This is a genomic window from Mucilaginibacter aquatilis (assembly GCF_009755275.1).
Taxonomy (GTDB): Bacteria; Bacteroidota; Bacteroidia; order Sphingobacteriales; family Sphingobacteriaceae; genus Mucilaginibacter; species Mucilaginibacter aquatilis.
In genome coordinates, this window is sequence record NZ_WQLA01000003.1 from 519045 (window position 1) to 576715 (window position 57671).

General features: G+C 46.0%; 55 protein-coding genes (2 of these 55 cut by a window edge). 28 read left to right on the plus strand and 27 right to left on the minus strand.

Features of this window, described 5'->3' with window-relative positions; translation table 11 throughout:
• The 10 genes from GO816_RS10005 to GO816_RS10050 all read right to left on the minus strand — a co-directional run.
• A protein-coding gene (locus GO816_RS10005) for a Z1 domain-containing protein (protein ID WP_157541692.1) crosses the window boundary here: on the minus strand, nt 1-673 show its start. It extends 2300 nt beyond the left edge of the window; 673 of the gene's 2973 nt are visible here — the first part of the coding sequence; the start codon lies at nt 671-673; its stop codon lies beyond the left edge, outside the window.
• Entirely contained in the window at nt 670-2142 is a 1473-nt protein-coding gene (locus GO816_RS10010) for an ATP-binding protein (RefSeq protein WP_157541694.1), read from the minus strand. Before GO816_RS10010 ends, GO816_RS10005 begins: the two co-directional genes overlap by 4 nt.
• Nucleotides 2143-2916 (minus strand): DUF3883 domain-containing protein, encoded by a 774-nt coding sequence (locus GO816_RS10015; RefSeq protein ID WP_157541696.1) that lies wholly within the window; start codon nt 2914-2916, stop codon nt 2143-2145.
• Nucleotides 2895-4532: a DNA cytosine methyltransferase gene (locus GO816_RS10020; protein ID WP_232336541.1), complete on the minus strand. Its 1638-nt coding sequence runs from the start codon at nt 4530-4532 to the stop codon at nt 2895-2897. Before GO816_RS10020 ends, GO816_RS10015 begins: the two co-directional genes overlap by 22 nt.
• Nucleotides 4533-4546: 14 nt before the next feature.
• Nucleotides 4547-4966, minus strand: a complete 420-nt coding sequence (locus GO816_RS10025) for a very short patch repair endonuclease (RefSeq protein ID WP_157541698.1) — start codon at nt 4964-4966, stop codon at nt 4547-4549.
• Between the two features lie 16 nt (nt 4967-4982).
• The gene (locus GO816_RS10030) at nt 4983-5285 is read right to left on the minus strand and encodes a hypothetical protein (protein WP_157541699.1); all 303 of its coding nucleotides are present in this window, start codon (nt 5283-5285) and stop codon (nt 4983-4985) included.
• 279 nt (nt 5286-5564) lie between these two features.
• Nucleotides 5565-5822 carry a hypothetical protein gene (locus GO816_RS10035; protein WP_157541700.1) on the minus strand — a complete coding sequence of 86 codons (258 nt, stop codon included), beginning with the start codon at nt 5820-5822 and terminating at the stop codon, nt 5565-5567.
• A gap of 256 nt (nt 5823-6078) precedes the next feature.
• Nucleotides 6079-6453: a hypothetical protein gene (locus GO816_RS10040; RefSeq protein WP_157541701.1), complete on the minus strand. Its 375-nt coding sequence runs from the start codon at nt 6451-6453 to the stop codon at nt 6079-6081.
• A gap of 4 nt (nt 6454-6457) precedes the next feature.
• The gene (locus GO816_RS10045; protein WP_157541702.1) at nt 6458-7531 is read right to left on the minus strand and encodes a DUF932 domain-containing protein; all 1074 of its coding nucleotides are present in this window, start codon (nt 7529-7531) and stop codon (nt 6458-6460) included.
• Between the two features lie 30 nt (nt 7532-7561).
• Nucleotides 7562-7933, minus strand: coding sequence for a single-stranded DNA-binding protein (locus GO816_RS10050; RefSeq protein ID WP_157541703.1), 372 nt, complete (start codon nt 7931-7933; stop codon nt 7562-7564).
• Nucleotides 7934-8635: 702 nt separating this feature from the next.
• Here GO816_RS10050 and GO816_RS10055 point away from each other — a divergent pair.
• From GO816_RS10055 to GO816_RS10065, 3 genes are read left to right on the plus strand one after another with little or no spacing between them, the layout of a single operon-like run.
• The gene (locus GO816_RS10055; RefSeq protein WP_198171474.1) at nt 8636-9949 is read left to right on the plus strand and encodes an ATP-binding cassette domain-containing protein; all 1314 of its coding nucleotides are present in this window, start codon (nt 8636-8638) and stop codon (nt 9947-9949) included.
• The gene (locus GO816_RS10060) at nt 9950-10687 is read left to right on the plus strand and encodes a hypothetical protein (protein WP_157541705.1); all 738 of its coding nucleotides are present in this window, start codon (nt 9950-9952) and stop codon (nt 10685-10687) included.
• A 3-nt stretch (nt 10688-10690) separates the two neighbouring features.
• The gene (locus GO816_RS10065; protein ID WP_157541707.1) at nt 10691-11230 is read left to right on the plus strand and encodes an ECF transporter S component; all 540 of its coding nucleotides are present in this window, start codon (nt 10691-10693) and stop codon (nt 11228-11230) included.
• Between the two features lie 38 nt (nt 11231-11268).
• On the opposite strand, the gene GO816_RS10070 is transcribed toward GO816_RS10065, so the two are convergent.
• Nucleotides 11269-13188: a DUF262 domain-containing protein gene (locus tag GO816_RS10070; protein WP_157541708.1), complete on the minus strand. Its 1920-nt coding sequence runs from the start codon at nt 13186-13188 to the stop codon at nt 11269-11271.
• Complete coding sequence (locus GO816_RS10075) at nt 13185-14573, minus strand: DUF262 domain-containing protein (protein WP_198171475.1); 1389 nt, start codon at nt 14571-14573, stop codon at nt 13185-13187. Before GO816_RS10075 ends, GO816_RS10070 begins: the two co-directional genes overlap by 4 nt.
• Before the next feature lie 628 nt (nt 14574-15201).
• Between GO816_RS10075 and GO816_RS10080 the strand changes: the two genes are divergently transcribed.
• Both GO816_RS10080 and GO816_RS10085 read left to right on the plus strand, forming a co-directional pair.
• Nucleotides 15202-16659 carry a 3'-5' exonuclease gene (locus GO816_RS10080; protein WP_157541712.1) on the plus strand — a complete coding sequence of 486 codons (1458 nt, stop codon included), beginning with the start codon at nt 15202-15204 and terminating at the stop codon, nt 16657-16659.
• Between the two features lie 116 nt (nt 16660-16775).
• Entirely contained in the window at nt 16776-18527 is a 1752-nt protein-coding gene (locus tag GO816_RS10085) for a hypothetical protein (RefSeq protein WP_157541713.1), read from the plus strand.
• 471 nt (nt 18528-18998) lie between these two features.
• On the opposite strand, the gene GO816_RS10090 is transcribed toward GO816_RS10085, so the two are convergent.
• Together GO816_RS10090 and GO816_RS10095 are read right to left on the minus strand one after the other, a co-directional pair.
• Complete coding sequence (locus GO816_RS10090; RefSeq protein ID WP_157541715.1) at nt 18999-20009, minus strand: hypothetical protein; 1011 nt, start codon at nt 20007-20009, stop codon at nt 18999-19001.
• A complete protein-coding gene (locus tag GO816_RS10095; protein WP_157541717.1) occupies nt 20002-21888 on the minus strand; it encodes an AAA family ATPase in 1887 nt (628 codons plus the stop codon). Before GO816_RS10095 ends, GO816_RS10090 begins: the two co-directional genes overlap by 8 nt.
• A 303-nt stretch (nt 21889-22191) precedes the next feature.
• On the opposite strand from GO816_RS10095, the gene GO816_RS10100 reads away from it, so the two are divergent.
• The 5 genes from GO816_RS10100 (at nt 22192) to GO816_RS10120 (ending at nt 27624) form a co-directional block, all read left to right on the plus strand.
• Nucleotides 22192-24081 (plus strand): hypothetical protein, encoded by a 1890-nt coding sequence (locus GO816_RS10100; RefSeq protein ID WP_157541719.1) that lies wholly within the window; start codon nt 22192-22194, stop codon nt 24079-24081.
• Nucleotides 24078-24452, plus strand: a complete 375-nt coding sequence (locus tag GO816_RS10105; RefSeq protein ID WP_157541721.1) for a hypothetical protein — start codon at nt 24078-24080, stop codon at nt 24450-24452. The genes GO816_RS10100 and GO816_RS10105 overlap by 4 nt, the downstream gene beginning before the upstream one ends.
• A 142-nt stretch (nt 24453-24594) precedes the next feature.
• The gene (locus tag GO816_RS10110; protein WP_157541722.1) at nt 24595-26019 is read left to right on the plus strand and encodes a hypothetical protein; all 1425 of its coding nucleotides are present in this window, start codon (nt 24595-24597) and stop codon (nt 26017-26019) included.
• A gap of 219 nt (nt 26020-26238) precedes the next feature.
• Entirely contained in the window at nt 26239-27339 is a 1101-nt protein-coding gene (locus GO816_RS10115) for an HNH endonuclease domain-containing protein (RefSeq protein ID WP_157541724.1), read from the plus strand.
• Between the two features lie 111 nt (nt 27340-27450).
• The gene (locus GO816_RS10120) at nt 27451-27624 is read left to right on the plus strand and encodes a transposase (protein WP_157541725.1); all 174 of its coding nucleotides are present in this window, start codon (nt 27451-27453) and stop codon (nt 27622-27624) included.
• Nucleotides 27625-27971: 347 nt separating this feature from the next.
• Here the strand turns inward: GO816_RS10120 and GO816_RS10125 are convergent, their stop codons facing one another.
• The 4 genes from GO816_RS10125 to GO816_RS10140 all read right to left on the minus strand — a co-directional run bounded on the left by GO816_RS10125 (nt 27972) and on the right by GO816_RS10140 (nt 31864).
• The gene (locus GO816_RS10125; RefSeq protein WP_157541727.1) at nt 27972-28334 is read right to left on the minus strand and encodes a hypothetical protein; all 363 of its coding nucleotides are present in this window, start codon (nt 28332-28334) and stop codon (nt 27972-27974) included.
• Between the two features lie 51 nt (nt 28335-28385).
• Nucleotides 28386-29696 carry an SMODS domain-containing nucleotidyltransferase gene (locus GO816_RS10130; protein ID WP_198171476.1) on the minus strand — a complete coding sequence of 437 codons (1311 nt, stop codon included), beginning with the start codon at nt 29694-29696 and terminating at the stop codon, nt 28386-28388.
• 26 nt (nt 29697-29722) lie between these two features.
• Nucleotides 29723-30919, minus strand: a complete 1197-nt coding sequence (locus GO816_RS18970; RefSeq protein ID WP_157541731.1) for an SAVED domain-containing protein — start codon at nt 30917-30919, stop codon at nt 29723-29725.
• A gap of 666 nt (nt 30920-31585) precedes the next feature.
• A complete protein-coding gene (locus tag GO816_RS10140) occupies nt 31586-31864 on the minus strand; it encodes a helix-turn-helix domain-containing protein (RefSeq protein ID WP_157541733.1) in 279 nt (92 codons plus the stop codon).
• A 371-nt stretch (nt 31865-32235) separates the two neighbouring features.
• On the opposite strand from GO816_RS10140, the gene GO816_RS10145 reads away from it, so the two are divergent.
• The 4 genes from GO816_RS10145 (at nt 32236) to GO816_RS10160 (ending at nt 37813) form a co-directional block, all read left to right on the plus strand.
• A complete protein-coding gene (locus tag GO816_RS10145) occupies nt 32236-32517 on the plus strand; it encodes a hypothetical protein (protein WP_157541734.1) in 282 nt (93 codons plus the stop codon).
• Between the two features lie 143 nt (nt 32518-32660).
• Complete coding sequence (locus GO816_RS10150) at nt 32661-33218, plus strand: TlpA family protein disulfide reductase (protein ID WP_157541737.1); 558 nt, start codon at nt 32661-32663, stop codon at nt 33216-33218.
• Nucleotides 33219-33222: 4 nt separating this feature from the next.
• A complete protein-coding gene (locus GO816_RS10155; protein WP_157541739.1) occupies nt 33223-36423 on the plus strand; it encodes a SusC/RagA family TonB-linked outer membrane protein in 3201 nt (1066 codons plus the stop codon).
• A gap of 10 nt (nt 36424-36433) precedes the next feature.
• Nucleotides 36434-37813, plus strand: coding sequence for a RagB/SusD family nutrient uptake outer membrane protein (locus GO816_RS10160; protein WP_198171477.1), 1380 nt, complete (start codon nt 36434-36436; stop codon nt 37811-37813).
• Between the two features lie 28 nt (nt 37814-37841).
• On the opposite strand, the gene GO816_RS10165 is transcribed toward GO816_RS10160, so the two are convergent.
• Together GO816_RS10165 and GO816_RS10170 are read right to left on the minus strand one after the other, a co-directional pair.
• Entirely contained in the window at nt 37842-38162 is a 321-nt protein-coding gene (locus GO816_RS10165; RefSeq protein ID WP_157541743.1) for a DUF6520 family protein, read from the minus strand.
• A 104-nt stretch (nt 38163-38266) separates the two neighbouring features.
• Complete coding sequence (locus tag GO816_RS10170) at nt 38267-38701, minus strand: MauE/DoxX family redox-associated membrane protein (RefSeq protein ID WP_157541745.1); 435 nt, start codon at nt 38699-38701, stop codon at nt 38267-38269.
• A 526-nt stretch (nt 38702-39227) separates the two neighbouring features.
• Here GO816_RS10170 and GO816_RS10175 point away from each other — a divergent pair.
• From GO816_RS10175 to GO816_RS10195, 5 genes are all read left to right on the plus strand, one after another.
• On the plus strand, nt 39228-40064 hold the full coding sequence (locus GO816_RS10175) for a helix-turn-helix transcriptional regulator (RefSeq protein WP_198171478.1): 837 nt from the start codon (nt 39228-39230) through the stop codon (nt 40062-40064).
• A 67-nt stretch (nt 40065-40131) separates the two neighbouring features.
• On the plus strand, nt 40132-40620 hold the full coding sequence (locus tag GO816_RS10180; RefSeq protein ID WP_157541747.1) for a GNAT family N-acetyltransferase: 489 nt from the start codon (nt 40132-40134) through the stop codon (nt 40618-40620).
• The gene (locus GO816_RS10185; protein WP_157541749.1) at nt 40599-42455 is read left to right on the plus strand and encodes a DUF885 domain-containing protein; all 1857 of its coding nucleotides are present in this window, start codon (nt 40599-40601) and stop codon (nt 42453-42455) included. Before GO816_RS10180 ends, GO816_RS10185 begins: the two co-directional genes overlap by 22 nt.
• A gap of 115 nt (nt 42456-42570) precedes the next feature.
• Entirely contained in the window at nt 42571-43380 is an 810-nt protein-coding gene (locus tag GO816_RS10190; protein ID WP_157541751.1) for a helix-turn-helix domain-containing protein, read from the plus strand.
• Between the two features lie 59 nt (nt 43381-43439).
• On the plus strand, nt 43440-43826 hold the full coding sequence (locus GO816_RS10195) for a VOC family protein (protein ID WP_157541753.1): 387 nt from the start codon (nt 43440-43442) through the stop codon (nt 43824-43826).
• Nucleotides 43827-43958: 132 nt separating this feature from the next.
• Here the strand turns inward: GO816_RS10195 and GO816_RS10200 are convergent, their stop codons facing one another.
• The 5 genes from GO816_RS10200 to GO816_RS10220 all read right to left on the minus strand — a co-directional run bounded on the left by GO816_RS10200 (nt 43959) and on the right by GO816_RS10220 (nt 49271).
• Complete coding sequence (locus GO816_RS10200) at nt 43959-45056, minus strand: M23 family metallopeptidase (RefSeq protein WP_157541755.1); 1098 nt, start codon at nt 45054-45056, stop codon at nt 43959-43961.
• Between the two features lie 43 nt (nt 45057-45099).
• Entirely contained in the window at nt 45100-47160 is a 2061-nt protein-coding gene (locus GO816_RS10205) for a BamA/TamA family outer membrane protein (protein ID WP_157541757.1), read from the minus strand.
• 109 nt (nt 47161-47269) lie between these two features.
• Nucleotides 47270-47482, minus strand: coding sequence for a hypothetical protein (locus tag GO816_RS10210; protein ID WP_157541758.1), 213 nt, complete (start codon nt 47480-47482; stop codon nt 47270-47272).
• A gap of 27 nt (nt 47483-47509) precedes the next feature.
• Nucleotides 47510-48289: a LytR/AlgR family response regulator transcription factor gene (locus GO816_RS10215; protein WP_232336542.1), complete on the minus strand. Its 780-nt coding sequence runs from the start codon at nt 48287-48289 to the stop codon at nt 47510-47512.
• The gene (locus tag GO816_RS10220; protein WP_157541760.1) at nt 48216-49271 is read right to left on the minus strand and encodes a sensor histidine kinase; all 1056 of its coding nucleotides are present in this window, start codon (nt 49269-49271) and stop codon (nt 48216-48218) included. The genes GO816_RS10215 and GO816_RS10220 overlap by 74 nt, the downstream gene beginning before the upstream one ends.
• A gap of 131 nt (nt 49272-49402) precedes the next feature.
• Here GO816_RS10220 and GO816_RS18720 point away from each other — a divergent pair, with 131 nt between their 5' ends.
• Nucleotides 49403-49738, plus strand: a complete 336-nt coding sequence (locus tag GO816_RS18720) for a hypothetical protein (RefSeq protein WP_198171479.1) — start codon at nt 49403-49405, stop codon at nt 49736-49738.
• Nucleotides 49739-49754: 16 nt separating this feature from the next.
• Nucleotides 49755-51272 (plus strand): carboxylesterase/lipase family protein, encoded by a 1518-nt coding sequence (locus GO816_RS10225; protein ID WP_198171480.1) that lies wholly within the window; start codon nt 49755-49757, stop codon nt 51270-51272.
• 19 nt (nt 51273-51291) lie between these two features.
• On the opposite strand, the gene GO816_RS10230 is transcribed toward GO816_RS10225, so the two are convergent.
• A complete protein-coding gene (locus tag GO816_RS10230; RefSeq protein ID WP_157541764.1) occupies nt 51292-52104 on the minus strand; it encodes a helix-turn-helix domain-containing protein in 813 nt (270 codons plus the stop codon).
• A 104-nt stretch (nt 52105-52208) separates the two neighbouring features.
• On the opposite strand from GO816_RS10230, the gene def reads away from it, so the two are divergent.
• Nucleotides 52209-52787 (plus strand): peptide deformylase, encoded by a 579-nt coding sequence (gene def / locus GO816_RS10235; RefSeq protein ID WP_157541766.1) that lies wholly within the window; start codon nt 52209-52211, stop codon nt 52785-52787.
• Nucleotides 52788-52958: 171 nt separating this feature from the next.
• Nucleotides 52959-53570, plus strand: a complete 612-nt coding sequence (locus GO816_RS10240) for a TetR/AcrR family transcriptional regulator (RefSeq protein ID WP_157541768.1) — start codon at nt 52959-52961, stop codon at nt 53568-53570.
• A 273-nt stretch (nt 53571-53843) separates the two neighbouring features.
• On the opposite strand, the gene GO816_RS10245 is transcribed toward GO816_RS10240, so the two are convergent.
• The gene (locus GO816_RS10245) at nt 53844-54413 is read right to left on the minus strand and encodes a Crp/Fnr family transcriptional regulator (protein ID WP_198171481.1); all 570 of its coding nucleotides are present in this window, start codon (nt 54411-54413) and stop codon (nt 53844-53846) included.
• Between the two features lie 170 nt (nt 54414-54583).
• Between GO816_RS10245 and GO816_RS10250 the strand changes: the two genes are divergently transcribed.
• The 5 genes from GO816_RS10250 to GO816_RS10270 form a co-directional block, all read left to right on the plus strand.
• A complete protein-coding gene (locus GO816_RS10250) occupies nt 54584-55423 on the plus strand; it encodes an RteC domain-containing protein (protein WP_198171482.1) in 840 nt (279 codons plus the stop codon).
• A gap of 308 nt (nt 55424-55731) precedes the next feature.
• Nucleotides 55732-56235: a hypothetical protein gene (locus GO816_RS10255; RefSeq protein WP_157541774.1), complete on the plus strand. Its 504-nt coding sequence runs from the start codon at nt 55732-55734 to the stop codon at nt 56233-56235.
• A gap of 14 nt (nt 56236-56249) precedes the next feature.
• A complete protein-coding gene (locus tag GO816_RS10260; protein WP_157541776.1) occupies nt 56250-56546 on the plus strand; it encodes a DUF4134 domain-containing protein in 297 nt (98 codons plus the stop codon).
• Nucleotides 56547-56557: 11 nt separating this feature from the next.
• Nucleotides 56558-56863, plus strand: coding sequence for a DUF4133 domain-containing protein (locus GO816_RS10265; RefSeq protein ID WP_157541778.1), 306 nt, complete (start codon nt 56558-56560; stop codon nt 56861-56863).
• A protein-coding gene (locus GO816_RS10270) for a TraG family conjugative transposon ATPase (RefSeq protein ID WP_157541779.1) crosses the window boundary here: on the plus strand, nt 56850-57671 show its 5' portion. The gene runs 1632 nt beyond the window's last position; only the first 822 of its 2454 coding nucleotides appear in the window; its start codon is at nt 56850-56852; its stop codon lies beyond the right edge, outside the window. Before GO816_RS10265 ends, GO816_RS10270 begins: the two co-directional genes overlap by 14 nt.

Here is a 57671-nt window from a genome sequence, read left to right on the forward strand (position 1 = left end):
GGCTGCGGAGGCTGTTCTGTGTTCCGGCAAGAACAATGATCAGGTTGAATCCGGCATCAGCAGCCTTGCTGATCAGTCCGGTATAATTCGACGTCTTTCCGGATTGAACCTGCCCCACAACAAGTCCGTATTTGGTGATTGCACCCGGGAGCACCGGATCAAACAGACCATCCAGAATACGTGAGGTCAGCCGGTCAGTCTGGGTGACTACTGCTGACGGCATACCTTTCTGCTCCAGCAGGTATTCACTGTATCTTTTCCAGAAATTCCACCGGATAGATGCTGTTTTTTCGTAAACCCATGGTTTTGGGTTTCGTTCAAGGACCTTAAAATCCTCCATCCGTATATTATAAAGGGACATCAGTTCCTCTCTGATAATATCACGACCAAGACCGGCGAATCTCGGATTGCAGACTACGTTATCTATTACTTCTTCAAAGCGTGCATCGTCTATAGAACCTGTAAGAGGCAGATCGGTTCTGGCAAAGCGCAGTGCTTCTTCCAGGGAATCCGGATTGTCGAGTATATCTTTAATTTCTGCAGCAAGTTCATCAGCGCCGACCGGCAGAATCTGTATGACTTTTTCGGCTGTTGAGCGGATGACCTCCCCGGAAAGGGGTCTTGGCATCCGTGATATCATCACCAATGCTGTTTTTACGGCTTGTTTGATCATTCTTGTAAAAGGTCTATAAGGTGTGGGTAGTGGTTGAAAGGTTCTGTGTTGATCAGTATTTTTTTTGCCTGATCGCTATCTGTACCGGTCGACAGGATATTTCTGAAAATCAGCTCAAGTGTTTCTCCGACCGGATTGCCGGCAGCGCCGTCGAACGGAGAGCCCTGATGCTCCGGCTGCTCCGCTTCCCTGATGTAAATTGACTTCACCGGAACGGTTTCTTCAACAAATCTGAGCAGCAGGTCAACCGCCCTTGACGGGTTTTCTGAGGCTTCCTGCATTGCTTTTTCGACTAACGGGTGCGTTCTGTTAATCTTAAAATACCATTTATCGCCTCGTTTGTGCTCTGCCCAAAGGGGAACGAAAGGCTGTCCCGGCGATCTTGAAATCGTTTTACCCCGGTGCCGGTAAACTTCGACGGCAATATTCCTGATTTGTCCGGCATACGCTTTCAGCTGGTCGCGGAGCAGCAGGGGCGGCCGGGCAACGGACTTTTTAATGTCTATCTGCCATTGTGCATCGAGACTGTTCGGTATATCCACCATAATACGCGCCAGTTTATAATGTTCCTCTTTACGGTACATACCCAGCCAATCACCGGCCAGCAGCAGGCGCTGATTACGGTAGATATAAAACCCCTGCTGCTCATTCCACCCGCGCGGCCCTTCAGCCGCCCGGAATTCGTCTCCTGATAATTTCGACTTGTGAGGCAGAACGTAACCTTTCAGGAAGACTTTTCCGTTCAGCAGATGTTCCTCAGGCTGAGCCTGGGTGAATTTATGAGTTGGAAGAAAAGGATTCCAGGGTTCAATGAGCCGGTCCTGAAAAAAAATTTTCAGTTTGCCGGATTCCATAAAGCGGTGGAAAACCATTGCAAGGTGACGTTTGACCTGATTCATGATATGCATGAATTTTTCCAGCGCGCCCTGATCGTCTTTCCGGAAATGCTGAACCAGCCTGTCGATATCATTCCATAGTATTGCCGTGCCGGACTCCAGCTGAGTGAGTCTGTCTGTTCCGGAGTCCTCCGGCCGGTACTTAAGCAGTTCCCAGCGTCCGGTTTCCCTGACAAAATCAAGATCCCAAGTCCACATAGCCGGCTCCCCGTTCTTACGGTGACTGGTGGCTGTCAGCTTCCGGCATTGTGAAAAGCTTGCTGTTTTAAGGCCCAGGCCAAACCGCCCGAGATCTTTTTCGCCACGCTCAGTAAGCGGATTTTTGCTTCCCGGACGCATGGCCTGAACCAGTTCGTCGCTGTCCATACCGGTCCCGTTGTCTGTTATGGAAAGCCATGTATCATTTCCTTTCCATTCAAAGTCCACCCATACACCGGATGCACCGGCGGATACTGAATTATCGATAATATCCGCGACTGCGGCCTCGATTGTATAACCTATAGCACGGAAAGTTTCAATCATTGAAGATGCTTCCGGCACCGCAGGCTCGGTTTCAAATAAACTATAATCCATTTAATAGAAGGCTGACAGCTGACCGGATGTGATACTCCAGTTTACCTGTATGGTTGTGATAATATTTTGTTTAGGTTTTAATTTTGAGGCCGGATTCTGAATCAGCAGAATTCTTTCTGCGCTTTTTACTGCTGCTACGACTACGAGATAATAGCTGTCGCCGTTCCGGAGAGCAGTTTCCCACTCCTTGCCGGTGAACCCGATCCCTCCTTCAGCCTCTCCGATACCTTTGACTTCAACAAAAAGGGAGCTGTTTTCTGTTTCTATTTCAAAGTCATACCCCGTGCCAAGCTCGCGGGTATCGATCAGCCTGCCGGCTGCAGGGAGCTTATGTACAGCATACCATTTCATGAAAATCTCTTCAGCCTTCCGGCCGGTCGGCCCGCGCGGTACAAATACAGGGGAAGACTTCTTTCTGTCCGAAGAACCCGGTACAGCAAGAAGTACGGCGATCGAATCAGCATTCTGTATCCCCCTGTTGAGTATTTCAGTGACAATTGCAAAAACATCATTCTCTCCCAGTCCCTCCATTGCTTTGGCAACCAGTTCACGGGATACAATCATTTTTTTCTGATACCAGCCGGCCCGGTTACCAAAAAGCGGGTCAAATTCGTCACGCATCTGTTTCAGCGTTGTCTGTTTGACGTCGAGTATTTCGGCAATAGCTCTGTGGGTTTCATTCATTGTGCCATAACCAAGCCTGGCATAAGCAACTTCATTAAACCTCGCCAGGTAATACGCCGGATACAATGCTAATTTTCTCCTGTTGTCCATAACTCCAGCTGATGATTTGCATTGATCCGGTTTAATAAATCTGAAACAATTACGGAGATCTGTCCGGCGAGCATAGGAGGCACAGCGTTTCCAACCTGGTGAAACTGCTGGGTTCTGCTGCCACAGAAAAAGTAGTTATCCGGAAAAGTCTGAATCCGTGCCGCTTCCCTGACGGTCAGACTGCGGCATTGTCCCGGATCATAATGAATAAAATAATGTCCGTCTTTGGAAATATGACTGGTAACCGTTGTAGCAGGCTCATCCGGCACCTGAACCCGGAAACGGTCATTAAACTTACCCGATTCTGCATTCTCATGATCAGGTAAGAGATCTTCGCCGAATTTCCGGTAGTCAGCCATCCGCGGAAACTTGTGAAAAATGCGGGTGTAAAGTGAAGCAAAGAGATAACGTTTGAGATCCTGCGTAAGATGGCCACGGGAGGAATGGTGAACTACGCCGTCAAGCCTGCTGTCATGATACCAGTTGTAATGCGGATGTGCCGGTGAGATTGTATCGGTTGAGATTTTGAGATACTCTTCACCGGTCGACTGTGGATAGACAGGATTAAAATCCACATCAACCTTCTGTTTTTCAAATGAGCTGACAAGCTCTCCGGTATATTTCAGAACCCTTTCTGACCAGTCAGCATATGAATCAGTAAGATTTTTATAAACTCTTTTCTTTTTAAAACCTGTGCCGTCAGGAACGATCTCACTGCTTACAAATTCGCGGTACAATCCGCTTCTGACCGGTGGCAGACCACCGATCACTGATTTCAGGTCTGTCTTTCTTTTTGTTCTGAGTATGTCAGGGCTCATATCTATATCTCCCCGCACACCGAGCAGAATAACGCGGTGCCGCTTCTGGGGGATACCATACATTTCTGATTTTATCAGATAATCGGAATCACTTCTGATATCATGGGTCACAAGCGAATAAATGCGGTAATCCTGCGATTCAGAGCCGGGAAACACGTGGCCGGGTCTGCGCAAGTCCTCAATAATTTTACTGAAAATTTTTTCGCCGTTCAGTTCTGCGGAAAGCAGTCCCTTTACGTTTTCCATTACGAACACTGATGGCTGATGACGTGCGATAATACGGAGATACTCTTTATAGAGATGTACACGATGATCTTCTTCAAATATTCCGCCGACACGTGATCGTCCGGCCATAGAATAAGCCTGACATGGCGGCCCGCCGATCAGCACCCAGTTTTTTTCATTACCAATACATTCACTGATGCGCCCGTCAATTTCCTTTTCAGGAGTCTGCCCGAGCGTCGCCTGCCACGCTTCTCTTGAAGCTTCGTGATATTCAGCAGGATATTGCTTGTAAAGGTCTCTGATGTCCGTTTTTTCCTTAAGAAACAGATAGTATTCTTCCGGGAATTCCCCTTTTGGAAACTGCCGCAAAAATGATCTCAAAGTAAGTGTCTGGTGAGCGTGAGCATCTTTCTCGATTGAAAGCCGGATCTTAAATACACGCTGATTGTTTTCATCCACAAGTGAACTGAAACCCTCGGCCAGACCACCCGGACCTGCAAATAAATCAATAACTGAGAAAGGCATATAAGATAAATGCACAAGATAAGAAGATTCAAAGACATTTTTGTGCATTTACATCCGGCAAATCACATGTGCCTTATATCCCTTACAAGCCGTGTGAGTGTATCCCTGATCTTATCTTTTTTCAGATCGCACTCCCATACATTCAAAACATGCCAGCCTGCCTGTTTAAGCGATTCAACCGATTTATGATCGTTGTCAATGTTTCTGTTGATCTTTTCAGTCCACCATTCGGTTCTCGTTTTCGGAACAACAAAATATCTGCAGCCGTCATGCCCGTGCCAGAAACAACCGTGGACAAAAATAACCGTACGATACCTGGGAAGTACGATATCCGGTTTCCCGGGCAACTTTTTATCATGAAGGCGATAACGAAACCCCTGAGAAAACAGGAATCTCCTGACCAGCATTTCCGGCCTGGTATTTTTGCCCCTGATACGGGACATATTAAAACTTCGTACAGCAGGAGAATGCACATCGGCCATACCAAAGTCTGACAAATCAGATGCCAGAATCGGGGATTACCGCAGATGGCAGCGGGATGAAAGTATCCAGCCCGGTCTCCTTTAAAAAGATTTCCTGCATAACACTGTAAATATCCGCGTGATTGCCTTCACAGACTTCAAAAGCCTGTTCCATTAACCGGTTTCTTAAAGCAGCCTCCTCGTTTGTATAGGTCGGCAACCCGGTATCTATATGGACATAATCCGAAAAACTATCATCCGGGTGTGCATTTACACTTTCTTCAATAAGACAATGCATAAAGGCAGCCACGTCCTGTAAGTCTTTAATTTCGGTTATCATGATATTCGGTTTTATCTGAGCATCCAGTTGTCATCGGCCTGACAAATTAAAATCTCCATCTCTCCATCACTTGTCGTGATATTCCTCGGCTCTACAGACGACTGTTCATCGCTGTAAATTTTGTCAGAATGATCCATAGCAGCCATTCCTGAATATCTTCCCGGGGCCATTGCATTAACGAAACAGTAGATTTTCCTCGGCTATTTAGGTGATATTCTTACAGCAGCAGCCGGTGTTTCTCCGGAAGCTCATGATTTAACAATTGACTATTTGTCCAGATCAGCGGTCATTCCACGATCTGATATAGTTCTCGAGATTTTCGCTGATCACTACGAGTTCATTTTTACGGACAGACTCCCGCGCTGCGGCATCCGGATACTTTACGTTACGCTGTAACTCTCTCAGATTCACAACCAGGATCTCCTCGTCGTCAGCAAAACCGGAAGGATCTTCAGCTATGATGTAAACCTGATCAGATTTTATATCAGGAACAACAGATACCATTTTACAGATCTGTCCGGGCCGGTCTGGTATCATTGACAAGTCCATTTACAAATCTAATTAAAGTAATTGATTAATACCTGGGCCACCCGGTTACAATGCGGGCAGCTCCTGGCTATATTAATTAATGTTTCCATGCACGGATCAACAGCGCTTACCTGTGTGCAGAAAAGTACTTTATCCGTGCCCTCCTCTGCGGTTGAAACTTCTTCTGTCGATATGCTAACTGTTTGATGATCTAAGCTTATAAGAGCAACCGCTGTGGACGAAACATTTATAACGCGCTTTCAGATCAGCCAAATAAAAGCCCGACAGCCAGCTTAAACCTGGGATCATCCTGCCTGTCCTGCGCCGTATACTGCAGTAATGCATGCACGGTAAACAGGGCCATGAACCCGCCGAACAACTGGTCAGCGAAGACCGGCGCACTTTTGCGCAGGTCTTTTGGATATCTGGCCATGACCTTCTGCGTTTCTCTCGCGAGTTCGAACCACATTTCTACGCCGAACATCTGATCTTTCCACTGCGCCGCAATGCGTTCCTGATCGCTTAGAACCGTTTCGGTCAACTCCCGGAGATACCCCAGAAACCGGGGTATCTCGCTGCTGAGCAGGCTGTGCAAAAGCCTTGCTTTCTGCACATTGTTCAATATAGATAAGGGTTGCATCACGTTAATTTTTAAAGATGTTTAACGCATCTGCACCCTGACGGGCAAAGTTCCCGCAAAGATCAAAGGCGACCTGCGCCCGCTGTTTAGCGGTACCATCCATGATCGACTTGAATTTAGCATCACCATCCTTGAAGCTGCGCACATTCTGGTAGTAACCCGTAATGGCATTGTACGCGCCGAACAACGTGCCGGCGGTCGTTTCCATCTGTTGTGTCGGGTTGCCCATTGCATAGGCAAAGGCATTATCTACGATATTGGTATAGGTGGTTGACAGTTTATCCAATAAACCCAGTTCCAGGTTGTTCAATACATCCTTATTGGGCGCCATAGCGACTTGTATCATCTTTTTCACCTGTTTATCAGTGATGCGCACCCTTGTCCAGTAATTAAAGAGTTCCTCCAGCTCCTGCGCCATCACATGCGAAATACCCATCAGCGTATGCGCCTGCTTTAAGCGGTCGTTTGCTGATGCGGTATGCCTGATCTTGATCCCATTGGTATGGTTGCGCATGGCAGCGTTGAGCGTGTTGTTACACACGATACGAGTCGGCGTAAAGGCTGCGGTGATACTGCCAAAACCATCATGGGAAGTGGTCAGAAACAAATACTGCTCGATCAAGTCTTCCTTACCCACTTTGATGTATTCCGGCAACCTGGCAGTAATAAATATCCGCTCTCCCCTTCCCAACGCACCGGCCGTCTCGTATCTGATCCCGCTGCCACCGCCCACGATGGCATCAAAAAACTGGAACGCGTCCGCATTCTGTACCACCGCGTAATCTTTACCGACCACACCCAAAACCGCGTCATTATCCGTGCGTACGGTCGCGTAAAAACCGGGGACTTCAACAGAGGGAAAAGCCAGATCGGTATCGACGCTGTCCAGCCCCAATGCCGCCCCATTGGTAAACAAAGGCCGTTTCTCCACAAAATAGTCTAATCCCGCGTACCGGATCGCTTCCGCACTTGTCGGACAGTCTTCAACGATCTGCCCCAAACCGTGCCATGCCTTTTCCTTTACACTGAAAAAGCTGTGTTTCTCTGTCTCTCCGTTATAAAAAATATTGTGTGCCATGATCTTAAATCTGAAATGTTTACTGATTGCTTAGTTGCCTTGTGCTGCCTGGTTCTTCCTGTCCTTTTTATTTTTCGCCTTTACCGCATCTGCCTTTCGCGAAGCACTAAGCAACCTGATCTCGTTCGTGTAAAAGTTCAGGCTCGCCATCGGCTCCCCGTCACGGTTTACCCACGGTCTTGCGCTGATATGCCCGAACAACTGCACCAGTAAACCTTTGGTCAGGTAAGGCGCTACCGCATCGGAGCGCCAGTAAGCGCAATCAATAAATGTGGTGTCCTCTCTCTGTTCACCACCCGATACATACTTACGGTTCACCGCTACCCTGAAATTAGTGACCGTCCGGTCCCCTTCGATGTTCCTTACGGCAGCATCTGCTACCAGTCTTCCTGTGATCTCCATGACCTTTAAATTTTAAGTCGTTAAAAATGAAATGAACTACTCTCCTTTCCCCTTTACCTGTGCGACCCTCCCGGATAGCTGTTTTTCAAAAGAAAAAACGGTAAAAAAGAAAGTCAGAAGAGCGGTCGTAAAGGCGGAGCGGGAGAACTATAAGTCCCGGAGGGTGGCCGGAACAACGTGGAGGCCATTATGCGTTCGTACGAAACGGCTGACCGAACTTGACGCCGCTTTTGTCCGTTTTCTTTGGAAACAGCGTAGGCGTCAGTTTATTTACAGCAATCCCTGTAAGTGTCTGCCAAATAAGAAGAACCGTTTTGGCGCAACATCGCTGACATTTGTTAAATCTGATTTCCAGGCGGTAACAGATGTTGAAATGACAGCGACCTCATGCATACAATGATGGCAGCCCGAATTGCTTGTATACTTACTGGATGTTGACTGGCTGCAATTTCAAATAAGTGCAGGCGTAACTGCCACAAGTATAATTAAGTTTAACAATGCTTCACCGGATCATAAAACATCAAGAAATCAGCAAACAGGTCAGCCATCCAAAGCAAATCATAACCCATGTCCTGGCAGAATGACAACTGAAAAATTATGCGCGGTAATTTAGACTATGCTATAATTCAGAAAAAAGTAACAAGAGTGATACGTTTGTCTTTCAACGAATTGTATATTTGGAAGAACCTATCTCATATTCACATGGTGGAATCCAGGTATTTTGTTACTTATGAAGATCTTGTCGGGTATCTTGAGTTGAAAACAGGATTTGCACCTCCCCAGATAATAGAGGGTAAAGGCCTTTTCCTGGGTAAATTTAACAAGTGGTTCACAAATTTCGAAGACGTGTCATCGGAAAACGTCAATTGGCGTTGCATATTCCCCGATCCAAAGCTGAATATTTCTTACCCTTACCCGATTGATGAAATAACTGTTGCCTGTTCGCTGTGCAGCAGTCCTTCCGCATATGATCAGGCAAACAGAATATTAAACGACTACCATCTGGACGCCAGCCTTTCCAAAAGACAAACCATGACGCTGTCGGGTGGTGAACTTCTATTGCTGAGTTTCGCGAAAGCACAGGGATTAAAAGATCTGACAGAGACGTTATATGTATGTACGCCTACTCAATGGCTTCATCCCACCAAGTATTTTCTTCTGGAAAACTTAATTAAGGAGTATTCCGATAGTGGGAAGACTGTCAGCCTGTTGCTGTTAGAGGGAGAACAGATTGAAACCGCGCCTGATAACGACCTGCAGGAACAGGAACAAGTGTCGTCCGTTCAGGTGGAGAGCCTCCCCTGGAGCCTTTATATTAAAAATCTGCTTAAAATATTTGACGCTCAGACATTCCCAAAAAACAGCCCCGAGAAAATAATCAGATATGTCCCGGCTGACTTTGACAGGGAATTTGAATCGCCAACGCTGGTAACGGGTGACAACGGCGTCGGAAAAAGTGTTTTTGTCAAGATGCTGAGTAACATCTACCAGCCGACAACCGGAAGAATAGCCATAAGGTGCCTCGGTAACGAAGGTTATGCCAGAGTACTCATGCAGGATTCTCTGGACCAGCTCTTCGGGGAAACCATCAACGACCATTTTACAAGAGTATTTAAATTTGACAAGGCTAAAGGCAAACAGGCAAGAGAATTATACGAAAAAATGTTAGATGAACTCCGGCTTGCAATCAAGACTGATGTGAGATTAAGAAAAATGAAATTAGCAGCTTCGAACTCCGGTACGATAGAAACGGTACTTCAGGTAAAGTTTGCATTAGTCTGTGAGCGCCTTGCCTCTAAGCCGCCGCTATTAATACTTGATGAGCCCGACTGGTGCCTTTCACGACCAGTGACCGGGCTGTTCACTTCAATTGTTGTGAATGCTGCACATAAAATTCATATTCCGGTATTGATCATAACGCATCTGCGGAATTGGTACAGTAACTTATATAAAAGCGTGATCAACTTAAAGATAATGGAAAATCCGCAGGAGGTTCATATTGAGCAGATTAATTAAATGAACAAAAAATACCAGTTGCATGTAGCAAAAGTAAAACCTGTATGGTTGCGCTTTTTGATTTTGGTCATTATCGGCCTGCCTCCCATAACCGGCTGGCCATTAACACTGTTCGCCACTGCGAAAGATCCACTACACAATCTTTTCATGTGGCTTTCCTACGGCTGTTTTATCTGGTTATTTATTCTGCTGAACACAGGTTTTAAAAAGCTGCTCAGCTATCTTTCGTTTGCATTCCTCCTCGCGTTAATTACCTGCCTGGTAGGCGCCGGAATACGGAATTTAATCGGATTTATTCAGGGTGCCAGCAGACAGGACATGACGCTCGTTTCTATCAGGATGTTATCGCTCTTCATCTGCATGGTTTCGGTGATACCTTACAGTCTGTTTTTTATCAATTGTTTTTCAGTTTCCAGCTTCATATCAAGATTGGATTTCAGCACTGTAAAAAATCATAGAACTAAAATACACCTGGCGTTAGCGCTCAGGGTTTTCCAGCATGTCGGCGATGTGACAATCAGTCTGCTTGATGTGTGGAGAGAAGAGAATCCCAAAATGATAAGTCCCAGATTCAGTGATGAATTATGGGAGTCTAGGCTCAGTCCGCTGGCCTGGTTGAACTGGATGCGGAATTCGGCAGTCACCTGGTGTCTTGCTATGATCATGCACACATTTGAAGCCATACCTTATTTAACCGAGGAGATGAAGAATATAATCAATTTCAGAGAAAACAGATAGCTTATGAGTAATAACTGGACACTTGGTAAAACTGCTGTCGTTGCAGCTTTAACCGGTCTTTCTGCTTTAGGGACGATGATCATCAGAGTACCTATCCCGGTCACGAACGGATATTTTAATATAGGTGACGTTTTCGTTGTTTTAGCTGGCCTATGGCTCGGACCGGTTCCCGGACTCATTGTCGGGCTTGTAGGGCCAACCGTTGCAGACGCCGTCGGCTTTCCGCAATTCATTCTCGCTACAGCCATCATCAAGGGATTGGAAGGATTTGTAGTAGGTCTGATCGGAAGACATCGTGGAATTGGTGTCGGACGAAGGGTGATTGCAGCCTCAGTTGGTGGATTCATCATAGTCGCCGGGTACTTTCTATTTGAGGCCTATATATATCCTTACCTTGGCAGTTACGTCCCGTTTTTTAAAGTAACCGATATTGGCGGAGCCATTGTTGAAGTGCCGGCGAATATTGCCCAGGCAGTGATTGCAGTAGCAGGAGGAGTTGCTCTCTGGCGTCCGCTTGCCGGAAGTGCTCGGCCGGACGAGTGAGTTTTTCCTGCCAAAGGCAGAAAAGGCTCTGTTTATTATTATTGCGTTACAGGACCTTCAGATAGTATGGGCTCTTCTTCGGGCAGATTATGGTATCTTCGCAGAACGCTCATCATATCCTGCTCGTGCTGGATCATGGCTGCTACGGACCAATCCTCATGACCATATGCGAACGCCAGTTTCAGGCTCTCTATACCGGACTTATTTGTCCGGTGTATAAAATCCCAACGCTTCTGATCAGGTGATTGATTATTGTAACCGGAATTAGAATTTACGCTGATCAGTGCCAGGTTACCGAATCTGTCCTTTATTTTTTCGTCCACCCCTTCCGGTATAGGAACCGTCGACCAGGTATCGAAAGCCGGATTTCTGGGGTAGATGTGTTCTACCGAACGATTATCCCGGAACTGGAAGTTCCGGATCTTTTCACGATGGTCTTCGATCCTGACGACAGGAAGTTTGAGTGACCCGGTCGTCCATTCTTTCCACAGGATATAATCCAGATTATAGAACCAATACCGATTCGTGCCTGTTCCGTTGTTCAGCACCGAACTCAGTCTTTTTCCGCGGAGAAAGTTCATCGCGATACTCCTGTCTATTGTCCCGAGTACTTCTAACAGGCGTATCTGGTCATCGCCCTCCTGAATAAGGTGCGCAAGCGCTTTGGTAAACCAAAGGGAAGGTGCTGTGCTGACGTTCAGCATGGCTTGCAGCTGAACGAGCAGTGCGTCCTTACCTGCGCAGGTCCGAACATATTCGTCTTTGGAAGGGTCCATCTGTCTGATGCCACGGATCTCCCAACAATAACCCTGTTCAGTATTGATACTTTTAATGAAATGCTCATCATAAAGGATCCTGCACCTGAACAGATGCCGGATAAACCGATCCGCATCGCTAATATTGAAGTAGGTCTCGAAACCGGTCAGGAGTTTCTTATCCTCTACCGACAGACCTGAAGTGTCCGAACCCTTCAGGAACAGTTTAAGGCAGTGTAAGAGGAATTCCGGAAAATTAACGATAGAGCCGACCTTTTCCCTTATCATATCGGGGTCCTGTTCTTCCTTTTGTCTCTGCCTGCCAGCTTTAACGCCCTCCCCGATCAATGTCTCCAGCGTAGGCAGATCCGAGCCATTGCCCCCGGCATTGAAAAAGGACATGATCCTCACATCGATGTTTAAAAGCTTTGCCCGGTTAAAGCTCAGACCCCCATCCAGTCCGTATTCTACATACTGGTCCAGTTGTGCCACCGCATCCCATATCTTACCGTATCCTTCCTGTAGTTCCGGATCGATATGAGATAATAACGTCGCTTTCAGGATGTGATGACTTTCCAGCTGCAGACCGCGGTTGTTCATATCCTCAAAATATTTATTAAGGTCCACACTGTCCGGCAGAAATATTGCGACCATATTGACCTGCCTCAGGAAAAAACCGGAAAGCCGTTCGGTCTCAGAAGCGGAAAGCTCGCGTAGAAACTCTTTTATGGACCTGATTGCATCGACCATTATAAGGTTGATATCTTCATCAACGATTTCTGCAGGTTCATCGATGTTCGCGCCGATCAGAGATCTCAGGAATCGTTCATCCTCACGTCTTGCGGCGAAACCCAGCATTGGTGAACCATCAGCCAGCAGGAACAGGTCCCAGCCCTGACATCCTATCGAACGCATGACCGAGCCGATCAGCCATAAGGTTGTCAAACGTTGCTGACCGTCGATGATATCAAAACACTGAGAAATTTTATTGTGGTGTAACGTGATGTTACCGATATAATAATCACGCCCGGGATCTTTGTTCGCGGCGTCAAGGACATCTTTTAATAATCTGTTGATTTCCTTATGCCCCCAGGAATAAAGTCGCTGATAGATGGGAATATTAAAGGTACGAACCTGATGGGACGAACGGATCGCGTTAAGTTCAATTGGTGTAAAAGGTATAGGTTCAGGTATCATGGTCATAAACGGGCTAAAAATGACAGGGACCTTGGTAAAAGATGCCGGTGGCCTAAAAAGAACGCATGTTCAGGATCTTCGAATAATGAAATCCTCATTTTTTCACGTATGCTGTTGGACTTTATATTTTGCTCCCGATAGGCACCTTCCAGAAGTACATTGCAGCGTTCAACAATGTAGTCGGGATGTCCGGCCCTTTCGATCAGCGCGAAGGGATTATGCTCCTCCCGTATATAGCGGTATACCGAACTATACTGCACCGTCGGTTGTTTGAATCTTAAATGGTAACAGGTGAAGAACAAGCAGGCCAGAACATAATCCGCTTCTTCATGACCAAACTTGTCCACATAGAAAATGACCGCAGCAACGAATAGCTCATGAACATACCGGGTGCCTGTATTATGGTCAAAATGCTTCAGGTTGGTTTCCAGTTCACGAAAGAAAGGGCCAAGCTTATTCCCGACGATGATCTGTTTATATAGCTGGTAATATTTCTGGGTGAACCAAAAGAAGGATTCGCCACCTTCAAGCGACTGCGTGATCTGCAATGGTAGCGAAAGCAGGGCATCATCATTAATAAGTATACTTCCGGAACGATAGATACCGTCATGTCTGTCAAAGAACAGTTCCAGGCCTTTGCCGCTGACCGGGTCGTATCTCCACGTCCTGAATAAGGGGGCCTGCTGATATCTGTTCATGAGATATCCTGATCGGTCAGACCTGTGTATACGTTGCGAGCGGAACTCTTTTTTGATATCCAGTTCGCGGTACTCTTTACGCCCCCATTTTCGCCCCCTGCCCAGGATGCTGCCTAACAACGTTCCAATTTTAAGGGCAGGATCTTTTTCAAGGGATTGCCACTTGACCGCACAATCCTCCGCCAGAGCCGGGTCCGCAATGTAACGTAAGTGATGTGCCTTGAGTATCTCATGGTCGTCCAGCCTTTTTCCACGCGAATTCTGACTGTCAAAAAATGCAAAAGCGTCATCAAGATCAGGAGCGTACAGAACGATAAAGAAGATATCCGCGAAATCAAGCTCCGGACCACCACCTTTCTTTTTAATCATATCGTTTATTAGAGCGGCGTTCTTCCTGACATTCTCCTGAGCCGATAAGTAACGGAATGGCCTTTTCATCAGAAAGTTAGAGGCCCCGGTATTCAACAATCTGTGCAGTATCGCGAAGGTGGTGAGACGCTGTTGCCCGTCAACGATATCGGTCAGGGAGCCGTTACGATGGAATATCAGACTTCCCATGACCAGCGTATCCCCCTTCTTCGCTTTGTAAAGATCAGACATAAGCGGGATCACCTGCTGGTCCGTCCAGGAATACGGACGCTGATACACCGGTATGGTAAGATCATGATCCGCCAGTAAGTCCTTCAGACTCATAACCTTCGTCTCTAACCTGGTTCCTGACATTATTAATTGTGTATTACAGATTTAGTTCCTGAATTTAAGAGTAATTTTTAACTTTAAAAAATAACCTTATTACGATGCATCAATCCGCACACAAACGTGTGAACGTCAATATCACATGGGGAAAACCCTTGACGTTCGCAGCTCTGAGGGAACTACAAGAAGAAAAATGCCGTGACACCTGTTTTTATAAGATACCAGGCAGGCATAACAACCGTTACAAGTTATTCTATACCGGGAAATGCGTCGACCAATATGTAACGGTCCGGACATTTCAAAAGGACCATCTGACCAAACCAGCGAACTTCAGGCAGATGCGTAAGAAGAGTACGTTAATGGCCAGCCTGGGTGAAGTGAGTGCGTACCGGAAACCGCAACCGGCCGAGCCCGGTAAGTTGGATAGTCTTCTGATATCCTCCCCTACGAACGCAGATTTCTCCTGCATTAAGAACAAGCAGTGTCGCCTAGTCACAATACCGGAAGAACTGTCGTATAGCCGTTAAGGAATAGCCCGAAGAGGGATGTATGGGGTTCGAGGCCTATGGACTGATCGTCAATAAGCAAATATTCACAATACTCAATAAACCTAATATCTTATCAAATGCGTTTAGAAGAATGGCTTGTCGCTGACAGCAGGCTGGATGAGCAACAATATGAGATTTATATGTCCGAACCGGGCAATAGCATGGTCATTGCGGGTAATGCGGGCAGCGGAAAGACCGTGCTCGCCGTACTGCGGGCAAAAAGAGTGTCCAATCTGGGTTCGTTCGTACTCCTGGTCTTCAACAAGGCCCTTAAAGCGATGCTGGAGTTCGGATTTATGGCTCAGCAGTTGTCCGCGGACGCAACGATCTATGCCTGGGCTTGGGAGAACCGGGGAATGGATCTCTCCGGACTGGTCTTTTTCCCTATCACTAAGAATGGAGAGAATGTACAATATCTTTCAAGCCACATTTATCTCCAAAAAGGTGACCGGATCGAGGTCTACAAAAAAAGTGACCATGTAAGGAAGTCACATTATGCCGCACTGCATGCCGCTTATCTTCGTGATTTCAAAACGCTTACCCCGGAAGAGATCCGGAGCAGGGAGGCCGAGATCACCAGGTTCGTCTCCGTCGACTTTGCAGATTGGATCGGTAATGCCTATTGGCAGACCTATGGACGACGAACATGTTTTTACGAATTGGAAAAGATCCTGTCCCCGCAGGAACTGAGATTGACGGACAGCACCAAATTCGAATCGTTGTCAAGTGCCATCCTGTTCGTGCCGTTCAAGTTCAAAAAAGATTTTATGATTCTGGATGAAGCGCAGGATTTTCAGGCCGAGCAGATAGAATCATTAAGGTCGGATTTTACCAAAAGCATTGTGTTCTTCGGCGACACAAGTCAGAAGCTTTCCACATCGGGGACATCCATAAACGCGATTGCCAAGACCATGGCATGCGAATACGTCGAATTACAAAAGAACTATCGTGTAACTAAGGAGATCGCACGTCTGGCCGAATATATGTTACCTGACGATGAACGGACATTGGTCCGCAGATGTAACAAGGACTGGGGCAACGCGTTACCGGTAGTAAAAAAATGCAAGTCCCTGGATGAGCAGATCGACTTCATATTAGGCATCATCAAAGCAGAAGATCTGACAGATGTCGCTATATTGGTGCCGACCAACAAGATGGTCGAGATCGTGGTCAAAAAAATGAATGAAAAAGGAATGGATTCACAATATCGCTATAACCGTCCGTTAGGTGGTTTCACTGAGGCCTTGAACGACTTTATGTCCGGAGAACTCGGAGGCGGTTATTATAACCAGATTGACAACCTTAATTTTCAGAGCACGCTTCCTTGTGTACTTACTTACCACAGTTCCAAAGGGACACAGTTCGAGACGGTGTTCATACCGTTTGCTAACGACAGTATGCATTTCAATGGGATCAAAAAGAATGCTTTCTATGTCGCAATGACCCGTGCCAGCAGAGAATTATATCTTACTTATGAGGATAAGCTGACATCAGCTTTTGCACCAGTACCTGTGTCCTGCTATAGAAGTGTCTGAATATGAACATCAATAATTATCATTATCTTCCGTTATCATCCTGGAACATCAACAGTCTGTTTACAACCGAGAGCGTATCCCCACATTATTTCTACGGTTCAAGGCGATTTGGTACCATGCGTAACACGCTGACAACGGATCAGGAGTTACCGCTACAGTTCGATAATTGTCTGGTTCTCTATCCTCAACCATTCCGGTTCAGACCATTAAAAGGCCGGCCGGTGTTCCTGGCCATTCTTAAAACGAGCCTGCCGGACAGCAAATATGTTGTCAGCAAGGATGGCCTGACCTATTGCTACCGTACCATCTATCTGAGGAGGGATCAGTGCTTTATCTGCATCGCAACGGAAGAAGATAAAAAGTTGATACTGGCAGATGCCTCACCGAGTATCGAGGTGAAGACTATCCCTAAATACCTGTTGTTCAAAGGAAGTTCCAGTTTCAGGATCATTGCAGACGACCGTAAGTTCGATCTGATGTTCCATAGTCCTCAGATTCATTACCCTGACAGGTTACTGCTGAATAAGCGTTCAGAATCCCAACCGTATTTTGACCGGGCCTTCAATCAGATCAAAGGAACATTATATGGACTGATCTGCGGCACCATCGGTGGCAGGAACGATTCAGAAATCGAATTGGAAAAAGGGTTTCAGGAGTTGCAGAACGTGATGACCGCAACCAAAGGCAAAGCAGAGCTATCCGAAGGTTTCACGCCGGATCTGTTCATTGAGCTCCGCGCAAAAATCAAGGGCACCAGAGATCGTTTCAAGGCCGCGAACAAAAAGGAAAAGACAAGCAAATTCGACCTGTTGGATCATTACCTTAATGAACTGGTGACTTACACGGAAAGACGATCACAGGAGTTGGCGCGGCAACGTACCGCTATGATCCCAGCCGTTGAAGAGGATACTGAGTACCGTTCGCCTTTATTGAGTGATGCCATGAGCGGAAAAGAGCTGTTAGAGCGGCATCTGTCCGAACTGAATGCTGATATTCAGCGGATCACAGATGAATTAAAGGACCTGGGACGGTCGGCCAAGTACAAAGACCGGCGGTCCTTGTTGAAAGAACAAAGGTCTGATCTTAACGACCGCGGTAAGGAACTTAAAAAGCATATCTCCGCTTTAAAGTCGCGCATCAACTCCCTGCAATACAGGGGTCTCAACAGAACGCTGAACGGCAGGACAAATTTCGATGGCAACATTGAGGACATCTATTACAAGATGGGCACTTTAGTGACCGAGATGAATTTCAATAATAAGGCAAGATTTTTGGGTAAGAAAAGAAAGGATACTGAACTTGACCTTGAACCATATCTGTTCGATATCAAGCACCTGACCAGATGCTACTACAATGACAAAGTTGAGACCGATGATCAGATACTCTTAGCGCATGACCAGGCACATTTTCCTGATAGTGAATTGTTCAGGATCATCATTGATACCTTATTGCTGAATGCCAAAGGGCAGCAGGATATTAACGAGGGCCAGATCAACTCGATCTTAAGTGACGTGATCCGCAAAATGAACGGTAAAAATGAGTTGACTGACTCATTAAAAGCGTTACACCAGCTGCAGGACTACCGTGCCACAAAGGCGTTCGAATACGTTCTTCCCGATAACACACCCCTGATAAGGAACTTTATCGCGTTCTTATTCAAACCCAATAGTATGGAAGAACTTCAACGGTACCTCTTCAACAAGAATATTGAACAACATCACATTGCATATACGTTCTGGGGTGCATTCAACGGGTTTGCGGCCATGCCGAAAACGTTTACCGATCCCATTTTCAATAAAGGAAATGAGAAATTAATGGATGCGATCGACCAACATTTGTTCTTCCATTACTTAGCCATTGCTCAATAATTAAATAGTTCATGTTAAACGTTTGTCAGCGGAAATTCCGAAACAGATTACGAACTTGTAAGATCTGATTACTCCGCTATCCCTTTACCCGTGCAGCCCTCCCGGATAGCTGTCTATAAAAGAAAAACAATAAAAAAGAAAGTCAGAGGAGCGGTCGCAAAGGCGGAGCGGGAGACTATAAGACAGCCTCCGCCCGCGTGCCGAATTGCGTTTTCCGTGCAAGTCCGGCCGCCTGAAGAATGACCTTTCGTATTTGTTGTTTAGTTGCTGTTACCTTGTCGTGAATCATGTATATATTCAAGCCACCAATATTCAAATCAAATAAATTCTGTAAATAAAAAGCGCCATTGTCATCTAGTTAACCTCGAACCTACCAGTTGCATGTTACTGATCATCATCAAAGTCGCCCTTATCTACCAGGTCGCTCATTTAAGACACTGTTGATCATTGAGTAATTCAAAACTTATATAATCAAAGAAGCGGATTTTCCCTCGAAAAAATGCGACCCTTCAAAGCGAAATCCCGCTGCATCTTACCGCAGGTACGATTGAGGATTTCAGACTGTTTAAAAGGTATTTCCTCTTCCTGACAGATCTTTTGCTCAACCTCATGCAAGTCGGCCAAACCCCACAATTCAATCATTTCTTCTTTGACCGAGTCTGGATAACGTTGCGATGCCCGATGGATCAGTTTGGCATATCTCCTTTCGTTAGGTAGATTGATCCGATTTACTATGCCCAGATCGAAGTTAAATACCGGCGAGCGCTCATCAGTGTGATCAAGGGTGATCGTATAAGGTGTCAAATCGTTTGCGTAGTCGTGATCAAAAGTATTACCATCGTCGTAATGATCCAGGTAAGGATGAAAATGTGTTACCGGAGTGAAGGTCCGCTGTTGCTTAAAATTTTCATTGCAGGGTGAACAAGCAGGTATCAGGTTATAAAATGATAAACATAAATATGGATAAGTTGCCTTATCATAAAAGTGATCATAGCTTACAATCGCCAACTGACGCTCCTCATCCCAATGAACCCAGACCGGCAACATGTTACAATAAGGGCAAACATCGATGCCAAGCATGGTCAACAATCTCTTGCTTTTGACACTTCGTCGCCAGTTCTCATAATCAAAAACTTCATGCAGTATCTCATGCCCCAGGCTCCCCGGATCAGCACTTCCATGTGCAAGTCCATGTCGGGCATACAGGGCGTTCATGCGGGCGATCAATGCCGGTGTTGTCTCCGGCCGCACCAGTATAATCTCTTTCAGCAGAGCGCAATCCGCATCAAGCAGTTCGTTATAAAAAGCTGTACGTGCAGCATTGCCATTATTTTGATAAAAGTCGCGCTTGCGTACGACGCGCATGACGAGTGAATAGTCATGATAACGTTCCTGAGCCTTAATATACGGACTTATCAGATTCCAATGATCTTCGGCAACCTCCGTTATGGGCTTTTCTGCACCCCTTTCGATCTTAACCATTGAGTCTTTTACTTAATCTTTCTTCCAGAATACGTTTCAATACCGGTTCACCGACCCGGTCTATCAGCTGCTGCACCTTTCGGATGTCGAAGCGGTCACTGCTGAGTATAGGTGCTATGATTTCGTCTTGTATCTTTTGCCTCGCAAAACTGCTAACGGTTGATTCGCCCAAGAAAAAATTTTCCGTAAACAACGTATGGATATTTCCGCCCAAGGTCCGTTTTTCAGGTCTGCTGACACGAACGTTCGAGAACCCGAGATCATCTTCGCTTTTTTCCAGCAGAATAATATTCTCGCGGGGCAGGTCGCTAATGATAAAGGGTGAGTGTGTGGTAAGAATAAGATGAATTCCGTTCGGACGTATAAGCTCAGAATTAAGGAACTCCAACAAGAAATGCACATAATCACGCTGCCATTCTGGATGAAAATACAAATCGCCTTCATCGATGAGCATGAGTACGTTATCGCTTCGGATATCTTTGAGAATAGCAAACAGCCTGGAAAAATAAGCGATTAAAGATTCTTCACCTGCACTCAGCGAAGGCCAGCGCATGTTCATAAAGGGTAAATCCAGGGCAGTACTGTAATGACGCTCAAAGAATTCGCTAAACAAATCTGAATTTGTCCGTAAAGTCAGTGAATGTTTATCTTTTTCAAACTCTGGCCAGTGACGCCGGAAGTACACCTCCAACGCTTCAATATCCGTAAGCTTAGCCAGGATCGGCAACTGCTTCTTTGATCTTTTTTCATTTTTTTCTGTTGCACGACGCTGCAGGTCCTCAAATAGCCCACGTAAATTATCAATCAGTCTCCCATAGCGCGAATTGTCGTGGTCCAGAAATTCCTGACCTTCCCGGAATATGTCGATCAGTTGGATAAAATGTTCCTGTTGCTGAATCAGCAGATCAATTAAAACATTATCCTGCAGGATACTCCGTAAAAGGAACAAGGTCAGGTTCTCGTAAAAACGACCTTGTAGCGGATCAGTTCCGTGTTCATAACGAAATTCGATCCGTTTACCGAATTCACTTAGTGTTGCGGATAACCGATCCGATAGATCCCGAACAAATCCTTCTGGTAAAGACATGTTATCAGTAACGCGTTCGATATTCTCTATCAGATACGATCTCAGCCTGTCAACATCGTTCCTGGACAATGTGTGAATATTTACAGCTATCGCGTCTATACGTTTAAAAGGAATGTCCGGGCGACGTTGCAATTCATTGAATGCCCGGAGGAACTCCACCTGCCGTTTCAGCTCTGTATAACGAAACCTTTTGACGCCGCCTAGGGTCCGGATCTTTTTGCTCCTGACCGCCTGATTGATCTTACCGATTTGTTCTTTAAGAAAACCGGTTGATACATTATAATAATTGACGCTTTCCTTTTCAAAGAAATCGGTCTCTAAGCTATTGGAGTAATATATGGTCGTCAGATTCTTAATGCGATCGAGCACCTTTGGATAATCCCGGTAATAAACCTCTTCGAGTGGCAAGCCGGTCTCATTATCAATTTCAATATCGGCACGTGCATACTGATTAATATATACTTTGATCACACCTCCGTCTTTAAAAAACACAATGTCCTGTTCCCGTTCATCCAGCTCTTTTTTATCTTTAATGAACAGATCCCTGAGATAACGCAGCGTCGTCGATTTACCCACGCCGTTTTTACCGACAATGCCAGTCACATAAATAATATTCTGACCGAAAAAATCCTTGATTAAATCTTCGCGCTGAGCGATCGTAATGAATGTTTTAGATGCATTATGATTAATGCGGATATCAAAGCGTTGATCAAAGCAAAGTATTTGGTCGCTCAAAACGCCGTATTTCGAGCCTAGTTTGATACCTATAAGGTTAGTCGTATGTTCATCCATGATATGGTAAGGTGAAAGAAAAAATAAATATATAAAATATTCATGTGGGGTAGTGGCAATTACGATTTTGAAGCGACAATGACCCAATAAGCCCACCGTCCTGTATACTTAAATCAGCACATTTTTAATAGTTTGATAAAATAACTTTTTCATAGTACTCCGAATCGCGTTTCAATTTTTCAGCAACAAAAAATATTTATTAGGTTTATAGATGAAACCCTTTCATACCGCCTACTTGTCACAATTATGAGTTACTATTCTTATACCGATACTGCGCTCAGAGTCATACACATTAATACTCGTATGACTGTTGCAAATAAGGAAGTCAAGAAGATCCGCGAGCTCTTTCAGAATTTTGTGGGGTCTAATAATTTTAAAGGACAGATGATCTCACAGAATTTAATGGCGAATCTTTTGAACCCGGAGCTGCAAAAGGTCCTGATTCATGAATCACATCATTACTGGCAAAGTCTCTTTTATCCGTTTCTATTCTATATCAATTTTTTGGAGTACCATGGCGTAGTTCACCTGCGCAGAGAGGTCAGGCTATCAGAAGAAGCACAGGTGCCATTCGATCACTTTGGACTCAACACGCCAACGGTAAACAACTTTCATTTTTGCTGCGTGAACTTCCGCTATTACTGGAATGACAGTAATATGCTGGAGATCGATGTCGACTACCAGCAATGGACAGACTGGTATGATGCAGATATATTTTGTTTAAATGACCTGATAGAGGACAGCACAACCATTTTCGAGTTCAAGGCATCCAACGAAGATGCCGGTCCTGAACGATATTTTGAGTGGATACAAAATCCCGCTAACAGAGCCTATAAAAAGCTTTACAAGTTCCTGTGTAAGCGTTTTGACCCGAAGTACGCTTACCACTTCATCCCGATATTAACGCAATTAGCTTTCCATACAACTGAACCCATTTCCATCTTTCGTGACCTCGTTAACATGACCATTGCCTATAATCTTGACAAGAATTTTGACGGGATCGATTATTTTCTGCTCAAGGATATGATCAAGATACGTTATAAGACCATTGATCTCGATCCGGCAAACACGAACTTTATACAGGATATACCCGTCGGCTTTATCGACGATACACTTTATGATAAGATCATTACCTATGCGAACATGAACACCGGTTCCGCGCATTATCCCCTGAGTGTACATGCCGGAAAATATCTCAACTGGAAAAAAGAGAACGAACAACGGGAGATGGCGTTGATCGAGACCGACCACCAAAGATCGAAAAAGCTGTTGGAAACTTTTTTCCCGTTTGCTATCCACGTTAATTTCCTTGACCTACATGCCCGTGATACCGCATTAGTGTGTTCTTCTCCGGATTATCAAGAATACAAAATCAAGGATCATACGGTCGACTATGGTACGATAGTCAAGGAGATGGTCAAAATGAAAGAGATCACTTTGGCTTTGTTCAGCGATGCGATGGCTGATACCCCGTTTTTGTGCCATCACAAACAGTGCGCTTACTACAACATTGGAATTTGCCGAAAATGGAATTCTGTTCCGGCCGATTATAAGGAATGTAAGTTCCCGTCCTGGTTCGCATGGAATTATCTGTACGAAATATCCGTTGAGGATAATTGCTTGAAAAAGATCAACGCCGAGCAGGAAAAGGCCTATGAGAAGGAATTCTTCAGGATTAATGACAAATTCGCGGAAGACCGGTTCCGTTATGTCGGACTTGATCAATACCATATTGTACTTTTGATTAATAAGGAAGTCCTGAATGAAAATGACTATTCCTATGTAGGAGAATTCCTAAACAAGATCAGCAACACCCGTGATCCGGAACAACTATTCAGTTTCTTAGTGATCGAATTCCCGGATCATAAGGATGATCCACGACCGGTTTTCCAGATACCGGAAATCAAAAAATACGTCCAGGTAATCATGGATAGGATCCCCGCGCTGTTTTTTTACCTGGCACTAAAGGGCAGGTTCCGGACACATCACTATATGTTCCCTTTTTTCGTAAAGCATAAAGCTACTGTCTATCCGGATACAAGTTTTATGGTTCAGTACGATCATCATTCCTTAGAAGCATTCATTAAAAGACAAATGTCCGATATACTTAACCACTGTTTAAGTCAAAAACTTGACTCTGATTTTTATCTTGAAGAATTTATCAAACATTCCCTGCAAAACAGTCACCAATGAAAATAAAATTTGAATCAGAGAATCGCGAGCTTCTGCACGAATTTCATCAGTACCTCTATGAGAGAAATAAAAGCCTGATCGTTGATGAACACTATGAAATGACGCCTGGTGTTCACAAAGAGCCGATGGTAGTCGCCCTTATCATTGCATTAGGCGGAAAACATATTCTGGAATTCATACAAAAATCGATGAAGGATTTTCTCGACTACAAGATCGAGCGCTCAAAACAGGAAACGCTTCGGCAGCAAGAACAGCTTCGGCATAAAGAAGTATTGCTCAAGCTGAGCTTATATGAGAACGGCAAATGGCAGGACCTAACTTCCGAAGCTTTTGAGAAGCTTGAAACGCGTCCTGAAAAAGAAAATCGATGAACCAAGCATTTGAAGCACACACTGGTTAAAAAAGAATGAATAACATTTCACTATATGTCGTCTGCTTAAAATAATGCTAACGATTCATTGAAAATAGTAGCTTTTGATTGCCTGATAACCAGTACTTAACCGTACAATCACAATGAAAATAAGCAAATTGTTTCAACTGGGTAAAACCCAGGCAGAGTTGGATTTTGTTGATATTGATCCCGACGGAGATACGCCGCTTTTTCTGGACCCACATTTTTTAAGCAAACGAGTAGATAGCTGGTCAGTTGAGGCGACCCTCACTTTAAAAAGTTTCTTTCAAAGAATCATTGACCTCGTTCGTACGGATCAAATTGATGTTGCGAAAGACATGTTTGACTATCTGAGAGAACCAAACGCTACCTGTCTTGGTCTATCTCAGGGCAGACCGAGAGGTAACGGTGTTGGAGACAGAGATACAGCAAAAATCTTTCAAAGCCTCCTGAAAAGCAGAGCCATACAAACTGGCTTAGTCCAAGACTTGCAAGACAGCATCCTATTCGTTGACAATTTCGGAAGAGATAAGCTGTCAGACATGGCGACTAACATCATTACTAAACACCTCGTTGATTACACGATCAGACAATGCATTTTCCACAATATACCTTTGCATAGTGGATTATCAACAGGTTACTATTGGTCAAGACAAAGCAATTCCTGGGAAAACTCTTCATCGCAACGTTTAATCGCTGGCGGTAAACCCATACTTCTTGTGCCCAAGGGAGCTGTGTCGTTTAGCCAATCGTATACACCAGATAGATACTACCAGCATTTTGTATTGACCTTCTTACAGAATGAACACTTGCGACTCAATTCGGCGTTAGTGCAAAGGAGGGCTAAAGGGGCCCGATTTGTTACAAAGAAATCCCTTGAAACGGATAACCCCAGAAACAAAGATTTTCTAAGAAGCTTTACCTTCAAACACCCCAAGGTTTTGCAAGATTTCAAAGATCAAACAAATCCCCCTCCGCTTCAGAATAGCCAAATCTCGGATGTTAGTTTTCAGACTATTGCAAAATCGTTAGGATCTCAATTAGTAAAAATCCCCTTCGGTACCAAAGATGCCAGTGCTTTCCATAACATAGTGCTGGGTATTTTAGAATTGTTGTTCTATCCTGACCTGATGAATCCTGTCAAAGAACAAGATATCGACAAAGGCAGAAAGCGAATCGATATACTTTTTGACAACAGCAGTACCAGTGGTTTTTTCTTTAACTTATCTAACCATTTCATGTTACCTTGTGGTCATATTTTTATAGAGTGTAAGAACTATTCAACCGATATTGCCAACCCTGAGCTTGACCAGCTTGCGGGGCGATTTTCAATCAATCGGGGAAAGGTTGGAATTGTGGTTTGTAGAAGTTTTGATAACCGACAATTATTCATCGAGCGATGTCGAGATACGTACACCGCACAACGAGGCTTAATTATTCCCTTAATCGATCAGGATCTCGTAAACTTGTTAGATAACATCGATGAAAATAACCGCACATTCTTAAATGACTACCTAACGAAAATTTTGAAAGAAATCACTTTATAAAGATAGCGTAAAAGGGTCACTGCCAAATCATTTACATCAGCGAGGCTGGATTCCACTCAAGGATATGCCTAACTGCCTAATTCCTAAGTATCAAACAGCAATTGTACGAGAAGCGTTCTTATATTTGATAAACAGAACTTTTGAACTAAGAATGCCAGCCTTTATAGGATCTTATTCATGTCATTAACCCTGTAAAAAAATCTGTTTTATAAAAGTAAGTTGAATCTCCAGACGTTTAAAAACATCAACCAGATACTGGCAAGGGACAGTAAGTCTTCAACCTATAAATTCGCTCTGTTAAGGGGGACCATCGACTTAATTGATGACAACTCTCCTTTCATTGTTATCAAAGGCGACAGGATACATTTTCCATTAGGCTTACTTATTGAAAAATGGCTATTGTATTATTACCCGCTGGTCAATATACCGCAGATCAACCGGTCTACGCAACTGGCGTTCTCGGGACCGTTAAAAACATTGATAGAAACCTATGAATTAAGGGGTGGATTCTCGGCTTTTTATAATGACCTGAAGAACAAAGGCATTCCCCAGGAATTACATAGACTGTTTTTAGAGCTTGTCAAAAAGCTGGCTGCAACGATCACATTGATGCCCATGAAGTATATTGGCACGTCCATTTATGATCAGTTTTACGGCATTTATAAGTATGAAAAAGTAAAATTTCACCGGACCAACAGTATTGACGCCGAATACCTCATTAATAACTTTGGCACATTTTCTATACCGCTCGAATATTACGAAGCTTTCCAGGTGCTCGGCAGTTTTGTCAATGGACAGGACTCCATATTGTTTAAATGGGCAGAATTTTCTGTTCAGGCATCGGGCAAAACTCTGTCTGTAACACAAGTACTTGACGAAGTACTCAAAAGTCCCATCACTTCGCGTGAAATCACTGAATCTAAAGCCTTATACAAAAGCATTCTGCAAACTGAAGGGCAGGTATGTTGCGTATGGAGCGGCGACAAAATCACCAACTATGATATTGATCATATCCTCCCTTTCACCATCTGGAAAAACAATGATCTATGGAATTTGCTGCCTACACGTCCTGACCTTAATAACCAAAAACGCGACAAGATTCCCAGTCCTGCGCTAATTGAAGGCCGAAAAGAACTAATTTGCCATTACTGGGACCTCATCAACAATAACAAACCTCAGCGCTTTCAAAAAGAGCTTCACATCGCTTTATTAGGTTTACAAAAAGGCGACGATTGGCATGACATAGCCATTAACCAGCTTAAAAAGAATTGTGACTACTTAATTTCAACCAGAGGATATGGAATGTGGTCACAGTTGTAACATTAGCAATAATTAGGATTGCTAACTAGTTTACCTTACTCTTCTTGTAACCCCTCCTAAAAGTCGGACTGCTTAGCGGACGAAAAGTCTTAACTTTAAACAGTCAAACAAATGAAGAACTCTATCATTACAGAAGCGCAGATCGTCAAGGCCATCAAAGAGTATGAAGGTGGCCGTGAGCTTAACGATGTATGCCGCGAACTCGGCGTACACAAATCAACCTTTTACAACTGGCGTAAAAAGTATGCCGGTATGGATAGCCAGGAACTGAAGCGGCTCAAATAGCTGGAGGAAGAGAACCGAAAGCTGAAGCATATGTATGCGGAATGGGCTTTAGATCATAGCTTGTTAAAAGATGTACTCTCAAAAAAGTTTTAAAGCCCTGCCAGCGCAAGGACATGGTTACTTATCTACTGGAGTTCCGTCAGGTAAGTATCAGCAGGGCTTGCCGGGTAGTGAAGCTGCCCAAATCCATATTTTACTATAAGAACGTCCGGGATGACTCAGCCACCATCGATAAGTTGTTGGAGCTATCCGAGAAACATCCTACCGAGGGTCAGGATTTGTATTACAGTCGTATTCGGCAGCAAGGGTTACTTTGGAACTATAAACGTGTAAGGAGGGTTTACCTGCTATTGGGTATGAATAAGCGTCGTAAAGTGCGCAGACGTGTACCGGCATTGTTCTTCCCTGGTAAACTGGTCTTCGTTAATCGAAATGCCGAGATCGTCAAGTTCGTTGGCCAGGAAATAGTGAATCGATTCATGTTCATAATTGGTCTGGCACTCGTCTTTGTTGGTACAGACCAAAAGATGTTTCCGGTATTCCTGATCGTTCGCTTCAAGGATCACGCGAAGGAAAATGATTTTATCCAGAGGGCTATTGATATTATATAGCTCGGATTGGGCTTCACTAATCACTTTCTTGTGTTCATCTACCTGATGTGCTATATGATGGCTGACAAATTTGTCAGCTCTTTTCTTGATGTAGTCCATTGTAGTTATTGTTAAATTGGACCTATTAGTATTTTAATTTATGTAGTGTTCTTAGGTAATAATCACCGATTGCCTGTCCTTTGCAACGCAAATACCATCTTTAACGATATAGCATTCGACAAAATGGTTGCCCTTGAAACTCGTAGGCTCCTGATGGGTTACCCCCCCTTCATTGATCTGGCCACGGATACAATTCGAGGCGATAGCATGTTCTCCACGGTTTAAGGTTTTCCAGTATATGGCGTATGGTTGCGGTATGTTCACGTTGGTTACGGTAAAGGTGATCCACCTGCCCCGTCCGACCTTGTTTCCTTGTGTGGCCAAGTCATAATGCCGGTGGCCTGTTTTTTTGTTTACCCGCCCGGTCAGGCGTACTTTATAAATGGGATTGATGCGAAGCGGAAAGCCCAGCTCGGTAATCTGTTGTTCGGTATTGTTGTAGGACACCAGACTTCTGCTGGCGGCATTTTGCTGCTCTTCTGTCTTTGTTTTCGGTTTCTTGAAGCACTCCCCAAATATTTCCTGCCATTTGACCAGGCTTTTTTCTTTATCGGTTTCGTCATAGGCTTCCGTGATCTTATCACTGTAATAAATCATCTTGGTTCTGAATACCGCCCAGCCATCCTGGTTCCAGCGATCCCCAAAGTTTTCGCCCGTTTCTCCGGGATCTGCAATAGTTGGCATATATTCGTGATCGTGAACATAGGCCTTCAGTTTTTTCATGACCGTGTACAAAGTTGTGGGAACATCGCTGTAGCAATTTTCGTCTTCCAATAAGGCGGCATCATTGACCTGCTCACCTACAAGCGTATTGAGGATGATGGATTTGATAGCGAAAGTCTGTTTGTAGTCACGGATATACTTGATCAGACGGATAACTTTCACAAAATGATGTTTGGTGATCCGGTTGCGCTCATCAAGCCATTCCGTATATTTTTCGGGGTCTGTCAGCTCAAAATTATTCTCATGGCGATTGGTCACGAACTTTTGCCCATGTCGCTCTAAAAAGGGAACAACATCAATGTGGAAGTCATTGGCATATTTGATTGTCACACACCTAGTTTTCCTACTGACTTTTTCCCGGTAGGTGCTATTGTCCCGGAAAAATTGGTAAAGTTCGTGCACGTAATCTTTTGCTTCCCATTCCGGGTATTCCTTGAGATAAAGCAATATATCTGCGTCAAACTCATGGGTGGCTTTGACCGGTTTGATGATCGTTTTATGCGCGTATGAACCTTGTGGAATCACATCGATAAAATTATCCTTAAATTTATCGCTTTCGCTCAACAGGTCGGTAATGATTTCCGTCCGGTCGTCCAGAGTCGTGATCCTAGCTGAATTTAAGTTGACTTCGTTATCCAAGAAGCTTTTAAAGTAGTTGATTAATTTCATTTGGCATTTACGGTTAGTGCAGGTTTATAAATGGTTCCGCTTCGGTCATAAACGATGATTGCCGGTTGCGCGTCACGCATCAGTCCACGGCCACAGGCTAGGGCGGCAGTCACCGGTACTGCCGGAAAAAGGTTAATCTGTTTACAGGATTTGTGCGATACTTCCAATTGACTTAGAAACCCATGATAGGTTTTGCTGAAGTTCTCGTAGGAGGCCTTGCTCCTTAGAATGTCGCGATTTGGCGTGGTTCCAACAGGCACCATCTCGTAGAGATTACAGCTTTCCAAAATCTTTTCCGGCAGTTCGCTTGGATTGATACTCCCGCTTAGAGATAGAATCAAGGCAATTTTATCGGAGGCATTTTCCTTTAGTTTGAACACCTCGAAGGTTTCCGTTTTCGTCTCTTCAGACCACATCCAGGTTTCCTGATCGCCACGGTGTTTCTGATAAAGGGATGTCGGTATCTTGTCGTCAAGTTGGTAGCCAAGATAAACCAATAAGGGTATGCGGCTCATCGCAAAAACGGAAAGGTGGCGAACCTGACCTTTGACCACGCCTTCGATAAGCGGGTTTAAGCTCCTGTCGATAATACCCTGCCCGATCGACCAGTACCCTTCCCAATTTTCTTCCGGCTCCGGCAACGCCTTCAGATCTATTTCAATGCCGTGTTTGTCAAAGCTATCGATGAACATGGCAAATTTGCGTTCACTGTTAAAAATAACATTCCGGGCATTTTCCTTGGATACCTCTACTGTTGCGCCCCTTATCCCGCCCAGCATTCTTAAAACCACACTTTCCGAATCGATCTGTAAGTCGGTCAGGTGGTGTATCCTTTTTTCATGGTCGGCCTTGTGCTGCATCAAGCGTTCCAGCGTAAACTCTTCCAGTAGCTCTTTAGTATCGATGATCTTATGATGGTCTGCACAAAGCAGCATCAGATTGTTAACCGTATTCCTCGCATCCAGGGCAAGTTCGGCGTCGCCCCGAGGAGATTTGTCTGCCTTGCTCCATCCCACAATATGTGCCATTTCGCCGATGGAAACATCGTAATTGAGATCGAGCAGGTATTTGTTGCAGATCGCACAGCGTCCGCCAGAGCGTACCCATAACCTCACTTTGTCCGGTTCCTTGATCGCTGGCCTCGTTTCCACGATATGATTGTCTACTTCTATTTTTTTATTCTTTTTTGCCACAAGGCCTTTGTTTATGAAAGGGCAATTTACTAATTATTGTTGTTTGCATTCTTGCAAGTTGTTAACAATGTGATGGTTATCCTGTGTAATAAATTATTATGCTGTTGCCTGCGACCCGCGCTATCCGTTCCAAGACCTCGCGGCTGATAGGAGGGCTTCGTGCTCCCACTACTATCGCTAAAGGGCTATTCAGCAGATGCAAGTTGATTGTGCAGCACAATTCAAATCGCGCAAGGCAAACCGAATCATCCAACATAGTCGCTACAAACATCAACTTCCTACTTAGATTATGAAGATATATCGCCTCGGCTTAGGCGACGTTTATGGATACGATCAAATTGAACCGTAAGAGATTGGAAACCGCATACGTTTAGACTGGGGACAAATTAAAATCGTCTTGCCGAAACTAAAATGGACTCGGATTGGTATTACCATGCAACTGATTAAAGTATAAAAATTGTTAGAATCTTGGAACTATAAAAGTTTATTTTTTCCACTATTAACAAAGGAACATTATCTACGCTGAAAGCTAATGAGATATACATTGGCTGACGAACGAATTTAAAGTTGATTCGCTTTTCATTCGCGATAGAGATCGCAGCGACATCCTGCTCAGCAGATATAGCGGAGAGCCCGAGCCGTAGGCATCGCCCAAAACAGCAGCACCTACTTACCTTTTCGTTCTTTTCTTGTAGGTGGGTGTTTAACTTGGTCGAAATTAAAATCCATAAGCTCTTTTGGATGCACCTCTAAAGCATGTGCTAAGGCTTCTAAATGAGATATAGCAAAATTACTTTTCCCCGTAAGCATTAACCAGACTTGCTTTTGAGTGAAACCGGTTCTTTCAACGATATCTTCTTGAACAATACCTTTGTGTAAGCGAATCTCTTCAATTCGTTTAATGATTTGATCAATGAATTCTTGATTACGGTATTGCTTTGCCATTATCCATGTAAAGCAACCACCAAATTAATTTTATAAGTACGTCACTATTGACGTTATTATTTCTATTAATTATATTTGATTATGAATAAAAGCTAAATAAACCTGTGCATTCACGCACATATGTTAATTTTGCGGATACTTCTAAAATATTGAAGCATTCGCTTTGAGTCTTGCTCACGGAAATTACCACTTTCAAAACGAGCACAAGATGAGAAGCCGGAATGCCCATGCTACAGGTATGGGTATCCCTTCTTATTTGTGCTCCAGGCTGTGGTAAGCCTCCGTGAACAATAAGTTGGGACCCATGCCTGTAGTATTACAACAGACCATCCCCTTCAGCGGACTCCATACTTGAAATTAAATTCATTGTCATGGAAAACTTAGAACCACATCAAGACAAACCTGACTTCGGTACGCTTACCGGGATCATGGAACGCTTTGCTCAAATTCCCTATGAGCAGTTCCAGCAGGAACTGGATGCCTGGTTCTATACCTCGCTATCGGAAAAAGGGATCGATGTTCAACAACAACTACAGCTAAATGGGCTTGCCTGCTTACCCGAACTGGTCAGCGCCATTTACCATGAGGCTGAGGTGAAACAATTGTTGAACGAAAGATCCATTTCCCATGAATCGAACAACGATCAAGTTTAAACTCTGGCTTCTCGTCATCTGCCCGCCCGAATGACCTACCGATAACGGCAGGCCTGCGATCAGTTAATAGTTAAGCTCCTGCGGGCCGCCGTTATCGCGCGTCCCTTTCCTGAACAAATTCCATTCAAATCTTAAATAATCCCATGAAAAAAACGATACTCACCAGTGTCCTGGCCGCGCTTTGCCTTTACTTACCGGCCCGGGCACAAACCGCAGGCCCCCTCGCCTACCTGCATCCCGGCGACCAGATGCCGGAACTGCGCCTGCAAAACCTATTGAACACCAAAGCCAAAACCATAGACCTGGCCACACTGAAAGGCAAGATCGTCATTCTGGACCTCTGGAACACCTGGTGCTCCGCCTGCATTGAAGGCTTTACGACACTCGACTCCTTGCAAAGAGCCTATCCCGACCAACTCGAGGTCATCCTGGTCAACCCCTCGGCGCAAGACAGCCGCAAAGCCATCCAGGCGGTCATCGACCGGACCAAAGCCTGGTCAAAGAACGGCTTTAAACTACCCATCGTGATGGCCGATACCACGGTAAAGCAATACTTTAAATTCCGCTCGGTACCCCATACGATCTGGATCGGCAGGGACGGCAAGATCCTGGCGATCACCGGTAAAGAAGAGGTCACCGCGCAGAACATCGCCAAGGTGATCGCCGGCGAGCGTATCCATGTAAAAGAAAAGACCGACTGACGCCATGAAAACTATCTCATTGATCTATATCATCACGATCCTGCTCAGCGCGATCAGTTACCAGGCCAGCGCACAAGACCCCTATACGATCTACGGCGAAGTGCGCTCGACCGACGGCAAGCCCCTGCCGGGCGTGCGCCTGGAGTCGATGAAACGCCACAGCACCACCGCGACAGACGGCGAAGGCCATTTTAAGCTCCTGTTCTTCCCGCCAGCAGACACGATCAAAGCGACCCATGTCGGCTATAAGACCACCTATACGGTCATCAAATCCAGCAGTAGCATTCCCGTTAAGATCACCATGGCCGATACGGTCACCCAGTTGCAGGAAGTAGTAATCAGCACCGGCTATCAGGACATCCCCAGGGAACGGGCGACCGGCTCGTTCAATAAAGTGGACCGTCAACTGCTCGACCAGCGGGTCAGCCCCGATATCCTCAGCCGCCTGGACGGCGTAACCAGCGGCCTGCTGTTCGATAACCACGACACCCAGCAGCGCACGATCCAGATCCGAGGACTGAGCACGCTGAACTATGATGCCGCCGCACCACTGATCGTGCTGGACAACTTCCCGTATGCCGGCGACATCAATAACATCAACCCCAATGATATCGAAAGCGTGACGGTGCTGAAAGATGCCGCGGCCGCCTCGATCTGGGGCGCCCGGGCCGGCAACGGTGTAATCGTGATCACGACGAAAAAGGCCAAAGCCGGGCAGCCGCTGCGCGTCAGCTTCAACGCCAACATCAGCCTGTCGCCCAAACCCAACCTGATGAAGGCGAATCAGCTCAGCCCCGCAGAAGCGGTGGACCTGCAGCGCTACCTGTTCCAGCAAGGCTACTATGATGCCTCCCTGAACGACCCCTCGTTCCCGGGCGTACCGCCCGTGGCCGAAGTGCTGAACCGTGTCCGGAACGGCGAACTGACGGCCGCGCAGGCAGATGCCCAACTGGCAGCATTTCGGCAACAGGACGTCCGGCAGGACATGCTGCGTTACCTCTACCGGCCGGCGTTAGCCCAGCAGTACTACCTGAACCTGAGCGGCGCCGGTCCGAACAACCGCTACCTGCTCTCGGCGGGCTATGACCGAAACAGCAGCACGCTGCGCGGCAATGACAACGACCGGCTGACGCTGCGCTATAACCAGCAGGTGAACCTGACCGCCAGGTGGCAACTGCAAAGCGACGTGATCCTCACACGGAGCAAGGGCACGGCCAACAGCCCCGGTGATTATAACGGCTTTAAAGGCTATAACAAAAGCCTGGCCCCCTACGCCCGGCTGATCAACCCGGACGGCAGCCCGGCGGCGGTCGACCTATACCACAGCGGCGCGTTTACCGACACGGCAGGGAGAGGCAAACTGCTGGACTGGAAGTACCGGCCACTGCAGGAACTGGCGAATAATGACAACAGCAGTAAAGCGACCGACATCCTGGTCAACCTGGGCAGCAGCTACCGGATCGCGCCCTGGTTGAGCGCCGACCTGAAATACCAGTACCAGCATGCCCGTAACGATGCCAGGCAACTGGCCAACCTGAATGCGTATTCCGCCAGGGACCTGATCAACACCTACACGCAGCTCAACGGCGACCAGCTGACCTATGCCATTCCCAAAAAAGCGATCCTGACGACCACCGAAGGCCGGAACCAGCAGCAGGCCTTCCGGGGTCAACTCAGCGCGGACCACCGCTGGCAAGCGCATTCTATCTCGGCTATCGCCGGAGCCGAAGTGCGCGAAACCCGGCAGAACACCACCTACCAGACCACCTATGGCTATGACGAAAACACGCTGACGCTGAGTCCGGTCGATTATGCGAATCTGTACCCGACCTATGCCAATATCAACGGTGATGCCTACATCTTCAATGGCAACCGCTTTTCGCAATACGTCAACCGCTTCGTGTCGGTGTTCACGAATGCCTCCTATACGTATAAGGACCGGTATACCGTCTCCGGCAGCGCGCGGCGGGATGCCTCGAACCTCTTCGGCGTAGCGACTAACCAGCGCTGGGTACCGCTCTGGTCGGCGGGCCTTCTCTGGCGGGCCGACCAGGAACCGTTCTATCATATCAGCTGGCTGCCGCAGCTGAACCTGCGCATAACCTATGGGTCGAGCGGTAACTTGTCGCCAAACGAATCTGCGTTAACGCGAATCACCTATATTAACGCTTCCCGTTCCCCCGTTAACCTGCCATCCGTGGGCATCGCTGCGCCGCCCAACCCGCATCTGCGCTGGGAGCAGGTCAAGACGTTTAATGCCGGTGTCGACTTCGGGCTGTCCGGCCGCCGGATCAGCGGCTCGCTGGAGTACTATACCAAGCATTCGACCGACCTCATCAATAGCGTGCTCCTTGACCCGACGACCGGGTTCTCCAATGCGAACCAGAATTCGGCGGCGATCTTTACCAAAGGCATGGATGTGGTGCTGAATACGCTGAACATCGACCGGGCGCTCCAATGGCGTTCGATGATCCTGTTCAATTATGTCCGTTACCAAGTCACCAAAAATCTAAACCCACCGCCCGCCCAAGGACTGGTCAGTGACGGCACTTTCATCTTCCCGACGCTAGGTCTAAACCCGTATACCGTTGCCAGTTATCGCTGGGCGGGGCTCGACCCGAAGACCGGCGACCCGCAGGGCTACGTGAACGGGCAGGTCAGCAAGGATTATGCCGCCATTGCTACCAACCCAATCGAACAGCAGGTGATCAGCGGTCCGGCCGTACCACCGTTCTTTGGCTCCTTCCGGAACACGCTGGACTGGAAACGCTTTTCCATGGCGGTAACACTGGGCTACCGCTTCGGCTATTACTTCCGCAAGCCGACCACGAACTTCAGCACATTGGTCGAGAACGGTATCGGTTACCAGGATTACGGGCAGCGCTGGCAACAGCCAGGCGATGAGGCCCATACCCAAGTGCCCTCGTTCAGCTATCCCGGCGATGCCCTGCGTGACCAGTTCTACCGCTTTGCGGAGATCAACGTCGACCGGGCCGATAACATCAAGCTGAACGACCTGTACCTGAGCTATACCCTACCCCTCACGAAGCAGCGAGCTGGTTTTTCCTCTATACAATTTTACCTGTATGCGAATCAACTGAACCTGCTGCTCTGGAAGGCCAATCAAGACGGGATCGATCCGGACTTTATTTATGGCATCCGCACCCCGGCCACTTATTCTGCCGGTATCAAGATCAACCTTTAATGCTGAACCCATGAAACACACGAAAAAGAAAATAACGCCCGGCCTCAACCTTTGCTGCGCCATGGCCGGTGTGCTAGCCTGTCTGGCACTTAGTTCCTGCAAAAAATATCTAGAAGCCAAGCCGGACCAGAGTATCGCGACACCATCCACCCCGGAGGACCTGGAAGGTATCCTGAACAATTACAATTTTGTCAATGCGCGGTATCCTTCGGCCGGCGAGATCGCCGCGGATAATTATTACCTAAAGACCGGCGACTATAACGCCCTGTTGGAATACCAGCGAAATTTCTATACCTGGCAGAAATATGGCAAGAACCTCGGCACCGACTACATGGCGCCGTATAATGCGATCGAGTACGCCAACGTGATTCTGGACGCGCTGCCGAAGATCAGCATCAGGGAAGAAAGCCGCAAACGGCAGATCGAAGGCAGTGCGCTGTACATCCGGGCCGCCTATCACTACGCGCTAGCCCAGTTATTCTGCGGCGTCTATCGTCCCGCGCGTGCCGACAAGGATCTCGGTATCGCCGTCCGGCTGACCGCTGACATCGCCGACAAACCGGTCCGTACGACCATCGCCAACACCTATATCGCGATCATCGCTGACCTGCAAAAAGCCATCCCGGAGTTACCGCCGCTGGCCGATACGAAATTCCATGTCAGCCGCTGTGCCGCCTACGGCCTGCTGGCCAGGGTGTACCTGAGTATGAGCGATTTTCCTAACGCTGGAAAGTACGCGGACGCTGCACTGGCAATCTATTCCACGCTGATCGACCTCAATAAAGTGAATGCGAACGCGAACGTGCCTTTTCCTCAGTTCCATGACGAAGTGATCTACGATGCCCGGGTCGCCGCCCCGGCAGCACTGCAACAGGCTCGCGCCAAGGTGGACACGCTGCTCTATGCGAGTTACGCCGCCAATGACCTACGTAAGGCCGTTTACTACAAAAACAATACGGATGGCAGCAAAGCTTTTAAAGGGACCTACAGCGGACAGGCGAACGGAGCCTTATTCACCGGAATCGCTACAGATGAACTGTACCTGATCAGCGCGGAAGCGAAGGCCAGGGCATCGGATATCAGCGGCGCATTGCAGCGCCTGAATACGCTGCTGAGCAAGCGCTGGAAAACGGGCACCTTCACGCCGGTGACCGGCACTGATGCCGCGCAGGTCCTGACCAGAACACTGGAAGAACGCCGAAAAGAACTGCCGTTCCGTACGCTGCGCTGGACCGATCTGCGGCGGTTGAATGAAGAGCCGGCAAGGGCGATCCTGCTATACCGGAATATCAGCGGAACCCTTTACACTTTGAAGCCGGGCGATCTCCGCTACGTCTTCCAGATCGATGAAGAGGCGGTCAGGTTGAGCGGGCTGGAGCAAAACCCATAAAAAAGGGGGGCTTTAAGCCCCCCTCCTGTTAATTCTTCATGTCAATGTTCGGATCCGCCGGCGCATGCGCCTGCTGGGAAGCCCAGAGATTCGCTTTTTCGGCATTGAACTCTGAGGCGACCGGGGTCTGGCCGACCGCACGGCTGGTCGATAAAGTCACCCCGCAAACGTCCTGCGCACCACTGCAAGGATTCGTAGCGGTCGCCACGTAGTTATTGATGTTCTGGATGTCTGCCTGTGCAGCAGAACCGGTATAGGCATAAAAATTACTGTTCACTTTCTTAGCGGTGAATGCGCTGGTGCCAAAGGCCAAAGCGATGGCCAGGGCAGGTAATACTAACTTTTTCATGGATACATTTTTTAAAATAAGAATTGATGAATGGAATCTTACCCGTGGTCACAGGGACGGGCACGGCCTGCCGGGGCTGCTGCATGGCAACAACATGGGTCAGTTTAGCGATGGGAAAGCCGGATCCTCCTTTCTCTGTTCTCCAGTACTATAGCGAGGATGTTCAACAGCAAGACAATGACGTTCAAGATCAGGTGAGCGGTCCAGCCCATACCGGCAATCACGCCGCCGCAACTGCAGGGCAAATGCGGAAAAAAGCCGGAGACCGCCAGGGCCACGTAAGTGGTGAAGACCAGCATCAATATCGCTGAAACATACAGCCCGATCCTGCGCGTACGCCGGAACAGCAAGCAGGCTGCCGCCAGCAACTCTGCTGCGGGCAGGACGGGCACCAGGACGGGCAATAACGCCTTCGGCAATGCCTGGCGGCCCATGCTGAGCCGGTAATCTGCATAAGCTAAAAGCTTACTGACCGCTGTATGCACGAAGAGCAGCACCAGCAGCGAGATGACCATATCGATGATAAATGACCTTTTCATATGCTACCCTAAAGGTACCGGCCAGGTAATGAAGGCATGGTCAAACAGATCACCGGATTGAGGGAATAAGATCACCATTTCTTGTGACCGGTCCAGGTAAGATATTGATTGGCCGTCCGGTTCCGGCCGGCGTCCGCCAGGGCCGCAGCGGGGTTTACGGCCAGTTGACTGGATAATAACCGGCAAATAATACCGATATATCGATACCTTATGGTGACATAGCCACGGAATTAACAAGAATTAGGGATCAGCGCGGCATCCTACACAGCATATACAGCAGAGCGCCCACTCGAAGGCGACGTCATTGTAAATAATTGTATTGAAGCTTAAACCAACAAAACAATTATCCAAATGACCTCCAGCCTGAATTAGTGCATATTATGTTTAAATAAATAACACTAATATATTTGTTAGACATCAAGGTATCCTTATTAAAAAGATGTTCAGAATGACCTCAATGTCTTTATAATTTGAATAAATAATAAAGGAGGTATATTTTGAGCTGTATATGATTTAAAAATCAAGTATGCACGATTGGCAAAGTTACGCAGTGAAGCATGTGATGCAATACCCTATCACATTAGCCAAAGGGCAGTACGTTGGAAACAAGACAAAAGAACTTGTATCTGGTGGCATCATCGTCAGTGAAACGGTTTTTGAGGCAGGAATGTGCTCAGATTGGCACTTTCATCAGAATCCTCACTTCTCCCATATTTTAAGTGGTGGAAGCATGGAAGAGCGGCCACAATCTACTGAGCATCAGCTACCAGGGAAGGGATTGTTTTATTTTCCGGGCATACCGCATCGAAATGTAGCTTATCAGCCGGGAACCAGAATTATTAATATTGAACTTGAGCAATCTTTTTTTGAGCACCACCAATTGGAAAGCCCTAAGGAAAGGCTGATGTTTGATGCAAATGAGATGCTGAATACCGGTGGCCTTATCAAAATTCTTAATGAATTTAGATTAGATGATGCCGGCACCCCTGTAGCCATAGAACAAGCTTGTGTAGAACTGATAAGCAGTAAGCAAGAGACGCGTCACCCCGGAATAGAGTGGATGAACAGAATCAGAAGTTTACTAAATGACCATTGGAATAATCCCATCACCCTTGTTGATCTAGCCGCACATATGGGTATCCATCCGGTAACCTTATCGCGGCTGTTTACTGTTGCGTTTCACTGCACGTTCGGCGAATATTTGCGCAGGCTAAAAGTTGAACGTTCATTCACCCTGATCAGAAATAAGAAACATTCTTTAACAGAGGTCGCTTATATGTGTGGCTTTTATGACCAGGCACATTTCACCCGCACTTTTTTAAACACCACCGGTACGCTTCCCAAAGCTTACCGCGGTTTTTAACCCGCTGTTAAATCCATACAATTTTTAAAAATTACGACAATTTACATTTGCTTAAAATCAACAGCAAATGGAAGTCGACTATGTGATCCGGCCAATACAGCATTCCGATAACGCTGCAATTTGTAGCTTGATCAAAGACGTTTTAGCCTCTTATCAAGCCAACAAACCAGGTACGGCATTTTACGATGATAGCCTAAAAAACCTAAGTCAAACATTTACAGAACCCGGTTCAGGCTATTGGGTGGCTGAACGATACAAGGTGGTCATTGGGGGTTGCGGTATTTATCCAACGGATGGTTTGCCTGCCGGACACTGTGAACTCGTGAAGTTTTATGTTGCACCTAACGTTCGGGGCAGTGGTATCGGAGCCGCACTATTTGATAAAGCATGTGACTTCGCGCGATCTGCAGGTTATACCCATATATATCTGGAAACGCTTCCAGAGCTTCTTACGGGCTTGGCATTTTACGAAAAGAAGGGATTTAATTATCTGGCTTCTCCGTTAGGCAATTCCGGCCATTTCGGCTGTTCAATATGGATGGAAAAAACACTTTAGAATTAACACATATGCAAAATCAATCAACTATAAGCATCAAAGTAGCGCAGCTTATTTTTAGCCTCGTACTAACTTATTGGGGGTCGGCAATGGCGGCCTTCGCTCAGTCAGATCCAATAAAACTAAAGGGTATTTTCAAAGAATACCAGGAGGACAATCTCAAATTACATCCGATCAACGCAACTTTTTCGGGTGACCATCGATATGATGGCGAATTAGCCAATGATATCTCACAAGCGTTCATTAAAACTTCAGTCAATGTTGACAGAAAATATCTTCGCCGGCTACAAAGCATAAAAAGAGAGCATCTGAGTATTGCCGATCAGATTTCCTACGATGTGCTCAAACAGATATTGCAAACCGATATGGATGCCGCCAATCATCACCTGGAATATTTGCCTATCAACCAGTTCTCCTCTATACCGCTTCTGATCGGACAATTAGGTTCAGGACAGTCGGCGCAACCGTTTCGTAATTTGAAAGATTATGAAAATTGGATCAAACGCATCAGTGCGTTTGAATTATGGGCAGATACAGCAATAGCCAATATGAGAAAAGGTATGGCCTCGGGTGTTGTATTGCCTAAGATCCTGGTAAAGCGAATGATCCCGCAGATGGAAGATCTCGGGAAAAATGATACTTCTAACGTATTTTTCGGTCCTTTAAACCGCATACCCTCAGCTATTAGCGGCGAAGCGCGTAAGCAAGTTCAGCATAAGCTAAGCAAAGCGCTCGATATGGTTTTGTTGCCTGCCTACCAACGCATGGCGCTATTTTTGAAGAATGAATACCTGCCTGCGGCTACTGATTCTGCGGGTCTCTCGGGAATTCCTGGTGGACCGGCAATGTATCGCTATTATATCCAACTGTTCACCACCACGAACAAGACGCCTGATCAGATATATGACCTGGGTCTAAAAGAAGTCGCGCGAATCAAATTGCAAATGGAGGCGATCAAAAATAAGACCGGCTTTCAAGGTTCCATGCAGGATTTTAACCAGTTCCTGAAGACTGACCCACGCTTCATGCCTTTTAAAAATGCTGAAGAAGTGCTGCAAGCTTACCGTAATGTTTACCAAACTGTTAAGCCGCATCTTTCCGAACTTTTTAGCATATTTCCCAAAAGTAAATTTGAGATCCGGCGGGTTGAAGCCTTTCGTGAGGCTTCGCAAAACGGGCCATCTTACGCTATCGGTTCACTTGATGGGTCTCGTCCGGGAATATTTTATGTACCTGTTCCGGATGCTACCAAGATCAATATGGTAACGCTGGGCCTGGAGGCGACCTTTATACACGAGGCCATCCCAGGACATCATTATCAGATATCGCTTCAACAGGAAAACACCTCACTTCCGGCTTTCCGGCGACAAATATCATTCAGCGCATTTACCGAAGGCTGGGGACTTTACACGGAATCACTCGGGAAGCAGTTAGGATGTTATACCGATCCTTACCAGGAAATGGGTGCGTTAAATAATGAGTTGTTAAGGGCTATCAGACTTGTAGCAGACGTTGGCTTACATGCAGGCAAAATGAGCAAGGAACAGGTGATCGACTACATGCTTGCCAACCAATCTATCAGTTTCGCTGATGCAACCAGTGCAACGGAAAGATACATGGCGATGCCCGGTCAGGCCTTATCTTACAAGGTCGGTGAGTTGGAAATGGTCCGTATCCGAGAGAAATGCAAAGCCCGCCTTGGCAAACAATTCAAACTGCTTAGGTTTCATGACGCCTTATTGAGCCAAGGGGACATGCCTTTAACGGTACTTGAACAATACATGGATACCTGGGTCAAAAGTGAAAAAGCCAGGACTGCGCTTAAGCATAAATAATGCTTTATGCCAAAAAAAACTTAAATTTATTCACCGAGGGAAACGATCCTACTGGATACAATTAAACGTTACCGTATATGAAGAAAAACGAAGCGAATCCACTAGGTAAGCAACCATGAATTATGTAACGATCGCGCCACCGGCGCACTTAAAATCTTTTGTCCGTTACTTTTGGGCGCTGGAATATACGCTGGCGCCAGGTGAACAAAATTACGTTTACCGATCGATAGCGGATGGCTGCGCTGAGATCGTTTTTCACGTGAAAGGCCTATTTGATGATTTACTGGATACCAGTGTCCAAAAAGGCTGGCGTTCGGGTATGCATTTTCAAAGTTCCCGGTACACCAGGTTCATTACATCAGAAGACTTTGTCATATTCGGCGCTTACCTGTACCCTTATGCAGTACCTCTGTTATTTAATTTTTCGGCCCAAGAAGGCAGTAACCTTTCTGTTGAATTAGACGGCTTTCTTTCCGCTTCCGATGCCAAGCGCCTGGAGGAACAGATCGTGCTGGCAGACAATCACGCTAAGCGAGCCGAGATATTGAGTCATTATCTTAGTGCGCGACTAACCACTGTACAACGAAAAGATGAGAGTATCATTGCTTCCATCCAGCAGGTCATTCACTCCAATCAACCTCACACCGTGAGCCGCCTGGCGAATCAAGCTAACTTGTCTATGCGTCAGTTCGACAGGAAGTTTAAACACTATGCCGGATTCAGTCCGAAATTTTATGCTAAGATCTCGCGATTACACGACGCACTGGAGCGTTACAGTGGGCATCAAACGCTAACCCAGATCGCCGTGGATTGCGGGTATTACGATCAATCGCATTTCATACATGATGTGAAAGCATTTACGGGCTATCACCCGAAAGCTTATTTTTCCGGAAAAGCAGAAGGCACACAATTTCGCGAATGGTAATCTGTCTTGTTTTTACAATTTTGTAATGAAGATGGGTGATAATTTTGAAGAAAAAAAATATGAAAAACACCCATTCTTCGGCCGATCAAACCATTGTGCCTTACCTAATTTTAAAAGATGCAGCGGCATTTGCCACTTTTGTCTCTAGGGTATTTAGTGCGACAGAAATTATCAGAACGTTAAGGGATGACCAGACGATCATGCATTGCGAGGTAGTGATAGGAAACAGCAAAATCATGTTTGCAGAAAGCACTGATGAGTACCCGGTACAAAATGCAGGTATGTTTATTAACGTAATTAGTTGCGATGAGCTGCATCAACTGGCAATAGCGAATGGTAGCCGATCCATTTTAGAACCTGAAACGCAACCATTCGGTCGTTCATCAGGTGTTGTGGACCCATTCGGCAATACCTGGTGGATCACATCTCCCCTATCAGAAAATTAATAAGCTACCGTACCTTATCCTTATAAAGGCAGGAAAGTTTGCATCAATCAGAGCGGCAAACTTTCTTATTCCTCTTATGAAGCAGACAATTACATTTTTAAACTGTTGTGATCAAGGTGAAATCCGAATGCCTCAAAAGTTAAGGACTGAATTTGATGCTGGAAGCCCGATGCCGACATTATTAGATGTATGGGGTAACGGGCTCCAGCGTTTCCTTCCAAAGTCTTCAAAGTTTTGATACGTGCCTATCTTCACAAATTTTTTAAATCCATATGGTATACCTTCTGCGCCTAAGGGCGAGTTACGATCTGCCAAATGGAAATGTAGATGAGGGCCGGTAGACTGCCCGGTGAAGCCAATTGAAGCGATCACCTGACCAGCCTTGACCCGCTCACCAACTTTTACGCTGACACTACCCGGCTTTAGGTGTTCATAGAAAGCGAAGACATTGGGCGCTATTTGCATAGCAATATAATTACCTGTCGCGCGGCTGCTATCATGAGCGGGATGAGCAGAAAGTGTTTGACTTTCTTTAAAGGTATCTACAGCTGCGGCTATTACCCCATCTTCTACTGCCAGCACATCAGCGCCATAGCCATACCAGTTTTTGATCGAATCCTGATCGCCTTTTGCGAAACGACCTGAAGAATCCAGCTTAATAAAGTCTATGGCAAAGCGTCCAGGTAATCTATACGTTCCGTCGACCGCATAATACACCCGGCGGTGCCCTCTTTCCCAAACCGGATCGTAAACAGCAGCCCAGTTGTCACCCGATAGAGGACTGCCAATTAAAAGCGGTTGTTTATTAGAAAGTTGGGTTGAAACAGACACTGTTTGAACAGTACGATCGCCATCCGGTATATAGGTCAGGATATTGTTTAGCGGGTGAAGATCTCGTCCCATTTTTGGAACTTCCATATACATAAACGTACTGGTTCCTGGCGCTAACTTATTGTTTAACAACTTTGTTCTAAGTCTTGCTTGAAGCTTACTACCGGAAAGATCGACGATAGTCTGCCCGTTTTTGCCTTTGACTTTAAGGTTTAATATATTAACTGGTGCTGTTCCCCGGTTACTGATCAACAGTTCATAATATAGCCACCGTGTGCCATTAATGCTGACCGGATCATATTGGGCATTAACAGTCAGTTTCACCTGACCACATACCAACGTGGTCAGGTGAATCATGAGATAAAGAAATAAGTAAATGAAGAGTGCGGTCGCTTTCATTTTAGGTTAGTATAGTTGATCTACCTGGGTATCCATATTATCTTCAAAACGCTGTGCCGATGCCCCCGAAGATACCGTAATCTCCTTTATTGGAAAAACTGTAATCAATACGGGCATAGATGCGTTTTTTGGGTAACAGTTGTGAACGCAGTCCACCGCCAAAGGCAAATTTGATATCTGCATTGTAAGCTTTGAAAAAATTAGCGGTACCGTCTGCGGCACTTGCAAATAATACATAGCCTAAACGCGGGTTGGCCTTGTCAAATAGCGAGCGGAATTCCGCCTGAACTGTCGCTACCTGCTGATTAATGTACAGGTTTCGCCACATACCTCTAAAGCTTCTATCAAAGGTAAAATATGGCAGTTTGTAAAATGGCACATTGCCGCCCCATACTGCATCAGCATAAGCTTGCAGTGCAAAACCAGTGGTGCCATTACTACCACCAATACTGAAGTACTTTCTGTAATCGAACTGGACTTCATTATAGGCATATCTACCCGTCTTTAATAAGCCATATTTTAGAAAGTTCAGTTCCATGAAACTTCCTTTAGTTGGAAATAAGATATCGTTCCTGTTATCATATTGTATAGTCGGGCCCAAACCGGTCAGGAAACCGCCCGCCGTGCCAAATGGTAACACCACCTCACTGTTATCAAATTTTGCAGCAGTGTAATTGCTAAGTTCATACTTGAGGCCAAAGCTCCAACTTTTGGATAAAAAATGAGCTACGCTACCGCTGAACGTCAGGTTGTTGTTTACATAGGACTCCCTGTTTTTACGGCTGACATTCGGACCTATACCAAAATAATAATTTTTGTCGTGACGATTATATTGGATCTGCGCAACGACATGCCAGCCTTTAGGCGAATAGTTGTAGACGGAGAAGCTATTGCGCCATTGTTTGCCACCAAAACCATAGGCGGTTGATAAACTATACATAGACGGGCGATATGGCGCTCCCGCGGGTGCAGCCAGGTCATTCTTCAGCAAAGTGACGTTCAGACCGATCATAAAACCAGTTTCAGGGGTATAGGTCAAAACAGGCTGCGGAATCAATTCGAACGGCAGCGTAAACGCCGGTACAAAGCAACAGTGCTCAACTGAATCAACCGCTTTAGCTGTCTGGGACTGTTGGTTACCTGATCCATCAATCTGCCAGATCTTTAAGGTTCCGCTTTTGTCCCAATAGGGTGCGTCACGCACGTCCGATTGCTTAACAACCCTTCGGCGATCTGCCAATGACCAGCCGTTCAGTTCGCCGGATTCATCTAAGCTATAAATTGAACTACCGTCACTATTGTAGGAAAGCGCCTTGATCTTTTTTTGATGACCGTAAATCTCGACAACTACAGAGTCGCCGCTCAGGTCCCGGATCTGAATTACATTTTGACCTGTTGTCGTCGCACTTTGGTTAACATCCGTTGGATGATAAACCAGCAACTGCTGAGTTGACCGCTCCCAATGCGATCGTCTGGTCTTTAAACTCCCGGGGTCTATTTCAACTATATTTTGCCCGCTCGTGTAGGCCAGTGCTGATCCGTCAGCGTTCAAGTCAATTGCGTTTATAGTTGCAGGAACATTTACTGTCTTCAGAATCTTCCAACCGGGTAACTCCACCAGGCTAAGTTTAGCGCTTATCCAGGTTTTTGAGTGCACAACGTATAACCGATCACCAGTTTTGTCAAACACACCAGCAATGGTTTTTACCGGTAATTCGAAAGTTTTATCCCCCTTATCTTTGCTGATCGTATACAGGATCGTTGTTCCGTTTTCATCAGCACAGATCAAAGAAGTACCGGAGCTATTGAATGTGATATACTTTGCACTTTGTCCGGGTGACGCCAAACTGTAAAGTTTACGATCTGACGCTACATCAATGATCACGATAGAATCAGGCTTTGTTTGAGCCATTAGTCCGGTTGCTATATTCACTGCGTTTGGCATATATCGCTTTTGCTGGGACATCGCGGGCAACGCTGGCCAGGCCAAACAGATAAATACAACGATGCTCGGCTTTAGCCACAGCCTGGTCAGGAATTTGCCAGGCATTAACTTTAAGAGGCCGACAGACCTGTTAAAGTATTGATCTCTAATATTTTTCATTTTACAAAGCTGCTCTTCGCTTTGTTGATGAATGAAAACTTTGAACGAACTACCGGAATTAATGAACCAATTGAGTTTGACTCCGGATCTTAGCGGCTTAAGCCCTTAGCTATTGATCCGCTTCCCGTTTTTTAGCGGCCCATCTTGTCACCAGCACCCCAATGACGGCCAGACATGCACAGATCACCTGGCGCGTCCAAAAGTTACCAGTCACATAGACCAGAAAGTTAGGGTCTGTGGGACTGAACATACTTTTGATGAATATTGCTGCCCCTACAGCCATCATTATCATCCCTAATACCTGCAATGCAATATATTTCATGATTAATTATTGTGTTTAAATCGCTATTTAAGACATGATCTTATCTTTCATAAATGCTGTAAAAGCTTCTTTATAGGTGTGACCAATAGGGATCGATTCTTTAGTTGTCAGATAGACCATATTGCCCTGGATCATATTGATATGGCGAACCGAAACAATGAACGATTTGTGAACACGCAAGAATTGATGCCCAGGTAAGCGCTGTTCAAGGTCTTTAATGTTCAATAAAGCGATCTTGCGTTGTTCCTGTTGGGTATAGATACTTACATACTGTTTCAGCCCCTCGATATAGATAATATCATCTATATCGATCTTGATCATTTTTCCTTTCAATTCGGTTTTTACCAGCAGGTAATCGTTTATCGGAATTACATTGCGACCGCATACCGCTAATGCGCGGTTGGCTGCCTGTAAAAAGCGTGAATAAATTATCGGCTTCAATAAATAATCGACCACCTCATTATCAAAACCGTCCAGGGCATATTCCTTATAGGCGGTCGTCAGGATCACTTTAGACTTGCCTTTGAGTAACTTTATAAATTCAATTCCTGTTATACCGGGCATTTGCACATCTAATAGGACGAGGTCCACCTTTTCCCGCAGAACGAACTCCAGCCCCTGGACCGGGGAGGTTGTTGTGTGTACCAATTTTAAAAAGGGTGTTTGTTCAATGTGCAGACGCAACAGTTCTATTGCGTGTTCTTCGTCGTCTATGATAATACAGGTCAGCATATTAGAGGTCAATTTTAATTTCTGCAATAAAATAATCGGCTTGCTGCCTGATATTGAATGACTGATCGTTTCCATAGAGCAGTTCCAGCCTTTGCCTGATATTATCCAAACCGATACCGCTGGACAGTTCCTTCAAGCCTGATTTCTTCCGGTTCCCTATATAGAAATTGAACCTGCCTTGTTTTAATGACAATTGGATATTCAATGGATTATCGGAGTCGTTAAGGTCGCCGTGTTTAAAGGCATTTTCAACTAATGTGATCAGCATCAAACGCGGAAACCGTGCCGAGTAATTATCCACGTCTATCATGCTTTTGATTCTTAATCCGTTATTGTAACGCATCTGGTTCATCGCGATGACATTGTTCATATGATCGATCTCCTTCGATAAGGTCGCCTTCCCTTGCCCGTCCTCTTCAGGTTCCAAAGCATAACGCATTACCTCTGATAGCAGGGCTACGGCATTCGCAACCTCCATATTTTCTTTTACACATTTCGTAAAGATCAAACTCAAAGAATTAAACAAAAAGTGCGGGTTGATCTGATACCTTATCGCAGCCAGTTCCGCACTTAGCTTTTGTTTCTCCAATTCGGACTCCCGGGCTTTTTTCTGTCTTAGCTCGACAGAAACCGCGATGGCTATGGTAAAAAGCGTCATAAAGCAGGCAATGGCTAGCTCCCATATCAAAAACTCCTGAAGAGAAGTGTTCATCCGCCGGGCGATCGTCGGATCACCCAGGTGAAATTCCATTAAATATTCAACCGAGGTCAGCACAATAAAAAATAGCACCAACTTAAGAAGTAATGGCTTCCATTTATTTGAACGGACAAAAGGCAAAGCGATCTGGTAGATCAGGATATAGTATATGACGCTTACCTTTAATATGCCGAAAGCAATACCTGGTATCCATTCACGCTTGTCACCGTACCGCTGATATACTGTTTCGGGACCTTCCAGCCAGGCAGCATAAAAGATCAATAACGCAAATACGCTATAGGTGGTCAGGATAAACCTGTACCGTCGCCAGAACATCATTAACCAAATCTTAGCGTCCATTACCGGATCTTTTTATTGATAAATAGTACAGCAGGTATATAAAACATTCAATCTTAATGCCTTAGCAAGCTCCAGCATTGACAGCGCCAGCGTTTCAAAGATAGTGCAGGCGATATTTCAGGATCACGATTTTGAACCAATTGGCATTTAACCTGCACCAAAAGCATTTCCTGAACGACAAACGCAAAAATCAACAGGTCAATTCAATAAATCTCATTGGGCCACTGATCAAGCGCATTCGCATTAAAAAACTGTTGGTATCAGCAATAGCCGTGTTGGTTCAACAAATTCAGGCGGCGTACCTGCCGCCGATATTTTTGTATCAGGCCGGCCAATCAGATCCGGGTAATTCAACTGATCTAGACGAATCATCAAATGAAAATTATTTCGAAAATTCAAACACCAAGTTGCGATATGAGCACCCTACAGATCTTTGGACTGTGCATATTCATCCTTTTTTCAATTAGCTGTACTTCCAATAATATGAATAATAACAAACCCGAAGTCCAGACCATGAATGGCATCGTACGTGGTATCGCCACTAACAGCTATATGATCTTTCAGGGAATTCCATATGCCAAACCACCTGTGGGTGAACTCAGGTGGAAGAGTCCACAACCCGTTGGTAACTGGTCAGGCGTCAAGGAAACTGTTATGCCTGCAGCAAAGTGCATGCAACTGGCGGGCGGACCTGGTTCCAAAATCGTTGGTAGCGAGGATTGTTTATACTTAAACGTCACCAAACCTGCCAGCGCAAGCCGTATGTCTTTAAGGCCGGTTATTGTCGAGTTACATGGCGGCGGCTTCCATAGCGGGGCCGGCGCGGAAATGGATGGCAGACGCCTGGCGGTGCTGGGAGATGTAGTGGTTGTAACGATCAATTACCGGTTAGGCGTCTTCGGTTATTTCGGCTATCCCGGACTGGAAGGCTCAGGGAGCTTTGCGCTTCAAGACCAGGTGGCGGCGTTAAAATGGGTTCACGACAATATCAGCGCCTTCGGTGGCAATCCCCGTAATGTTACCCTTATGGGGCAGTCATCCGGTGCGTACAGTACCGGTGCATTGCTTACCTCTCCCCTAGTCAAGGGGCTCGTACACAAAGCTATTCTGCAAAGCGGGTCGCCCATGATGAGCGCACCATTCGGAACAATGGTAGATGGCCTGGCGGTGCCGTCTGTCTATATATCTCAACAAGAAAGCGAGCAGTACGGGAACTTTATGGTTTCAACGGCTAAACTGGGCTGCGAAAAAGCAGCTGATCCATTAGCCTGCCTGAGAAACTTGCCTGCTGCAAAGCTTATGCCCATTCATCAAGCCATGATCGTACCAGCCTACGGTGGTGCTTTGCTGCCCAAAAACCCTGTAAAGGCTATTCAAGATGGCACATTTAACCGGATCCCGGTCATCATTGGTAACACGCACGATGAAGAACTCGGAAAAGCAGGTGAGCCGTTGGACGAAAAAGAATTTGACGAACGACTTAAGAAGGCTTTTGCCGCTGATGCGAGCAAAGTTAAAGAACGCTACTCCATAAAACGATATCAGAGCTTTGCCATGGCCTGGAGCGCCATAGTGACCGACCGTGTCTGGATATGGCCATCGCATGTCGCGGCCGCTAAAATAGCACCATTAGCACGTGTCTATCAGTATGAATTTAACGATCCGACCCCGCCACAGATCCTGGCCAAGGCATTTGGTGTAAAAGCGAATCTGAAAGGAGCATTCCATGGCGCTGACGTTATCTATGCTTTCCCATCCGGTGGACTTCTAAATAAGGAACAGACCCTGTTATCTGATGATATGATCAAATACTTTTCAACTTTTGCGCGCAGCGGAAATCCCAATACCGGTGGTTTGCCAGAATGGAAGCCAAGTGTAAAAGGTGATCATCAAACGCTATTGTTCAGCCCGGGCAAGAACGGTATTAAATCAGTTGATTACGTCAAAGAACATAACTTAGACCTATGGGATGCTATCGCATTGAAATCAAAAAGAATATAACGGTTCAATCAACCACAAATCAAGGTTGCAGTTTTCCTGTAAAAAGTTTTAATTCTTTTTGCAAGTGGCTCGTATCATAATATCCATGTTGAATGGCTGTTGCGAACAAGCTATTGCCATCATGCGAATTGTTCAGATGGAGATAAGCATGCATGAATCTTTGCAGCCTGATATATTCTTTAGGAGTTAACCCGATATAATTCTTAAAATTTCTTTCTAACCACTTGTAATTGACCCTGGTTTTTTTTGAAAGGTGATCCACACTCACCTGACCTTTATATAACATAACAATGCCTAAAACATCTTCTAATATCTTATTCGGTATGGTGATCGCATTAAGCTTCTGCATAAAACCCTCGATAGCTTCCAGTTTCTGGTTGGTTGAGGATCCACCTTCTACGGCCTTCAATAATTGCGCTCCACGCGTGCCCAAAGATGCTGCCAGGCTCCAAACCGGTTGCTTTCTCAAGGTGGCGGGAGTTACTCCGAATGCCTGATAAAATAAAACAGGATTGAATCTTATGATCAGCAAACTGTCTGTTTCAGCTAATTCATCAAAATATACTTCTTCCAAATATTGACTAGTTAGCCAGGCTGAGTGAATCGTGTAAGATCGATCCTTCTGCGAAACTTTAATGTAACTGTTTGAACTATCAAAGAATGCGATCGTAGGCGTACCATCATTAAAAGCCAGTCTGTTTTTGTTAAAATCCGTAGCGGTTATCCTGTAAGAATTCTCGATAAACAGCGCTTTGTGAGCCTTGCCAAGACTGTTCTTCACCTCACCTAAATGAGACTGTTTTAAGATATGATGAAATAATTCTATTGGCATAACACAAAGTTATCGGAAATAATATGTCTTAGATGGATAATTAATGTCTAATTTTTACCATAACACCCTCATACAGAACCTGAGATTTGTATAAAATAATACTTATGATTTTACCTATTATGGCCTATGGTTCACCTGTTCTGCGACAAGAGAGCGTGGACCTTCAACCAGATTATCCAGAAGTTGATCAACTGATCGCAAATATGTGGGATACCATGTATAACGCAACAGGTTGCGGATTAGCTGCACCTCAAGTGAATCATCCTATCAACCTTTTCATCGTCGATAGCCAACCTACCTATGACGCCATGACCGCGGAAGATAAGGCATTGTACTACGATGGTGACCAGGGTGTTAAGGAGCTCTTCATCAACCCGCACATCACCTATTTTCCGGACCGGTACTGGTCAGATGATGAAGGATGTTTGAGCATTCCAGGTTTGGTCGGCTCGGTTAAAAGGCCTTGGCAAATCGCAATAGCCTATCAAGACGAAAATTTCGTATCAAAAAATGCAATTTTCAGCGGAATGACAGCCAGGATGATACAACATGAGTATGATCACCTGAGAGGCAAACTCTATTTGGAACACTTGAGCCCACTGAGCAAGCAACTGATGAACCGGAAATTGAGCAAGATCTTAAACGGAAAATATGCTAGCAAATACCCATTAAAGTATGTGTAAACGCACGAGCGAATATTCGAACATCAGTTCATTCGCGATTTCAGACGATAACCTGTAGCATACTATCGATAAGACTATATTGATTGAGTAAGCCTGAGATCAGCAAGCATTTATCATTACAGACATCAGCAAGTTAACACCTAACCATATCACTACTGTTCATGTTGACCAATGGTTAAAGATAAGGATCAGACCAAGCGCCGGCTGATAGAAGCCGTTGGTGAACTATTAAAAAATGAAGGCTATAAAAGTTTAGGTGTTAACCGGATCGCAAGGCAGGCCGGGGTCAGTAAAAAACTGATCTACCGCTATTTCGGCAATGTCGATCACCTGATCGAGGCTTATGTGGTTGAGAACGATTACTGGCTAACATTCTCCAAGTCGTTTAAGCAACTCGAAGCTGAAAGCGATACTTTGCAGGTCAAACAATTTATTACCGATCTGTTGCAAAACCAATTCAAATACTTCCTTAAGGAGGATGAAATGCAACGGCTCATCCTATGGGAAATCTCCGGCAACAGTGAACTGATGAAAAGCATTCACCGCGCCCGGGAAGCAAAAGCACAATTGCTGCTTGACATAACAGAGGCGCGCTTCCAAAACAAAAATGTCAACTTCAGAGCCCTTGCCGCGCTATTGGTCGGCGGCATCTATTATACCATTCTCCACGCCAACTCCAATGGCAGTATCTTTTGTGATATAGACATCCATTCCTCAGAGGGACAAAACGAGATCTTAAAAACTATTGAGAGGGTAATTGACTGGGCTTCTCTGGAAACGTAGATTATTTGGTTTTCCGGTCTTTCCTTAGCCCGATCGCTGTCCGGCAGCGAGCTGGTTTAGCTCTTTAGTCTAAAGTGGCGCTCCTCCTTCCCTGTTCTCAAAAACTATCGCGACAATAGCCAACAGCAGAAAAATGATAGTTAAGCCAGATGGGCAGTCCAATTCATACCGGAGCTCACCCCGCCACAAGTGCATGGCAAATGCGGACAAACTCCGGCGACGGCTAAGCCTAAAGAGATTCATTATTTGTGATGACCAAAGACAAGGTTTTCATCACAGGTCACGCGCCATCAAACGGCTCAGGTTTTCCCGGGTCATATTGAGATAGGTGGCAATGAGGCGCACTGAGGTCTTGCGGAAGAGATCCGGCTGCAATTTGCGCGTTTGAAGGTAGCGCTCTTCTGCTGACCAGGTCATGAGGCGTTTACGGAACCGTTCCAGATGCTCATGCCGCCGAACGAAAATGTCTTTTAGTTTTATGGCTTGCGGATAGTCTTGCAGCATACTATGAAGGTCTGTATAGCGCAGTGAGATCAATACCGAACGGTCCAGGGCCTCCAGATAACGGTCAGTGCTTTCCTGCCAGTAACCTTCATAGGAAAAGATAAGGTCGCCGGCATCATAGAAAGCCAGTGTGTGTTCCTTGCCGGTGTGATCGAAGTAGTAAGCGCGACAGAAACCCTGAGACAGGAACCAGAGCCTTGTTTCCGGCTGACCGGCTGCATGAATCACCTGGTGTGGCTGATAGATCTCTTCATGGCAAGCCTGTTCAAGCTTACCCGCCAATGGCGCCGGCAAAGTGATCAAATTGTTCAGGTAAGCAATGAAAAAAGCAACACTCATCTCTCCGGCATTTGTGCTAAAGTTCGTGTATAAGATGCGGCCAGGTGGTGACATCCTCCTCCGGAGATGTAAAAAGTTAACTTTTTGTTAAATAATCGTAGCGTGTCACCACTTTAAGGAATTTTGAGGGATAAGTTTAAGGGTTAGATCTTATTACGATGATACAACCTTTGAACACATTTACAGACCGACTTTACGCCGCGATGGAACGGCAACTTACGCACGCACAATTGGATCATGCATCTGTTCTGGAGCAGATCAAGGCGTCGATCCTGATCTGCAAGAAAGCGATGAGCAAACTGAAGAATTATATTGCTGCCTACCAAATGACCGCGCAGGAAGAGATCACCTTTTTCAAACACATCAAACCGCAGTTTTACAGCAAATACATTTATTATGTCAATATGTACAATTACCTGATGCAGAAGCCCACCGGTGGTGAAAGTATCCAGGAGGATTACATCCGGGCCAACCTGTTCGAGCTCAAAGCCTTTTTTGACCATAACCGGGCATTTTACAGCTATTACCGTTCAGGCATGATCCAAATGGACGAAGTCTATTTCACCCGGGGCGGCTTTGACGTCTTTGCAGAACTGGAAGATTTTGAGGAAGATGAGCAATACAGTACCAGCCATGATTACAAACTATCCAAGATCATCGCCAATGAAAAGTTCCAGGATTTTTTGAACCTGGAGCTGGCTAAAACCGGAAATGAGGACATCGTAGCGCTGAACGGCCAAAAGATATTTCCCTTCAACCATCCACAATGGACGGCGAGTCAGACCGATGCTGCCGAATTACTTTATGCTTTGCAGACGGCCTGCGCCATTAACAACGGCAATATCGAGATCAACGAACTGGTGGGCATTTGGGAATTCATCTTTCAGATGGAGATCAACGAGCCGTATCACAAACTGCTGGATATCACCAAGCGAAAAAAAGAGGTATTTGTTTTTTTGAACCGACTAACCAATAGCTTCCAAAATTTTATTCTCGAAAAACTGGAATAGCGGCCCGGTACTTATGGGCGCTAAATGACTTGAGATCTATCAATTAAGTGGTTCTGTAAGACGTATAAAAAGAGTTTTATCGTCAAATCTATGATCGATGTGCACTTACACATTTAGGCAGAGCGTCTTAAAGCCGGTACCCATAAAAAATCCTGCCAGAATTTATTTTGATTCTTAATCGATGCATTTCTGTCCCTATTTGATGAATAAGCGCACCACCCGTTGACAGGTGGTGCCTTATTTTTTTAGGAGCCAGCCACCTTTGTTCTGCCCGGCAGCATGGAGCTCCGGGATCAAATACAAAGAAGATGCTCAATACGATATCCTGGCAGCAATACGTTTCTGCTGTCCTCCTCGTCACCGCAGCCTGGTACGCTTATGTAGCCTTACATTACTACCGCGCCGAGCTTTCGGCCTTCCTGAAGATCAAACCGGCTTCCAGGCAGCTCGTGCCACCTGTGGCCAACCATTTGACAGATGTGATCGGCGCTATAAAACCTGACCCGGATACCGGGCTTAGCGATCCCGGCGACCTCATTTTTGCAGACAGCCAAAGCGATGACATCAGTGACCTGACGTTGCCCAAAGGGCCGTCAGATGAACTGCTTGGATCGGCATTAACCCTGATCGAAGCTTACCGGGACAATAACGATAAAGCCGGTTTCCTGTCCATGCTGAAGCTACTGGTGGAACAATATGAACCGCTCAGCGACGAGATACACCTGCCCGCCGTTATCGCCGCGCTCCAACCTATTGCTCAAGCAGATCTGCCGTTCGGTATCGACGATACGGAATGGCCATTAACCTTTTAATCCCTATAAAGCTCATGAAAAAGAGAATTCAAACCCTTACGGCGGCCTTGCTGCTGTGCACAGCGGCAATGGCCCAGGACGGCAATGCCGGTATTACGGAGGCGACCAATCAGGTCAAAAGTTATTTCGACACCGGTACCAATCTCATGTATGCGATCGGCGCCGTGGTCGGTCTGGTCGGTGCGATCAAAGTTTACAAGAAATGGAACGATGGTGAACACGATACCGGTAAGGTGGCTTCCAGTTGGTTCGGCTCCTGCATCTTCCTGGTGGTGGTGGCTACTGTGCTCAAATCATTCTTTGGCGTTTAATCACCCGCTTTATGTATCGTATCAATAAAGGTATCAACCGTCCGATCGAATTCAAAGGACTTAAAGCACAATACATCGGCTACCTGGGCGGCGGGCTGGTCCTCCTGCTCATCCTGTTCGCGGTGCTTTATCTCATTGGCACGCCGGTACTCTTGTGTGTGCTATTGATCGCCGGAGCAGGCAGCGCCTTGTTCTACCAGGTTTTCGCGATGAGTCACCGCTACGGTGCGCACGGCCTGATGAAAAGGAACGCCAAACGCTATTTACCCAAATACCTCAAGTTCAAAACCAGAAAGATATTTTATGAAAAGCGCTGAACAAGTTTTCCCGATCTATAAGGTGGAGCACAACACCCTGCTTTCCACGCAGGGCGAAATGACCATTGCTTTCGAGGTGACACTGCCTGAATTGTTCACCCTCTCCAATGAGGAGTACCTGGCTTTTCACCAGACCTGGGTCAAGGCCATCAAATTGCTGCCGACCAACAGTATCCTGCACAAGCAAGACTGGTTCGTTTCTTCAGCCCACGAGGGAACATTCACCGAGCAGACCTTTTTGAGCCATGCCAGTGAACGGTTCTTTCATGAACGTCCGTATCTGGCGCATCACTGCCTGATCATGCTGACCAAACGACCGGAAAACTTCAAGGTTGTGGACAGTGCTGCCAGCAGTTTGCTGCGCAAGCACCTCGTGCCGAAAGAGGCTACCGACCAGGAACTGTTCCGTGACTTCGCGGATCGGGCCGGTCAATTCAAACGTTTACTGGAGGACAGCGGTCTGGTCAAATTACGCCGTCTTGCTGACGAAGACCTGGCCGGAACACTGGTGACGCCCGGCATCCTGGAACGGTATTGCTTCCTTTTGGACCGCAAAGAGGAACCGGTTTTAAAGGATATTCATTTCAAGGATGCTATGCGTATCGGTGATAATTACTGTCAGTTATATACGCTGGCTGATGCGGAACACCTGCCGGCCCTGTGCGGTCCCCGGATCACCTACGAACCCTACAGTACGGACAAAACGAAGTTCAGTACCGGTTTTGCAAGCCCGCTCGGGGCATTATTGAACTGCAATCATATCTATAATCAGTACCTGTTCCTGGAGGATACCGGCAAGACGATCAAA

Excerpts from the sequence above, each read along its gene's own strand:
- GO816_RS10220 (WP_157541760.1), bottom strand. The coding sequence starts at position 49,271 with ATGGACGCTAAGATTTGGTTAATGATGTTCTGGCGACGGTACAGGTTT.
- GO816_RS10215 (WP_232336542.1), bottom strand. The coding sequence starts at position 48,289 with ATGGAAACGATCAGTCATTCAATATCAGGCAGCAAGCCGATTATTTTA.
- GO816_RS10065 (WP_157541707.1), top strand. The coding sequence starts at position 10,691 with ATGAGTAATAACTGGACACTTGGTAAAACTGCTGTCGTTGCAGCTTTA.
- GO816_RS10265 (WP_157541778.1), top strand. The coding sequence starts at position 56,558 with ATGTATCGTATCAATAAAGGTATCAACCGTCCGATCGAATTCAAAGGA.
- GO816_RS10020 (WP_232336541.1), bottom strand. The coding sequence starts at position 4,532 with ATGCACAAAAATGTCTTTGAATCTTCTTATCTTGTGCATTTATCTTAT.
- GO816_RS10095 (WP_157541717.1), bottom strand. The coding sequence starts at position 21,888 with ATGGATGAACATACGACTAACCTTATAGGTATCAAACTAGGCTCGAAA.
- GO816_RS10045 (WP_157541702.1), bottom strand. The coding sequence starts at position 7,531 with ATGGCACACAATATTTTTTATAACGGAGAGACAGAGAAACACAGCTTT.
- GO816_RS10260 (WP_157541776.1), top strand. The coding sequence starts at position 56,250 with ATGAAAAAGAGAATTCAAACCCTTACGGCGGCCTTGCTGCTGTGCACA.
- GO816_RS10090 (WP_157541715.1), bottom strand. The coding sequence starts at position 20,009 with ATGGTTAAGATCGAAAGGGGTGCAGAAAAGCCCATAACGGAGGTTGCC.
- GO816_RS10160 (WP_198171477.1), top strand. The coding sequence starts at position 36,434 with ATGAAACACACGAAAAAGAAAATAACGCCCGGCCTCAACCTTTGCTGC.
- GO816_RS10230 (WP_157541764.1), bottom strand. The coding sequence starts at position 52,104 with ATGCCAATAGAATTATTTCATCATATCTTAAAACAGTCTCATTTAGGT.
- GO816_RS10155 (WP_157541739.1), top strand. The coding sequence starts at position 33,223 with ATGAAAACTATCTCATTGATCTATATCATCACGATCCTGCTCAGCGCG.
- GO816_RS10125 (WP_157541727.1), bottom strand. The coding sequence starts at position 28,334 with ATGGACTACATCAAGAAAAGAGCTGACAAATTTGTCAGCCATCATATA.
- GO816_RS10105 (WP_157541721.1), top strand. The coding sequence starts at position 24,078 with ATGAAAATAAAATTTGAATCAGAGAATCGCGAGCTTCTGCACGAATTT.
- GO816_RS10190 (WP_157541751.1), top strand. The coding sequence starts at position 42,571 with ATGAATTATGTAACGATCGCGCCACCGGCGCACTTAAAATCTTTTGTC.
- GO816_RS10245 (WP_198171481.1), bottom strand. The coding sequence starts at position 54,413 with ATGAGTGTTGCTTTTTTCATTGCTTACCTGAACAATTTGATCACTTTG.
- GO816_RS10195 (WP_157541753.1), top strand. The coding sequence starts at position 43,440 with ATGAAAAACACCCATTCTTCGGCCGATCAAACCATTGTGCCTTACCTA.
- GO816_RS10040 (WP_157541701.1), bottom strand. The coding sequence starts at position 6,453 with ATGCAACCCTTATCTATATTGAACAATGTGCAGAAAGCAAGGCTTTTG.
- GO816_RS10035 (WP_157541700.1), bottom strand. The coding sequence starts at position 5,822 with ATGATACCAGACCGGCCCGGACAGATCTGTAAAATGGTATCTGTTGTT.
- GO816_RS10240 (WP_157541768.1), top strand. The coding sequence starts at position 52,959 with ATGGTTAAAGATAAGGATCAGACCAAGCGCCGGCTGATAGAAGCCGTT.
- GO816_RS10100 (WP_157541719.1), top strand. The coding sequence starts at position 22,192 with ATGACTGTTGCAAATAAGGAAGTCAAGAAGATCCGCGAGCTCTTTCAG.
- GO816_RS10110 (WP_157541722.1), top strand. The coding sequence starts at position 24,595 with ATGAAAATAAGCAAATTGTTTCAACTGGGTAAAACCCAGGCAGAGTTG.
- GO816_RS10180 (WP_157541747.1), top strand. The coding sequence starts at position 40,132 with ATGGAAGTCGACTATGTGATCCGGCCAATACAGCATTCCGATAACGCT.
- GO816_RS10030 (WP_157541699.1), bottom strand. The coding sequence starts at position 5,285 with ATGATAACCGAAATTAAAGACTTACAGGACGTGGCTGCCTTTATGCAT.
- GO816_RS10075 (WP_198171475.1), bottom strand. The coding sequence starts at position 14,573 with ATGAGTCTGAAGGACTTACTGGCGGATCATGATCTTACCATACCGGTG.
- GO816_RS10185 (WP_157541749.1), top strand. The coding sequence starts at position 40,599 with ATGGATGGAAAAAACACTTTAGAATTAACACATATGCAAAATCAATCA.
- GO816_RS10070 (WP_157541708.1), bottom strand. The coding sequence starts at position 13,188 with ATGACCATGATACCTGAACCTATACCTTTTACACCAATTGAACTTAAC.
- GO816_RS10010 (WP_157541694.1), bottom strand. The coding sequence starts at position 2,142 with ATGGATTATAGTTTATTTGAAACCGAGCCTGCGGTGCCGGAAGCATCT.
- GO816_RS10145 (WP_157541734.1), top strand. The coding sequence starts at position 32,236 with ATGGAAAACTTAGAACCACATCAAGACAAACCTGACTTCGGTACGCTT.
- GO816_RS10140 (WP_157541733.1), bottom strand. The coding sequence starts at position 31,864 with ATGGCAAAGCAATACCGTAATCAAGAATTCATTGATCAAATCATTAAA.
- GO816_RS10150 (WP_157541737.1), top strand. The coding sequence starts at position 32,661 with ATGAAAAAAACGATACTCACCAGTGTCCTGGCCGCGCTTTGCCTTTAC.
- GO816_RS10170 (WP_157541745.1), bottom strand. The coding sequence starts at position 38,701 with ATGAAAAGGTCATTTATCATCGATATGGTCATCTCGCTGCTGGTGCTG.
- GO816_RS10255 (WP_157541774.1), top strand. The coding sequence starts at position 55,732 with ATGCTCAATACGATATCCTGGCAGCAATACGTTTCTGCTGTCCTCCTC.
- GO816_RS10080 (WP_157541712.1), top strand. The coding sequence starts at position 15,202 with ATGCGTTTAGAAGAATGGCTTGTCGCTGACAGCAGGCTGGATGAGCAA.
- GO816_RS10205 (WP_157541757.1), bottom strand. The coding sequence starts at position 47,160 with ATGAAAAATATTAGAGATCAATACTTTAACAGGTCTGTCGGCCTCTTA.
- GO816_RS10200 (WP_157541755.1), bottom strand. The coding sequence starts at position 45,056 with ATGAAAGCGACCGCACTCTTCATTTACTTATTTCTTTATCTCATGATT.
- GO816_RS10085 (WP_157541713.1), top strand. The coding sequence starts at position 16,776 with ATGCGTAACACGCTGACAACGGATCAGGAGTTACCGCTACAGTTCGAT.
- def (WP_157541766.1), top strand. The coding sequence starts at position 52,209 with ATGATTTTACCTATTATGGCCTATGGTTCACCTGTTCTGCGACAAGAG.
- GO816_RS10225 (WP_198171480.1), top strand. The coding sequence starts at position 49,755 with ATGAATAATAACAAACCCGAAGTCCAGACCATGAATGGCATCGTACGT.
- GO816_RS10175 (WP_198171478.1), top strand. The coding sequence starts at position 39,228 with ATGCACGATTGGCAAAGTTACGCAGTGAAGCATGTGATGCAATACCCT.
- GO816_RS10025 (WP_157541698.1), bottom strand. The coding sequence starts at position 4,966 with ATGGCCGATGTGCATTCTCCTGCTGTACGAAGTTTTAATATGTCCCGT.
- GO816_RS10050 (WP_157541703.1), bottom strand. The coding sequence starts at position 7,933 with ATGGAGATCACAGGAAGACTGGTAGCAGATGCTGCCGTAAGGAACATC.
- GO816_RS10060 (WP_157541705.1), top strand. The coding sequence starts at position 9,950 with ATGAACAAAAAATACCAGTTGCATGTAGCAAAAGTAAAACCTGTATGG.
- GO816_RS10165 (WP_157541743.1), bottom strand. The coding sequence starts at position 38,162 with ATGAAAAAGTTAGTATTACCTGCCCTGGCCATCGCTTTGGCCTTTGGC.
- GO816_RS10055 (WP_198171474.1), top strand. The coding sequence starts at position 8,636 with ATGGTGGAATCCAGGTATTTTGTTACTTATGAAGATCTTGTCGGGTAT.
- GO816_RS10210 (WP_157541758.1), bottom strand. The coding sequence starts at position 47,482 with ATGAAATATATTGCATTGCAGGTATTAGGGATGATAATGATGGCTGTA.
- GO816_RS10120 (WP_157541725.1), top strand. The coding sequence starts at position 27,451 with ATGAAGAACTCTATCATTACAGAAGCGCAGATCGTCAAGGCCATCAAA.
- GO816_RS10015 (WP_157541696.1), bottom strand. The coding sequence starts at position 2,916 with ATGGACAACAGGAGAAAATTAGCATTGTATCCGGCGTATTACCTGGCG.